This is a genomic window from Streptomyces sp. NPDC058872, assembly GCF_042743065.1.
In the GTDB taxonomy this organism is placed as follows: Bacteria; Actinomycetota; Actinomycetes; order Streptomycetales; family Streptomycetaceae; genus Streptomyces.
In genome coordinates, this window is record NZ_JBHYMK010000015.1 from 91,675 (window position 1) to 144,611 (window position 52,937).

At 71.9% G+C, this 52,937-nt stretch carries 47 protein-coding genes, 1 tRNA gene and 1 pseudogene (1 of these 49 running past the window's edge); 22 read left to right on the forward strand and 27 right to left on the reverse strand.

What is annotated here, in order from left to right:
• The 7 genes from ACFW22_RS12370 to ACFW22_RS12400 all read right to left on the reverse strand — a co-directional run.
• A protein-coding gene (locus ACFW22_RS12370) for a bi-domain-containing oxidoreductase (RefSeq protein WP_386402058.1) crosses the window boundary here: on the reverse strand, nucleotides 1-1,752 show its 5' portion. 435 nt of this gene lie to the left of the window's left edge; the window shows 1,752 of its 2,187 coding nt (coding positions 1-1,752); its start codon is at nucleotides 1,750-1,752; its stop codon lies beyond the left edge, outside the window.
• Between the two features lie 29 nt (nucleotides 1,753-1,781).
• The gene (gene asnB / locus ACFW22_RS12375) at nucleotides 1,782-3,716 is read right to left on the reverse strand and encodes an asparagine synthase (glutamine-hydrolyzing) (RefSeq protein WP_386402061.1); all 1,935 of its coding nucleotides are present in this window, start codon (nucleotides 3,714-3,716) and stop codon (nucleotides 1,782-1,784) included.
• Between the two features lie 3 nt (nucleotides 3,717-3,719).
• Nucleotides 3,720-5,240: a Wzz/FepE/Etk N-terminal domain-containing protein gene (locus ACFW22_RS12380; RefSeq protein WP_386402064.1), complete on the reverse strand. Its 1,521-nt coding sequence runs from the start codon at nucleotides 5,238-5,240 to the stop codon at nucleotides 3,720-3,722.
• Nucleotides 5,237-6,634, reverse strand: a complete 1,398-nt coding sequence (locus ACFW22_RS12385) for a Wzz/FepE/Etk N-terminal domain-containing protein (RefSeq protein WP_386402067.1) — start codon at nucleotides 6,632-6,634, stop codon at nucleotides 5,237-5,239. The genes ACFW22_RS12380 and ACFW22_RS12385 overlap by 4 nt, the downstream gene beginning before the upstream one ends.
• Complete coding sequence (locus ACFW22_RS12390) at nucleotides 6,631-7,896, reverse strand: glycosyltransferase family 4 protein (RefSeq protein WP_386402070.1); 1,266 nt, start codon at nucleotides 7,894-7,896, stop codon at nucleotides 6,631-6,633. Before ACFW22_RS12390 ends, ACFW22_RS12385 begins: the two co-directional genes overlap by 4 nt.
• Nucleotides 7,886-9,202: a nucleotide sugar dehydrogenase gene (locus ACFW22_RS12395; RefSeq protein ID WP_386402073.1), complete on the reverse strand. Its 1,317-nt coding sequence runs from the start codon at nucleotides 9,200-9,202 to the stop codon at nucleotides 7,886-7,888. Before ACFW22_RS12395 ends, ACFW22_RS12390 begins: the two co-directional genes overlap by 11 nt.
• A 73-nt stretch (nucleotides 9,203-9,275) precedes the next feature.
• Nucleotides 9,276-10,754, reverse strand: a complete 1,479-nt coding sequence (locus tag ACFW22_RS12400; protein ID WP_386402076.1) for a sugar transferase — start codon at nucleotides 10,752-10,754, stop codon at nucleotides 9,276-9,278.
• Between the two features lie 984 nt (nucleotides 10,755-11,738).
• Between ACFW22_RS12400 and ACFW22_RS12405 the strand changes: the two genes are divergently transcribed.
• Nucleotides 11,739-11,978 carry a chaplin gene (locus ACFW22_RS12405; protein ID WP_386402079.1) on the forward strand — a complete coding sequence of 80 codons (240 nt, stop codon included), beginning with the start codon at nucleotides 11,739-11,741 and terminating at the stop codon, nucleotides 11,976-11,978.
• Between the two features lie 176 nt (nucleotides 11,979-12,154).
• Here the strand turns inward: ACFW22_RS12405 and ACFW22_RS12410 are convergent, their stop codons facing one another.
• On the reverse strand, nucleotides 12,155-12,565 hold the full coding sequence (locus ACFW22_RS12410) for an ATP-binding protein (protein WP_386402082.1): 411 nt from the start codon (nucleotides 12,563-12,565) through the stop codon (nucleotides 12,155-12,157).
• A 111-nt stretch (nucleotides 12,566-12,676) separates the two neighbouring features.
• Nucleotides 12,677-13,084, reverse strand: a complete 408-nt coding sequence (locus tag ACFW22_RS12415) for a hypothetical protein (RefSeq protein ID WP_386402085.1) — start codon at nucleotides 13,082-13,084, stop codon at nucleotides 12,677-12,679.
• A gap of 266 nt (nucleotides 13,085-13,350) precedes the next feature.
• Between ACFW22_RS12415 and ACFW22_RS12420 the strand changes: the two genes are divergently transcribed.
• The 3 genes and pseudogenes from ACFW22_RS12420 to ACFW22_RS12430 all read left to right on the forward strand — a co-directional run bounded on the left by ACFW22_RS12420 (nucleotide 13,351) and on the right by ACFW22_RS12430 (nucleotide 17,088).
• Nucleotides 13,351-15,414 (forward strand): MMPL family transporter, encoded by a 2,064-nt coding sequence (locus tag ACFW22_RS12420; RefSeq protein WP_386402088.1) that lies wholly within the window; start codon nucleotides 13,351-13,353, stop codon nucleotides 15,412-15,414.
• Between the two features lie 122 nt (nucleotides 15,415-15,536).
• Nucleotides 15,537-16,844, forward strand: a pseudogene (locus ACFW22_RS12425) (molybdopterin-dependent oxidoreductase); the annotation flags it as partial.
• A 115-nt stretch (nucleotides 16,845-16,959) separates the two neighbouring features.
• A complete protein-coding gene (locus ACFW22_RS12430; protein WP_386402091.1) occupies nucleotides 16,960-17,088 on the forward strand; it encodes a hypothetical protein in 129 nt (42 codons plus the stop codon).
• Between the two features lie 348 nt (nucleotides 17,089-17,436).
• Here ACFW22_RS12430 and ACFW22_RS12435 read toward each other — a convergent pair whose 3' ends face one another.
• Together ACFW22_RS12435 and ACFW22_RS12440 are read right to left on the reverse strand one after the other, a co-directional pair.
• Nucleotides 17,437-18,258 (reverse strand): TlpA family protein disulfide reductase, encoded by an 822-nt coding sequence (locus ACFW22_RS12435; RefSeq protein WP_386402094.1) that lies wholly within the window; start codon nucleotides 18,256-18,258, stop codon nucleotides 17,437-17,439.
• 127 nt (nucleotides 18,259-18,385) lie between these two features.
• A complete protein-coding gene (locus ACFW22_RS12440; protein WP_386402097.1) occupies nucleotides 18,386-18,982 on the reverse strand; it encodes a TetR/AcrR family transcriptional regulator in 597 nt (198 codons plus the stop codon).
• 687 nt (nucleotides 18,983-19,669) lie between these two features.
• Here ACFW22_RS12440 and ACFW22_RS12445 point away from each other — a divergent pair.
• From ACFW22_RS12445 to ACFW22_RS12465, 5 genes are read left to right on the forward strand one after another with little or no spacing between them, the layout of a single operon-like run.
• Nucleotides 19,670-21,580, forward strand: coding sequence for an ATP-binding protein (locus ACFW22_RS12445; RefSeq protein ID WP_386402100.1), 1,911 nt, complete (start codon nucleotides 19,670-19,672; stop codon nucleotides 21,578-21,580).
• Nucleotides 21,581-21,587: 7 nt separating this feature from the next.
• The gene (locus ACFW22_RS12450) at nucleotides 21,588-22,022 is read left to right on the forward strand and encodes a roadblock/LC7 domain-containing protein (protein WP_041132185.1); all 435 of its coding nucleotides are present in this window, start codon (nucleotides 21,588-21,590) and stop codon (nucleotides 22,020-22,022) included.
• A gap of 2 nt (nucleotides 22,023-22,024) precedes the next feature.
• Nucleotides 22,025-22,396, forward strand: a complete 372-nt coding sequence (locus ACFW22_RS12455) for a DUF742 domain-containing protein (protein WP_386402105.1) — start codon at nucleotides 22,025-22,027, stop codon at nucleotides 22,394-22,396.
• Complete coding sequence (locus ACFW22_RS12460) at nucleotides 22,374-22,997, forward strand: ATP/GTP-binding protein (protein WP_386402108.1); 624 nt, start codon at nucleotides 22,374-22,376, stop codon at nucleotides 22,995-22,997. The genes ACFW22_RS12455 and ACFW22_RS12460 overlap by 23 nt, the downstream gene beginning before the upstream one ends.
• Complete coding sequence (locus tag ACFW22_RS12465) at nucleotides 22,994-23,563, forward strand: GAF domain-containing protein (RefSeq protein WP_386402110.1); 570 nt, start codon at nucleotides 22,994-22,996, stop codon at nucleotides 23,561-23,563. The genes ACFW22_RS12460 and ACFW22_RS12465 overlap by 4 nt, the downstream gene beginning before the upstream one ends.
• Before the next feature lie 73 nt (nucleotides 23,564-23,636).
• Here ACFW22_RS12465 and ACFW22_RS12470 read toward each other — a convergent pair whose 3' ends face one another.
• Nucleotides 23,637-24,839 (reverse strand): acyl-CoA dehydrogenase family protein, encoded by a 1,203-nt coding sequence (locus tag ACFW22_RS12470; protein WP_386402113.1) that lies wholly within the window; start codon nucleotides 24,837-24,839, stop codon nucleotides 23,637-23,639.
• 571 nt (nucleotides 24,840-25,410) lie between these two features.
• Here ACFW22_RS12470 and ACFW22_RS12475 point away from each other — a divergent pair.
• A tRNA-Pro gene (locus ACFW22_RS12475) sits at nucleotides 25,411-25,484 on the forward strand.
• A gap of 95 nt (nucleotides 25,485-25,579) precedes the next feature.
• Here ACFW22_RS12475 and ACFW22_RS12480 read toward each other — a convergent pair.
• Together ACFW22_RS12480 and ACFW22_RS12485 are read right to left on the reverse strand one after the other, a co-directional pair.
• Nucleotides 25,580-28,156: a SpoIIE family protein phosphatase gene (locus tag ACFW22_RS12480; RefSeq protein ID WP_386402216.1), complete on the reverse strand. Its 2,577-nt coding sequence runs from the start codon at nucleotides 28,154-28,156 to the stop codon at nucleotides 25,580-25,582.
• A gap of 254 nt (nucleotides 28,157-28,410) precedes the next feature.
• On the reverse strand, nucleotides 28,411-28,812 hold the full coding sequence (locus ACFW22_RS12485) for a DUF6479 family protein (RefSeq protein ID WP_386402116.1): 402 nt from the start codon (nucleotides 28,810-28,812) through the stop codon (nucleotides 28,411-28,413).
• Nucleotides 28,813-29,119: 307 nt separating this feature from the next.
• Between ACFW22_RS12485 and ACFW22_RS12490 the strand changes: the two genes are divergently transcribed.
• The gene (locus tag ACFW22_RS12490) at nucleotides 29,120-29,788 is read left to right on the forward strand and encodes an SDR family NAD(P)-dependent oxidoreductase (RefSeq protein ID WP_386402119.1); all 669 of its coding nucleotides are present in this window, start codon (nucleotides 29,120-29,122) and stop codon (nucleotides 29,786-29,788) included.
• 245 nt (nucleotides 29,789-30,033) lie between these two features.
• Here the strand turns inward: ACFW22_RS12490 and ACFW22_RS12495 are convergent, their stop codons facing one another.
• Nucleotides 30,034-30,243, reverse strand: coding sequence for a hypothetical protein (locus ACFW22_RS12495; RefSeq protein WP_386402122.1), 210 nt, complete (start codon nucleotides 30,241-30,243; stop codon nucleotides 30,034-30,036).
• Between the two features lie 204 nt (nucleotides 30,244-30,447).
• Between ACFW22_RS12495 and ACFW22_RS12500 the strand changes: the two genes are divergently transcribed.
• The gene (locus ACFW22_RS12500; RefSeq protein ID WP_386402125.1) at nucleotides 30,448-30,936 is read left to right on the forward strand and encodes a MarR family winged helix-turn-helix transcriptional regulator; all 489 of its coding nucleotides are present in this window, start codon (nucleotides 30,448-30,450) and stop codon (nucleotides 30,934-30,936) included.
• Nucleotides 30,937-31,095: 159 nt separating this feature from the next.
• On the opposite strand, the gene ACFW22_RS12505 is transcribed toward ACFW22_RS12500, so the two are convergent.
• From ACFW22_RS12505 to ACFW22_RS12525, 5 genes are all read right to left on the reverse strand, one after another.
• Nucleotides 31,096-33,102, reverse strand: coding sequence for an ATP-binding protein (locus ACFW22_RS12505; protein ID WP_386402128.1), 2,007 nt, complete (start codon nucleotides 33,100-33,102; stop codon nucleotides 31,096-31,098).
• 98 nt (nucleotides 33,103-33,200) lie between these two features.
• Complete coding sequence (locus ACFW22_RS12510; RefSeq protein ID WP_386402131.1) at nucleotides 33,201-33,791, reverse strand: hypothetical protein; 591 nt, start codon at nucleotides 33,789-33,791, stop codon at nucleotides 33,201-33,203.
• Entirely contained in the window at nucleotides 33,788-34,777 is a 990-nt protein-coding gene (locus ACFW22_RS12515) for a DUF6286 domain-containing protein (RefSeq protein WP_386402134.1), read from the reverse strand. The genes ACFW22_RS12510 and ACFW22_RS12515 overlap by 4 nt, the downstream gene beginning before the upstream one ends.
• Nucleotides 34,774-34,959: a hypothetical protein gene (locus ACFW22_RS12520; protein ID WP_386402137.1), complete on the reverse strand. Its 186-nt coding sequence runs from the start codon at nucleotides 34,957-34,959 to the stop codon at nucleotides 34,774-34,776. The genes ACFW22_RS12515 and ACFW22_RS12520 overlap by 4 nt, the downstream gene beginning before the upstream one ends.
• Nucleotides 34,960-35,058: 99 nt before the next feature.
• Nucleotides 35,059-35,553, reverse strand: a complete 495-nt coding sequence (locus ACFW22_RS12525; protein WP_386402140.1) for an Asp23/Gls24 family envelope stress response protein — start codon at nucleotides 35,551-35,553, stop codon at nucleotides 35,059-35,061.
• A 271-nt stretch (nucleotides 35,554-35,824) separates the two neighbouring features.
• Here ACFW22_RS12525 and ACFW22_RS12530 point away from each other — a divergent pair, with 271 nt between their 5' ends.
• From ACFW22_RS12530 to ACFW22_RS12540, 3 genes are read left to right on the forward strand one after another with little or no spacing between them, the layout of a single operon-like run.
• Nucleotides 35,825-36,448, forward strand: coding sequence for an RNA polymerase sigma factor (locus ACFW22_RS12530; protein ID WP_386402143.1), 624 nt, complete (start codon nucleotides 35,825-35,827; stop codon nucleotides 36,446-36,448).
• On the forward strand, nucleotides 36,445-37,053 hold the full coding sequence (locus ACFW22_RS12535; protein WP_386402146.1) for an Asp23/Gls24 family envelope stress response protein: 609 nt from the start codon (nucleotides 36,445-36,447) through the stop codon (nucleotides 37,051-37,053). Before ACFW22_RS12530 ends, ACFW22_RS12535 begins: the two co-directional genes overlap by 4 nt.
• Entirely contained in the window at nucleotides 37,053-37,400 is a 348-nt protein-coding gene (locus ACFW22_RS12540; RefSeq protein WP_386402149.1) for a hypothetical protein, read from the forward strand. The genes ACFW22_RS12535 and ACFW22_RS12540 overlap by 1 nt, the downstream gene beginning before the upstream one ends.
• 18 nt (nucleotides 37,401-37,418) lie before the next feature.
• Here ACFW22_RS12540 and ACFW22_RS12545 read toward each other — a convergent pair whose 3' ends face one another.
• Nucleotides 37,419-37,970 (reverse strand): helix-turn-helix domain-containing protein, encoded by a 552-nt coding sequence (locus ACFW22_RS12545; protein WP_386402152.1) that lies wholly within the window; start codon nucleotides 37,968-37,970, stop codon nucleotides 37,419-37,421.
• A gap of 261 nt (nucleotides 37,971-38,231) precedes the next feature.
• Between ACFW22_RS12545 and ACFW22_RS12550 the strand changes: the two genes are divergently transcribed.
• From ACFW22_RS12550 to ACFW22_RS12560, 3 genes are all read left to right on the forward strand, one after another.
• Nucleotides 38,232-40,304: an MMPL family transporter gene (locus tag ACFW22_RS12550; protein ID WP_386402155.1), complete on the forward strand. Its 2,073-nt coding sequence runs from the start codon at nucleotides 38,232-38,234 to the stop codon at nucleotides 40,302-40,304.
• A 222-nt stretch (nucleotides 40,305-40,526) separates the two neighbouring features.
• Nucleotides 40,527-40,706, forward strand: a complete 180-nt coding sequence (locus ACFW22_RS12555; RefSeq protein WP_386402158.1) for a DUF6480 family protein — start codon at nucleotides 40,527-40,529, stop codon at nucleotides 40,704-40,706.
• A gap of 231 nt (nucleotides 40,707-40,937) precedes the next feature.
• The gene (locus ACFW22_RS12560) at nucleotides 40,938-41,504 is read left to right on the forward strand and encodes an RNA polymerase sigma factor (protein ID WP_386402161.1); all 567 of its coding nucleotides are present in this window, start codon (nucleotides 40,938-40,940) and stop codon (nucleotides 41,502-41,504) included.
• Here the strand turns inward: ACFW22_RS12560 and ACFW22_RS12565 are convergent.
• Nucleotides 41,467-42,903 carry a glycosyltransferase gene (locus tag ACFW22_RS12565; RefSeq protein ID WP_386402164.1) on the reverse strand — a complete coding sequence of 479 codons (1,437 nt, stop codon included), beginning with the start codon at nucleotides 42,901-42,903 and terminating at the stop codon, nucleotides 41,467-41,469. The two genes, ACFW22_RS12560 and ACFW22_RS12565, sit on opposite strands and share 38 nt — an antisense overlap.
• Before the next feature lie 131 nt (nucleotides 42,904-43,034).
• On the opposite strand from ACFW22_RS12565, the gene ACFW22_RS12570 reads away from it, so the two are divergent.
• Nucleotides 43,035-45,119, forward strand: coding sequence for a glycosyltransferase family 4 protein (locus ACFW22_RS12570; protein ID WP_386402167.1), 2,085 nt, complete (start codon nucleotides 43,035-43,037; stop codon nucleotides 45,117-45,119).
• Between the two features lie 105 nt (nucleotides 45,120-45,224).
• Here ACFW22_RS12570 and ACFW22_RS12575 read toward each other — a convergent pair whose 3' ends face one another.
• Both ACFW22_RS12575 and sigK read right to left on the reverse strand, forming a co-directional pair.
• Nucleotides 45,225-45,977: an anti-sigma factor domain-containing protein gene (locus ACFW22_RS12575; protein WP_386402170.1), complete on the reverse strand. Its 753-nt coding sequence runs from the start codon at nucleotides 45,975-45,977 to the stop codon at nucleotides 45,225-45,227.
• On the reverse strand, nucleotides 45,974-46,561 hold the full coding sequence (gene sigK / locus ACFW22_RS12580) for an ECF RNA polymerase sigma factor SigK (protein WP_386402220.1): 588 nt from the start codon (nucleotides 46,559-46,561) through the stop codon (nucleotides 45,974-45,976). The genes ACFW22_RS12575 and sigK overlap by 4 nt, the downstream gene beginning before the upstream one ends.
• Before the next feature lie 814 nt (nucleotides 46,562-47,375).
• Between sigK and ACFW22_RS12585 the strand changes: the two genes are divergently transcribed.
• Entirely contained in the window at nucleotides 47,376-48,026 is a 651-nt protein-coding gene (locus ACFW22_RS12585) for a fasciclin domain-containing protein (protein WP_386402173.1), read from the forward strand.
• Between the two features lie 177 nt (nucleotides 48,027-48,203).
• Here the strand turns inward: ACFW22_RS12585 and ACFW22_RS12590 are convergent, their stop codons facing one another.
• From ACFW22_RS12590 to ACFW22_RS12600, 3 genes are all read right to left on the reverse strand, one after another.
• On the reverse strand, nucleotides 48,204-49,226 hold the full coding sequence (locus tag ACFW22_RS12590; RefSeq protein ID WP_386402176.1) for a MerR family transcriptional regulator: 1,023 nt from the start codon (nucleotides 49,224-49,226) through the stop codon (nucleotides 48,204-48,206).
• Between the two features lie 64 nt (nucleotides 49,227-49,290).
• Nucleotides 49,291-49,728, reverse strand: a complete 438-nt coding sequence (locus ACFW22_RS12595; RefSeq protein WP_386402179.1) for an SRPBCC family protein — start codon at nucleotides 49,726-49,728, stop codon at nucleotides 49,291-49,293.
• A gap of 229 nt (nucleotides 49,729-49,957) precedes the next feature.
• Nucleotides 49,958-51,457, reverse strand: coding sequence for a cryptochrome/photolyase family protein (locus ACFW22_RS12600; RefSeq protein ID WP_386402182.1), 1,500 nt, complete (start codon nucleotides 51,455-51,457; stop codon nucleotides 49,958-49,960).
• Between the two features lie 225 nt (nucleotides 51,458-51,682).
• On the opposite strand from ACFW22_RS12600, the gene ACFW22_RS12605 reads away from it, so the two are divergent.
• Both ACFW22_RS12605 and ACFW22_RS12610 read left to right on the forward strand, forming a co-directional pair.
• Nucleotides 51,683-52,261: a fasciclin domain-containing protein gene (locus ACFW22_RS12605; RefSeq protein WP_386402185.1), complete on the forward strand. Its 579-nt coding sequence runs from the start codon at nucleotides 51,683-51,685 to the stop codon at nucleotides 52,259-52,261.
• Nucleotides 52,262-52,345: 84 nt separating this feature from the next.
• Nucleotides 52,346-52,795, forward strand: coding sequence for a UBP-type zinc finger domain-containing protein (locus tag ACFW22_RS12610; protein ID WP_386402188.1), 450 nt, complete (start codon nucleotides 52,346-52,348; stop codon nucleotides 52,793-52,795).
• Nucleotides 52,796-52,937 lie beyond the last annotated feature (142 nt).

A 52,937-nucleotide genomic window follows, 5' to 3' on the forward strand; every position in this document is an offset into this window, starting at 1 on the left:
GTGCCCGCCCTCACCGGCGAACCGCGTTCCCTCGGTGTTCTGCTGGAGGTACCAGCTGCCGTGCTGCAACCGGCCCGCATTGACCAGGTAGCGGAGGCTCGCCGGACCGGTACGGGCGCCGAACTGCTTCCGGGCCTCCTGCAGCAGCGGTGCGAAACGGCGGTTGAAGCCGACCTGCAGCCGGTCGTTGCCGGACTCCTCCACCGCCGCGAGCACGCCGGCGAGCTCCTCCTCGGTGAGCGCCAAGGGCTTCTCCACGAACACCGTCTTGCCGGCCAGCAGCGCCTTCCGGGTCAGCTCCGCGTGCGAGCTGTGCCGGGTGACCACGAACACCGCGTCGACGGACGGGTCGCCGAGCACGGCGTCCAGGTCGGTGGTCGCCCGGTCGAAGCCGAACTTCCGCTGGGCGTTGGTCGCGGACAGCGCCGTGGTGGTGACGACCGTCGACAGTTCGACGCCGTCGCGCTGCGCCAGGTGCGGCAACAGCATCGACGTGGCGTAGTTCCCCGCGCCGACGAACGCCAGCCGCACCGGAGTCCTCCCGGACCGGGCCGGGGCGGGCGCCGACGTGCCGCGGCGCACCGCGGGCACCGCCACCGCGGGTGCCTCCGCTTCCCCTTCCTCCACGGCCTCGGGGTACCGGAACAGCACCGCCACGGCCTTCAGCTCGCCGTCCTTCAGCCGCTGGTACGTCTTGACGGCGTCCCCGAAGTCGGCGACGTGCGAGACCAGGGGCTCCACGTCGACGTTGCCGCGGGCGAGGAGGTCGAGGAAGCAGGCCAGGTTGCGCCGCTCGGTCCACCGCACGTAACCGACGGGGTAGTCACGCCCCTCCAGCTCGTACTCCGGGTCGTAACGCCCGGGCCCGTAGCTGCGGGAGAACCGGACGTCGAGCTCCTTCTCGTAGTACGCGTTCCAGGGCAGGTCGAGGCGGCACTTGCCGATGTCGACGACCCGGCCGCGGTCACGGCTCAGCCGGGCGGCCAGCTCGACGGGCTGGTTGCTGCCGCCACCGGCGGCCAGGTAGACCTGGTCCACGCCGAGGCCACCGGTGATTTCCGCCACGGAGTTCTCCACGGCCGTGGAGGCGGGATCGCCGCAGGCCGCGGCCCCCAGGCGCTCGGCGAGCTCGCAGCGCGCCGGATCGGGGTCGACCCCGATGACGCGGACCCCCGAGGCGACCAGCAGCTGCACCACCAACTGCCCGATCAGCCCGAGACCGATGACCAGTGCCACCTCGCCGAGTTGGGGCTCACCGCGGCGAACCCCCTGCAGGGCGATCGACCCCACGGTGCCGAAGGCCGCGTGCTGCGGTGCGAGACCGTCCGGGACCCGGGTGTAGAGGTTCTTCGGCACCCAGTTCAACTCGGCGTGCAGGGCGTGCTCGTTGCCGGCGCAGGCCACGAGGTCACCGACCGCCACGTCGTCGATCCCGGGACCCACCTGCTCGACCACCCCGCACAGCGAGTAGCCCAGCGGCGTGTAGGAGTCCAGCTGGTTGATCACCTTGCGGTAGGTGGCCGACATCCCGTTGGTGGCCACGCTCTGCATGACCTTGGCCACCTGGTCCGGTCGCGAGCGGGCCTTGCCCAGCATCGACATGCCGGCCTCGGACACCTTCATGAGCTCGGTGCCGGTGGATATCAGCGAGTAGGCGGTGCGCACCAGCACGCCGCCCGGCTTGCACCCCGGCACCGGCACGTCGAGCACTGCCAGCTCGCCGCTCTTGTAGTTCTGTACAACCTGTTTCACCCGAAGTCCCCTTGCTTCTCAGGCGTCTTCTACGCCGTCAGGCGCGCGCTCTGGTCGGACCCGGAGGTCGCGCCGCGGTACCAGTACTCGAGGGTCAGCACATGCCACAGGTGCTTGGAGAAGTCCCGCTGTCCGGCCGCGTCCTCGGCGACCATGCGCGCCAGCGCGTCGCGACGCAGGAGTCCGGAGCGGACGAGCAGGCCGTCGTGCACCACCTCGCGCACCAGCGGGGCGAGGTCCCGGCTCATCCAGGCGCGCAGCGGCGCGCTGAACAACCCCTTGGGCCGGTACACGATCTCCTTGGGCAGGACCGAGCAGGCCGCCTCCTTCAGGACGGCCTTCCCCTGCCGTCCGACGATCTTGCGGTCACCCGGCACCGCGAACGCCGCCTTGACCACCTCGACGTCCACGTACGGCACCCGCACCTCGGTCGACGCGGCCATGCTCGACCGGTCCGTGTAGGCGAGGTTCAGGCCCGGCAGGAACATGCGCGCGTCGCCCAGGCACATGCGGTTGACGAAGTCGTCGAGGTCGTTGTCCTGATAGACGTCCGCGTGCTCGGTCAGCACGTCCTCGACGGTCCCGGCCAGATCCGGATCGACCAGGGAGAGCAGTTCCTCCTGGTCGTACATGGTGTAGCTGCGCCGGAACGCGGTCTCCTCCGGAAGGTCGGCGAAGGACAGGAACCGCTTCGCGAAGCGCACCGAACGGTATCCCCGGCGGGCCGAGGCCACCGGCAACCGGTCCACCGTCGCGGACAGGCCGCGGCGCAGCGGCCGGGGGACGCGCTGGTAGCGCAGCGCGATCAGGTTGGCCAGGTGCTTGCGGTAGCCGGCGAACAGCTCGTCGGCCCCCATGCCCGAAAGCAGCACCTTGACCCCCGCTTCCCGGGCGGCCGAGCAGATCAGGAACGTGTTGATGGCGGCGGGATCGCCGATCGGCTCGTCCAGGTGGTACGTCATCTGCGGCAGCAGGTCGAGCACGTTCGGAGCGATTTCGATCTCGTGCAGGTCCACGCCGAACCGCTCGGCCACCCGCCGGGCGTAGCGGAGGTCGTCCGGCATCGCCTCGAAACGGGCGTCCTCGGCGCGGAAGCCGATGGTGTAGGCCGAGATGCCCGGACGGTCGCGGGCCGCCAGCGCGGTCAGATAGCTGGAGTCCAGACCGCCGGAGAGGAAGGTCGCCACGGGCACGTCGGAGAGCAGGTGGCACCGGGTCGACTCCTCGACGACGGCGGCGATGTCCGGTTGTTCGCCGGCCAGGGCCCGTTCCCTCCCCTCGGCGGCGACCTCCTTCAGGTGCCAGAACCGACCGCGCTCCACCCGGCCGTCGGGGCGGCACCGCAGCCAGCTGCCCGGCGGCAGCTTCTCCGCCTCGCGGAAGGCGCACCGCGAGTCGGGAACCCAGTAGTACAACAGGGAGGCCACCAGCGCCGCGTGGTCCACCTCCAACGAGCCGCCGGTCACGGCGGCGAGCGCCTTCAGCTCGGAGGCGAACACCAGCCCCCCGTCGCGCCGGACCAGGAACAGCGGCTTGACGCCGAGCTGGTCGCGGACGAGCACCAGGTCACCGGTCCGCTCGTCGAAGACGCCGAACGCGAACATGCCGCGCAACCGGGGCAGACACTCCGTGCCCCAGCGCCGCCAGGCCTCCAGGACCACTTCGGTGTCGGAGGTCCCGCGAAAGCGCACCCCGGCCGCCACCAGCTCGGCCCGCAGCTCGGGCGCGTTGTACAGCTCGCCGTTGTACGTCAGGACGAGGCCGTCCGAGACCATCGGTTGGGCACCCGTCTCGGACAGGTCCATGATGGCCAGTCGGCGGTGTCCGAGGTGCACCTCGCCGTCACCGACCGGGTGGCTGTACCGACCCGCCCCGTCCGGACCGCGGTGGGCGAGGGTGTCGGTGAGCCGGTCGGTCACCGCCTTTCCGTCCGGCCACCGGTACGTGCCTGCGATGCCACACATGTCCTACCGCACCTCCTGGTCGCTGTCCGGGACGCGTCCCGCCCACATCGGCAGCCGTTCCGTCAGCCGCCGGCCCGCCCCGTACGGTCGGGCCGTCCGATCGTTCTGTCCCCGCAGCGCGGTGAGCAGCCCGTCCCACAGGGTGCCGTCGGTCCGGTCCCGTGGATCGGGGTCGATCAGCACCACACCGATCACCGCGATCCGCTGATCCGCGAGCTGCCGTGCCACGGTGTGCAGCCACGCGGCGCTGCCGTGCCCGGCGCGCACCACCAGCACGGTCCGCGTGCCGAGGTGATGGAGGTCGGTCCACGCGGTGCCGGGCGCCACCGATCCGACGCCGAGCCGGCGTTCCTGTCGCGACACGGTCGCAGCACGCTCGGCACCGACCACGAGGGGGTCGCCCGGCTTCGCACCCCGCCGGGAGAGTTCCGTGCCGGGCAGGGAGTCGATGACGGCCACGGACCCGTCCGGTTCCACCGCCCGCGCGAGGTCCAGGGCGATGGCGCCCGCACTGCGCGCACACCCCAGCTCCAGCAGCGACATGGGCTCTGCGGAGCTGCGGAAGGTACGGGCCAGGGAGGCGGTGAGCTGTTCCCGTGCCGTCCGGGCGTGCCGGCGTCGCCAGGGCGCCGTCGACCGGCCGGGCAGCTCCGCGACGACCGAGGCACCGAGGGCCGCTGCGATCTCCCGGCGCAGCACGGGGCGGTCCGCCACCACCGTGCTGACCGCCGCCACCGCGAGGCCGAGGACGAGGCCGAGGACGGAGCCGATCGCCGCGTTGGTGGCGGCTGCCTTGGGCAGCGAGTGCCGCACCGCGCGCGGTGCGTCCACGATCTGCGTACCGGCGATGAGGTGGGGCGTACCGATCTGCGCCTCCGCGGCGCGCTTGCTGAAGTCGGTGATCCGCGAGGTGAGTTCGGCCCGACGGGCGAAGAGCGACTCCAAGTCGGCCGATGCCTTCGGTCCGTCCTTCGGCGTTCCGTCCCCGATCTCCTCGTTGATCCGGTCCAGCTCGTCCTGCATCCGGTCGCGCTCTTCGAGCAGGCTCTTGGCCTCTGCGTTCGTGGCTTCCCGGATCCGTCTCACATGGTCCGCCATGAAGGCCCGGGCCAAGGCCTCGGCGCGGGTCACCGCCTCCGCGTCGCTGTCGCCCGTCACGGTGATCTGCAACAGGTTGTTGGTCAAACCGAGGCCTTCGTACTCCTCCATGAAGTCAGCGGGCTTCTCGTTCGACTTGAGGTACTTCAGGGCGCTGCTGGCGATCCGCGTGGTCTGCAGGAGTGCGACGTCGGTGCGGATCAAGGTTCCCGGATCGTTCGGTTGGTCCTGCTCGTGGGCGACCAGCACCTTGGTCACCGCGGTCGGCGGTGGCGGCAGCAGGATCGCCGAGGCCGCGCCGAGGAGCAGCCCCAGCAGCGCCACCGAGCACCAGAGGCGCCGTCGCCTGCGCACCGCCACGATCAGCGCCTGCAGGTCCAACAGGGGAGCGGCGGCCGACGGTTCGGCGGTCGTCCTCGTCGTCACCCCGTGCCTCCCGTCGCGTCCGAGCCGGCCGCCAGAGCCGGCACGGCGTCGGCCCGGGAAGAACCGCCGGACCGTCCTGGGCGGGCCCAGACCGTGCCGGCGAGGACGACGCCGACGACCTCGTGCGCGGCGTCCGCGCACGCCCCGGCGATGCCGGAGAGCTCCGCGGCGGTCCAACTGCCCGCACTGAGCACGATCAGGACGCCCGCCTCGTCGTTGCGGTCCGGCACCATCGGTTGGGACACCGAGACCTCGACCACCCGGAGCGCGGGGCGTTCCCCGTCGGGAGAGCGCGGGGAAGGGACGTCGCCGGCCTCGGCGGAGAGCCGCCCGGCCGCCTGCCGCGCGATCTCGTCGCCTTCCGGAACGACGACCAGAAGCCCTCCGGGGGAGAGGAGCTGGTCCCGGAGGCGGGCGCACACCCTCCGGTAGCGGACCTGCCGGTCGGCTTCGTCCCCGGACCGCTGCGGGGTGGGCGTGTCCCACCGGACGTCGAGGCCCAGCAGGCGGCGACCCCAGGCCCGCGGGCCGTGCTCCTTCGGGCGGTGCGCGAGTCGTTCGGTGGGCACCTGGACGCTGCCCAGCATCCCCGCTCCCAAGGCCGCGACGATCTCCGGTTCGGTGCGCAGCCGGCGACTCATCCGCGCGGCGGTGAGGTGGCCGATGGCCGCGACCAGGAAGAACAGCAGCGCTCCGGCAACGATGAGCTGTGTCCTCGTCGGCGGCGTCTCGTCGGTCGGCCGAACCGCCGGTCCCATGACGACCATGTCGGCCTTGTGGGCACCGGGATCGACCTGGTCCAGCTTGCTGACGGCCTCCTGCAGCGCGGTGCGCAGCTTCGCCAGTTCGGTCCGCGTCTGCACGCTCTCCACGGTCCGTCCCGGGTCGGTCGCATCGGCCAGCTCGCTGATCCTGCGACTGGTCTGCGTCACCAGCTGTCGCAGCGCCTCGGGTTGTGCCGTGGCCTTGGGGTCGGCGCTGGTGCCCACGAGCTGTGCGGCGAAGACGACGAACTGCCGGGCCACTTGGTCGGAGAGTTGCTGCGCGTGCTCCGGGGTGTCGGCCGTGCCCGAGATCTTGATGATGTTCCCGTCGGTGGCTTTGGCCGTCACCTGTTCCCGCAGTTCGTTCCCGTCGACCCCGCCCCACCGGAGGGCGGCGGCCGAGCGGTCGATCACCACCGAACTGGTCGCGATCTCCGCCTGGGTCAGCAGCTCGCGCTCCTCCCACGTTCCCGGCAACAGCACCGACGCCGACGTCGTGTAACGCGGCGGGAACAGCGACGAGGCGCCGTAGCCGACGAGCGCGCCCATCACGGTGAAGAGGGTCAGGAGCCGCCAACGCCGGCGGATAATCCGCCCGATCGTGACCAGGCGTATCGTGTCATCGCTCAACGGCGCGGCCTCTTCCCCGCCCGTACCGGCGAGCCCGCCGATACGGGGGAGTGGCCGCGGCAGGCGGCGGCATAGGCGTTGAGCAGGGATTGCTGGGAGTTCTTCCAGGAGAGCGGCCCGTTGATCCGCTCCTGGCCGATCTTGCCCATCTGGGCGCGCCTCTCCGGGTCGTCCAGCAACCGGGCGATGAGCTCGGCGAAGGCGGACTCGTCGTTGGCCGGTGCGTAGACGGCGGCGTCGCCGGCGGAGACGCGTGCTTCCCGGAGGTCGAAGGAGACGATCGGACGGCCCATCACCATGTATTCCAGGACCTTGTTCATGGTCGACACGTCGTTGAGCGGATTGTGCGGGTCGGGGGAGAGGCACACGTCGGCCGTGGACAGGTAGCGCACCAGGTCGGCGTCCGGAACGCGCCCGGTGAACTGCACCTGGTCCGACAGCCCGAGCTGCCGGGACAGCTCCACCATCGCGTCGAAGGTGTCGCCGGCGCCGACGAACACCGCGTGCCAGTCGGTCCGTCCGCATGCGTCGCGCAGTTTCGCGAGCGCCCGCAAGGCGTAGTCGACACCGTCCTGAGGGCCCATCACGCCGAGGTAGCACAGCAGATGGGGCTTGCCGTGCTTCAGTTCGGGCTCGGGCGGTACGGGGCGGAAGCGCGCGGTATCGGGTGCGCTGCGCACCACGAAGACGTCGTCCGGCCGCCGACCGCCCCGGCGCACCGCGACGTCCCGGTAGCTCTCGTTCGTGGCGAGCACGACGTCCGAGGCCCGGTAGGTCAGCCGTTCCAGTGCGCACACGGCGCGGTAGAGCAGGTCCTTGCCGCGGTCGAACCGGGAAAGGTACAGCTCGGGCACCAGGTCGTGCTGGTCGAAGACGAACCGTGCTCCGTGCCGCTTGAGCCACAGCGCCGGCAGGAACAGGAGGTCGGGCGGGTTGCAGGCGTGGACCACGTCGACCGGACCCACCTTCCGGGCCAGCCGAAAGGTGTGCCACAGGGCCGATCCGTACTCCTGCAGGTAGCCCGCGGGCCCGCCGGTGGCGGCGCGCAACGGGTAGCGGTGGATCCGCACCCCGTCGATCTCCGCCTCCGGTTCGGTGTCCCGCTTGGTTCCCCGAGGACAGATGACATGGACCTCCCAGCCTGCGTCACGCAGGGTCGTGCACTCCTGCCACACTCGTCGGTCGAAGGGCACCGACAGGTTTTCCACCAGGATCAGTGCGCGCCGGCCGGGCCGGTCGCTCCTGGTCGTGTCACCAAGCAAGGCCGATGTATCCCGGTTCGGTCCGACGCTTCTCGGCGTCGGGAAGGCGGATGAGGTCGATGATCACTGGACCGTCGCCATGGGGCAGGGCCGCCAGCACGGCCGGATCCGCGGTTCCGACCAAGCACACCTCGGAGTGTGCGAGCACGTCGTCGACGGAGTCCGCGAGCAGTTGCGCGAGGTGCGGCAGCCGCGTCTCGATGTACTCGCGGTTCGCTCCGAGCAGCCGGGAGAGGCTGACGTTGGCGTCGTGGATCCGCAGGTCGTAGCCCTTGCCGAAGAGCCTTTCGGCCAGTTCGACGAGCGGGCTCTCCCGGAGGTCGTCGGTCCCGGGTTTGAAGGACAGCCCGAAGAGTCCCACCCGACGCTTCCCGGTGCGCTCGACCAGCTCCACCGCGCGTTGCAGGTGGTCGGCGTTGGAGGGCAGCACATGGGAGAGGATGGGCACCGAGACGTCGGCCCGCTGTGCCGCGTGCACCAGACTGCGCAGGTCCTTGGGCAGGCAGGAGCCGCCGAAGGCGAAGCCGGGCCGCAGATAGGCGGGGCTGATGTTCAGCTTGCGGTCGGCCAGGAACACGTCCATCACCTGGTGCGAGTCCACTCCGAGCGCCTGGCACACCGCACCCAGCTCGTTGGCGAAACCGATCTTGAGACCGTGGAACGCGTTGTCCGCGTACTTGATGGCCTCGGCCGTGGGCACCGGCACTCGGAACACCTCGCCGGGCAGGCCGTCGTACAGCGCGGCCACCGCATCGCCGCTCGCCCGGTCGAGCTCGCCGATGACCGTCTTGGGCGGGTCGAAGAAGTCCCGCACGCTCGTGCCCTCCCGAAGGAACTCCGGGTTGACCGCGACTCCCACGTCCACTCCGGCGGTGCCGCCGACGTACTTCTCCAGGATCGGCACCAGCAGGTTCAGACAGGTGCCGGGGAGCATGGTGCTGCGGAAGACGACGGTGTGCCGCCCGCCCCGCTCGGCCAGTGCGGCACCGATCTCTTCGGTGACCCGCTCCAAGTACGTGGTGCACAGGCTGCCGTTGGCTTCCGACGGGGTACCCACGCAGACCAGCGACACCTCGCTCTCCGCGATCGCCGCGCGGACGTCGGTCGTGGCACGTAAGGCCCCGGTCCCCACGACTTCGGCGATGAGCTCGCCGATGCGCTCCTCCACCACCGGTGCCTGGCCGCCGTTGACCAGGTCGACCTTCACCCGGTTCACGTCCACGCCGATGACTTCGTGTCCCATGCTGGCCAGGCACGCGGCCGACACGCAGCCCACGTAGCCCAGTCCGAAAACGCTGACCCTCACGACTCGTTCCTCCCCCCAGGCAGGCCCTTTCGGCCTGCGTTCCGAGCACCTGCCGGTCTACGGTCCCCGTACATCAGTAGGCCCCCTGTCCGTAGAGCACCGCACGGAGCGTCTTCCACAAGATCACTGTGTCCAGGGCGAGGGACCAGTCCTCCACGTACCGCAGGTCCAGCCGGACCGCTTCCTCCCAGGAGAGGTCGCTGCGTCCGCTGATCTGCCACAGACCGGTGAGTCCGGGCTTGACCAGCAGCCGTCGCCGGATGTCCGGGCCGTACGCGGCGGACTCCTCCGGTAAGGGAGGACGCGGCCCCACCAGCGACATCGATCCGGTGAGCACGTTGAAGAGCTGCGGCAGCTCGTCTATCGAGTACCGGCGCAGCACTCCTCCGACCCGGGTCACCCGCGGATCCTTGCGGAGCTTGAACAGCAGGCCGGCGCCCTCGTTGCGGTCCTCCAGTTCGGCACGGACCCGGTCCGCATCGGCGACCATGGTGCGGAACTTGAGGATGGTGAACTCGCGACCGTCCTTGCCGACCCTGCACTGGCGGTAGAACGCCCCGCCCCGACTGTCCATCAGCACCAGCAGCGCGACGAACACCATGAGCGGCGCGAACAGCACCAGCAGGATCGCCGCGCCGATCCGGTCGACGACCTCCTTGATCGCCCTGCGTCCTCCGGTGAAGGTCGGCATGCTGACCCGCAGCAGGGGGATTCCGAGCACCGCGTCGATATGCAGGCGCGGGCCGGCCACCTCCATCAGCACGGGGGCCACGACCATCTCGGCGTCGCTGCCTTCGAGGTTCCACGCCAGCCGCTGCAGCCGGTCCGGTGACCAGTGCGGGTCCGGTGTGATCGCAACGACGCGGTAGCCGTCACGGCGGACGTGCTGGGCGACGTCGGAGAGCCGGCCGATGATCGGCACCCCGTCGACCTGGTCACCGTCGAGCCCGATCTCTTCCGTGGTGCACACCCCGTCCACCCGCCAACCGAGGTGGGGGAACTTACGCGTCCGGGTGATCAGGTCGTGCACGGTCGCGGTGCTGCCGGCGGCGAGCACCGACCGCAGGCACCTGCCTTCCTTCCGCTGCTTGTGCAGCCAGAGGCGCAGCACGTACCGCGCGGTCATGGTGACGAGCGCGATCGCGGGGACCGCGACGAAGATCCAGAGCTTGATGTTGCGCGAGGTGAGGGCGATTCCTCCGAGGGCCAGTACGACGGTGGCGGTGAAGAGGGAGCGCCCGAGTCGACGGAACTCCTCGGCGCCCTGGCCGAGTACGGCCGGGGCCCATGACCGGGTCACCGCGAGCGCCGCCAGCACCAGGAGTTCGGTGCCGAAAGCGAGGATTCCCCACTTCTCGTGCCAGTTGGCCGCGTCCCGCGCCCCGAAGAAGTTGCCGATCGTCGCCACCACGAAGGCGGTGGCCACGGTATCGCTGATGATCACGGTACGGCGGTACCGCTGTTCCCAGTCGATCGTGGGTTGGCTGATTGTCCCGCCCGTCTGATGCTCACGCGTTGACGGAAACGGGCTGACAAGTCCCCCTTGCCGCACAGAACCCCCCAGGTCCCCAGTGGTTCGACGCATTCGCCGCGCACTGTTGCTTCCCCCCGGGAGGCGCCTGCCTCCCGCACCGCTCCTTTCCTCAGGGGGCGTCTGCCCCCGTACGGTGTCCAGCCGTGACCGGTACCGCGCGAACGACCCGTGACCACGGCAGGGACTCACGAGTCCTGCCAGGTCACTTGCGAGGAGCGGAACCGCAAGGGCCTTGGGTGCTCCCCGCGCCCGAGGCTCTTGTTCGGGCACCAAGAATTGATCACCCCACGCCCGACGCCGGAATGAGACGTGCTGTTTCCCGTGGCGCCGTACCTAAAGATCATTAATGGTCGCCTCGTGCCCGAACGGCTGAAGCACCGTCAATCTAGACCATGCGGAGCGGTATTGGAGAGAGGATGTGTGTAATTTGTGCGCAAGCTTTGAGACAAGATCCACGAGTCATTGACCAACCATGCGCCCTTGACGCTCCCGTGCGGTGCAGCTGTGTCGCATGATCCACAACTCGCTTTGTGTTCAACCTTGTTGGTTGAGGGTTCAAGAGGGAAGCGACCGTTCCGGGGTCACTCGTGTGCCCTGCCGCCGCTCCGGAGAAGAGGGACGGGAATCGGGTCTCGTGGTGCGGCGCAAGACCCGTGTGTACGTCTGGTGCCCATGGGGTCACGGGGACTTCACTGCATTTCCGATTTCCGGGAACGACGTGTGATTCGGGAGCCGGACGGGAGGAGGGGCGTCGCGGAAAAGGAATCCCGCCCCCTCGAAGCCGTGGTGGTGCTCTTCGCGGCGGGCGGGGTGCGGACGGACCTCCACCGTCAGCCCCGCGACCGCTCATTGCCCCGATCGGGTGGGACCCGGCACCTCGACCCAGCCGGCGGACGCGCCGTGGCGAAGGAACCGGTGAGGGGGCCGAGGCGTCCTGCGGATCCCCGAGGGCCGCGCGGGTCGTCCGCGCGGTGCAGTCGTTCCCCATGGGAGGTAGTTCCGATGATGCACGTACGACGTGGTCTCGCAGTGGTGGTTGCGGCCGGGGCGGTGGTGGCCGGCGGTGCTTCGATGGCCGTGGCCGACGCGGGCGCCGGCGGAGTGGCCGCCCACTCGCCCGGTGTGCTCTCGGGCAATCTGATCCAGGCGCCGGTCCACGTGCCGGTCAACGCCTGCGGCAACACCGTCAGCATCGTCGGGCTGCTCAACCCGACGTTCGGAAACACCTGCGTCAACGCCTGACGGTCCGCTCGACCCCGGTCCGGCGCCGACGAGACGGGGTGGCGCGGACCGGTGACCCGACCGTCCGCGGGCGAGGGTTCTGAGCGGTGCCCCCGCACGAGTCACCGCGGACGGGACGGGTCGGCTGGGGGTGGTCGTAGGCACGGCCACCCCCAGCGCTTCCCCCGCGGGCGCGCCTACCAGGACAGAACGGCGACGACCTGCTTGCCGTGGTCCGAGGGGCTGACGAAGACTTCCGCCCCCAGGGCCCGGACGATCTTCAGGCCGCGTCCGCCCTGCTCGGTTCCCTTCCGCCCGGAACCCGCACGGGGCAATGCGCTGGAGGCGTCGCTGACGACGACGCCGACCCGCCCGTCCTCCAGGCTCAGTGTCAGGGCGTACGGTCCTTCGGCGTGCACGACGGCATTGGTGACCAGTTCGGAGACGACCAGCAGGATGTCGTCGGCGACGCTGCGGGGGCAGGATGCGATCGGATCGGCGAGCATGCGCTCCGTGGTGCGACGGGCCCGTCGCGGAGCCTGTGCGCCTGATGGAAGACGAAGGTGGACCGTTGTCGGTCCCACGCGAGGTGCGGTGGAGCAGTCCATGAGGGGGCCTCCGGGAGGCCGTGCGGTCGACCGGCGGTCCGGCCGCGGTGAACGGAGAACGACAAGGGTTGCGGTGCCTTCGCTCCGCAACCCCTGATCGGCCCACCGGCGCTACCACTTCGCGTGGCAGTCCCAATGGCTCGGAACCCAGTGGGTCACGTAGTGACCGGGCACCCAGTGCTGCTTCCACGAGCCCTTGCCCCACCAGCCGTTGTGCCACCGGCCGTCGTGGTCCCGGTGCCCGTGGTGCCAGGTGCCGCGGTGCCACTTCTTCTCCCAGTGGCCCTTGACCCACTTCTTCTCCCCGTGGGCCTTGACCCAGGTGCACCGCTGGTGATGCTTGTCCTGGTGATGCCGGTGGTCCCGGTGGTCCCGGTCGCCGGTGACCGTGGAGGCCACCGCGGACGCCGTCGGCGCCGCGCTCGCCGTGGCAGAGACGCCCAGCACGGACGCGCCTGCCAGAAGACCTGCCGACGCAGCTCCGGCGATCAGGCGCCGGGCGTGCAGGGATGCGGTCATCGGACTCACCTCCTCCCACTCCTCTGCGGACTTCTTCGGGTGATTCCTCCGGTTTGCGGAGTCTCAGCAATGATTCGTGCCGAACCGTGTGCCGGATTGCTCGTCACCTCATCCGATTCCGAGGGCCGTACGGCTGACGAATCCGGCCCCCGCCCATCCCGCGCCGCCCCGGGTTCCGAACCCTCCGCGCGAGCCGAGGCCGCGCCGCCCGCAGCGGCGCGGCATGACCCGTCACCGCGGGCGGCGTTCAGGGAAAGGCGGATGACGTGAGGTGGGCGAAACGGCCGGGAGTCCCGGCCACCCTTCTGCTGTGGTTGGTCCTCGCCGTACTGAGCGGTCCCTTCGCCGCCCGCCTCGGCGACGCGGCGGGTGCCGAGGGACAGCAGGCCCCCGCTCTCCCCGGCACCCAGTCCGCCAGGGTGGCGGAAGCGCTGAACCCAGCGGGGGGACCGGAGCCCCTACCGCTCGCCGTGTTGTGGACCCGTGCGGACGGCGGTCGGATCACGCCGCTCCAGGAGCGGTCCGCACGCCAGGTCGTGGACCGGCTCGCCGGCCCCGCTGCGGCGCCGTTCCCCTCTCGGGACGGAGAAGCCGTCGCGGCCGTCGTCGAGGCGGGTCCGGACCGTCTCGCCGAACAACTCACCAGTGTCCGCGAGGCGGCAGCCGGAGTGCCGGGCACCGTGGTCCACCTGGCAGGCCCTGCCGCCGCGCAAGTCGACCTGGAGGACTCCTTCGCACGTACCGACGGGATGCTGCTGGCCGTCGCCCTCGGCGGAGTGGTGGTCATCCTGCTGTGGGTCTACCGCAGTGCACTGGTGCCGCTGCTGGTGATTGCCGGTGCCCTCCTTTCCTTGTCCACGGCCTCCGCACTGTTGTACGGGTTGGCCAGGTCAGGACTCCTGGCGGTCGATGGTCAGGCTCAGGGCATCGTGTTCGTCCTGGTCATCGGTGCCAGCACCGACTACGGCCTGCTGCTGGTGGCGCGCTGCCGCGAGGAGGCCCATCGGGGGGAGGAGAGCCGGACCGCGATCGCCGTGGCCCGTCGTGCCACCGCGCCACCCGTGATCGCCAGTGCCGCGACCGTCGCCTGCGCGATGATGACGCTGGTGCTGGCCACGCTTCCGGCGGACCGGTCTCTGGGGCCCGCGGTCGCCCTCGCCATGGCCTGCAGCGCTGTGACCTCCTTGACGTTCCTGCCGGCAGCACTCGTGCTGTGCGGACGGCGGGTGCTGCACACGAGGGCACCCGGAGGGGGAGCCGGTCCGTGGAAGGGGCCGGCCCGTGCGATCCGGTGCCGTCCTCGCCGGACCTGGCTGGTCTGCCTCTCCCTGCTTGCCGCGGGAGCGGCCTGTGCGCCGCTCCTGCAGCAGGACGGCGTCCCGCTGCACCGGGCCCTGCCGGCCGGGTCCGCTTCGGTGACGGGGCAGGCCGTCCTCGCACGGCACTTTCCCGCCGGCACTGCGAGTCCCCTGGCCATCGTGGCACCACGAGCCGAGTCGACCAGGGCGGCCGGCACCGCCTCCGCGACCCCCGGCATCGCGGCCGTCGTCGTCGGCCGGGAGTCGGAGCGCACGACACTGATCCTCGCGACGCTCACGGATCCGCCGGACAGCGATCGGGCGCGGCGGACCGTGGAGCGGCTGCGCGCCTCGCTGACGGGGACGGGGGCACTGGTCGGTGGCCAGGCGGCGCAACTCGCCGACATCCACACGGCCGCCGCCCGGGACCACCGACTGATCATGCCCCTGGTCCTCCTGGTGGTCCTGGTCGTCCTCGTCATCCTGCTGCGCTGCCTGCTGCTGCCCGTGTTGCTGGTCGTGGCGGCGGGGGCCGGTCTCCTCGCCGCCCTCGGGGCAGCGGCCCTCGCCCTCCGGCTGTTCTGGGGGAGTTCGGCGACCGAACCCGCAGTCGTCCTCTTCTCCTTCGTCTTCCTCGTCGCGCTCGGCGTGGACTACAACATCTTCCTCGTCCACCGAGTGCGCGGCGAGGCGGTGACGAAGGGCACGGCGGCCGGAGTGCTGGCGGGGCTGACGAGCACGGGCGGGGTCATCAGTGCGGCAGGGCTCGTCCTGGCGGCCACCTTCGCCGCGCTCGGCGTGATGCCCCTGCTCTACCTCGTACAGATCGGACTGATCGTCTCCGTGGGCGTTCTGATCGACACCCTGCTCGTCCGGCTCTTCCTGGTGCCCGCCCTCATGACCGACCTCGGGCCCCGGGTCTGGTGGCCCTCTCGATTGGCGGGCGACCGGGCGCCCCACGCCCCCGCTGCCCTCCCCGCTCCGGAAGCCGGGGGCGCCTCCTCCTCCCCGGCGCCCGCTATGCGCACCTGAGGAGAGCCGGACGGCGGATCCCCAGCTGCCCGGCCGACGGACCAACCCGTTCGGCGGGTTCCACCGAATGCCGTGCGTGAGCAGCCTCCGCAGCACCCTCGTCCGAATGCTCCTGGGCGCAGGGTGCCGCCGACGTGCTCCCCTCGCTCATCGGTTTTGTGGCGGGCGCCCTGGCCCTCCACGTCATGGCGGGAAGACTCGCCCGAGTGCCCGCCAGCGCCGGTGAGCCCGGCGTGCTCCCTGCAGAGGGCGGGTACGGCGGAGGGGGACACCGGCGGGGCTTCTTCGTCGCCGCCGGTGCCACGGCCGTCGCCGCCACGACCGCCGGCCTCCTCGGTCGACACCCGCCACGACCGCCGGCCCCCTCGGTCGACACCCGGCACGACACCGGGGACGCGGTGCGGTTGCCTCCCGTGCTGCGCTCGTACTGCCCGCACCCGCGTCGCCCGCGCCGCCCGTTCCCCGGGGCGGGCGTCTCACGGTGGAGGGGACCACCCCGTTCACCATCCCCCACAAGGACTGCTATCGCGTCGACACGGCCCTCGTCGTGCCCAAGGTCGACGCGGACACATGGCGTCTGCGCATCCACGGCGAGGGCGTCGCCCGGCCCAGGACCTTCACCCTGGACGACCTCCTCGCACGACCGGTGATCGAGCGTGACACCACCCCCACCTGCGTCTCGAACGAGGTGGGCGGCCCCTATGCGGGGAACGCCCGCTGGCTCGGCGTCCGGCTGGGGGACCTGCTGGGGGGATGCGGGGTCAAGCCCCCTTCCGGAGGCGGACCTGTCGACCAGCCGGTCGCCCGGTCCGTGGACGGCATGACGCTCGGATCCCCCGTGGAAGACGTGAGGGACGGCCGGGACGCCATGCCCGCCGTCGGCATGAACGCCGAACCGCTGCCGTTCGCCCACGGCTTTCCGGTCCGCATGCTCGTCCCCGGCCCGTACGGATACGTATCGGCCTACAAGTGGATCGAAGACATCGAACTCACCACCTTCGACGCCCACGATGCGTACGGGGTGAAGCGCAGATGGGCCCGGCGCGCTCCGATCAAGACGCAGTCGCGCATCGACACCCCCCCGCCCCTTCGCCCGTCCGGCCGCCGGCACCGTCACGGTCGCCGGGGTCGCGTGGGCCCGACACCGCGGCACCACCCGGGTGCAGGTCAGGGTCGACGAAGGCCCCTGGCAGGATGCCGACCTGGCGGCCGAGGACTCCGTCGACACCTGGCGCCAGTGGTCCTACCGCTGGCAGGCCGCCCCCGGCGGACACACGATCGCCGTCCGCGCGACCGACGGCACCGGCCTGCTCCGGACCGAGCGACGGGCCAGGACCATTCCCGACGGGGCGAGCGGTTGGCACAGCGTCTTCGTCACCGTCACCTGGTCCTCTTCGACGGTGCGAGCCGTGGGAGCGTCCCCCTCCTGACCGTCAGGATGACGACGAGGAGGACGTCGCCTCGACCTGCGGCAGCCCGGCAACCCTTCGCAGGACGGTGGAGTCTGAAGGGGGGAGGGGCAGATCGCAGAGGGAGGGCGGTGTCGTGGGAGAAATCCTGACGGTGACGGTGGCGAAGTGGGTTCTCGACGGGATGGGGCTCGTCCTCGACTACATGGGCTTGCGCGCCGAGTTCGAGCAGTATCGGCGCAAGCGCCGGAAGCGCCGTGGTTAAGGCGTCGTCCCCGTGGGTTCGGCGGGCTGCGGCTCGTGGTGGGGACGGTTGAGCGGCTGCTGCCGGACGAGCCGGGGAAGCTGTTTCAGCGGGTGGTGCTGGAGGCTCCTTACCGAGCTCAAGGGCGACCCGATGCGGCTCACCCGTCATGCGCAACGACCTGGTGGGGGCGTCGAACCCACAGGCGTCCGCGTCCCGCATCACGGGGCGGGCCCCGACGGGGCCCCGGGGCCGTGCGGGGGGTCTTCTTCGCACGGGTCCGTGCGGACGGCGACTCCTCCTCCGTCCGCACGGACCCGTGCGCCCTCCGCCGAGGTCCGCGCCCGTCGGGGCCCCGGGCCCGCGGGCTCAGCCCAGCACCGTGAACGCGCCGACGGCAGCGGCGCAGACGAGCAGGACGAGGGCGCCCGCGGCTGCGGGGCCCCGCCGATCGGCAGGAAGACGGTGGAAGAGCCGGGAGAGCGCGCCGAGGACCGCCAGAGGGGGCGCCGCGCGCCAGACGTCACGACCGGTCCTGCTGCCGGCGGCCCTGACGATGCCCGGCAGGTGTCCGACCGCCCGGAGCAACGGACCCGCCATGGCCCGGCTGCGTCCGTGGACGGGGTCCCCGGACGCGGCCCGTTCCAGCGCCCGGCGCAGGGCCGGCTCGTCGTTCGCCCAGTGCGAGCGGAAGAGGACGGTTCCGTCCGCGTCGATCAGGTAGGCGGAGTTCGGCTTGGGCGTGAAGGCGCGGTGCAGGGTGCCGTCGATGTCATCGACCGCGACCTCGAACGGGATGTCGTGGTGGTCGCGCAACCGTTGTGCGTGCAGGTGCTTCTCCTCGCTGGTCCCCGGCTGTCCGATCGTCTGACCCGGGTGTGCCTCGCGCGTGTTGACCAGGACGAAGCGGACCCGACTTCCGAACCGGTCGTGGAGCCGCTTGAGTACGGGAACGGCGCTTTCGGTGACGGGGCAGGTCCGTGACCCGAAGACCATGAGCACCGGTCGTCGGCCGAGCGACCCGGAGGCGAAGCGCCCCCCGTCGAGGGTGGGCAGGTCGCATTCCGGCAGGGTGCCACCGGGGCCGAGGGCGTTGCGACCGAAGGTCATGTCGTCGATCAGGAGTCGTGTCCGGAAGTGCTCGAAGCGGTACTCCGTGCCGGCGCGGCGTGCAGAGGTGCGGAGGTCCATGGGAGTGCTCCTCGGGGAGGGGAAAGAGGAACCGCTTGACCGTTCGGTCAAGTGGATGGGCAGGTGTGCTTCCTGTCCGGTCGTGGATCGCCCGGGCCGCATCGAGGTCGGTCGGGGCGGAGCGTCGTCAGGGGATGGGGGTCTCGATCAGGGTCCGGATCGCCGTTCTGGCTTCGGCGACGAGCGCCGGTCGGTCGTACGCCTTGGCCATCAGGGTGATGCCCTGGAGGTACGCCAGGGCGCGCAGGGCGGCCGCGTCGGGGTCCACTCCCGCCGGAAGGTCTCCCCGGAGCTCGGCTTCGGCGACGGCGTCGCGGAAGTACCGCTGCCAGGCGGTCAGGATCTCGGTGATCCTGCTCCCGGCGCCTCCCGGGCGTCCGGCGAGTTCGAGCGCGAGGTTGCCGATGGGGCAGCCCGGCGTGGAACCCATGGCGTCCCGCGCTGCGGTCAGCATGCCGGCGAAGCCGGTGACGAAGGCGTCGATCCGGACCAGGGGCGGGGCCGCCTCGTCGAACGCCTCGTCGAGCACGGCCTGGAGCAGCTCCCAGTTGGCGTCGATCACGGCGAGTCCGACGGCATCCTTGGACGGGAAGAAGTGGTACAGGCTGCCGCGGTGCACTCCGGCTTCGCGGCACAGGTCTCCGATGCCCACGTCGGCGAACGACGAGCCGTGGATCAGTGCGCGTGCCGTCCGTACGAGACGGGTGCGGGTGTCGTCCGTCACGGAACCTCCAGTTGACCGTTCGGTTCACGGTAGAGCGCACTTGACCGAACGGTCAAGTGCCCTTGCTTTCGTGGTTATTGAATGCCCGTCGAAGAAGTCGTGGCGACGAGGGGGCGGTGGAAGTCGGGGAGGCCCCGGTTTCGTCCGGTGACCATGTGTGCCCGGAAGGTTCCGCTTTCACCGATCGTCACTCATAGTGTCCGGAGTCCGATGTGGTCGAGGGGCGAAGTATGTGCCGATCCGGGTGGTCAGGGGTGGGGTTCGGGGGGCGCGGCGCGGGTGCGGAACGTCGAGGGGGAGGGGAGCGGGTGCTCCGCGGAGAGGCGCCGGGGTGGCCGCCCCGGCCCGCTGTCGGACATTCCGGTCAGGAGCGGTTCTCCTTGTCCGGAGAGGGGCAGGGGTTCCTCGGCTTGCTTCCGCTACTGGACGACGAAGGCCCCTCGGAAAGGGCGGCTTCACCTTTTGGCCACTGCTTGTCGGTCCGTTGGACGGCGGGCGATACCAGATCGGCCAGGTCTACGGGTAAGTTTGTCAACTGCGCACCGCACATGAACGGTTGACGACTACAGTGTGTGGCTGATGATCATCCATAGGCTCATCGAACTCCTGTAGAACGCCCCCACCGTAGACCTCCTGCACCACACCCCCCGCAGCACGCCGATTCCTGGGCACGTACCAAGGACACTCATGTCTCAACTTCGCGCACCCGCGCCGCGGTCCGACCGACGCGAGGGCGGGCGGCACGGCCGGTCAGGCGCCCGCTCCGCCACCGGCACCCAAGGCAACCCCCCGGCGCAGGCACCTGCACCCCTTCCGGCGGAAGCCCGCATACGCCCCCAACTCCTGCGCACCTCCGTCCTGCCCGCGGTCGCCGTGGCCCTGGGCGGAGCGGCAGCGGTCCTCTTCACCATCCGTTCCACGGGTGCCAGCCCCTCGCCCGGCCTCTGGGCGGCCCTCACCGGTGCGGCGGCCCTCACCGTCGCCTCGGTGACGGCCGCCGCGCTCGGCGCGGACCGCGCCGCCAAGGCCGTGCTCGACCGCTGCAACGCCCTGCGTCGCGTCGGCTCCCGGAACCAGGGGGAGCTCCGCACGGTCGTCGAGCTCCTGCGCAAGGGAGAGGCACTGCCGCCCCGGCCCGCGCGGCCCGCCGCCACCGGTACAGGTGACGAATTCGACCTGCTGTCAGAAGAATTGACGCGCTCTCATGAAGCGGCCGTCTCGGCCGTCGTGGAGGCGTCCCGACTCTCCAGTAGCGTCGGAAACGAACAGAAGGTCGAGGTCTTCGTCAACCTCGCCCGGCGCCTGCAGTCCCTGGTCCACCGCGAGATCCAGCTCCTCGACGAGCTGGAGAACGAGGTCGAGGACCCGGAACTGCTCAAGGGCCTGTTCCACGTCGATCACCTCGCCACCCGCATCCGACGCCACGCGGAGAACCTCGCCGTCCTCGGCGGAGCCATCTCCCGCCGCCAGTGGTCGAGCCCGGTCACCATGACCGAGGTGCTCCGTTCCTCCATCGCGGAGGTCGAGCAGTACCCGCGGGTCAAACTCGTACCGCCGATCGACGGTACGCTCCGGGGCCATGCCGTGGCCGACGTCATCCACCTGCTCGCCGAACTCGTCGAGAACGCGACGCTGTTCTCCGCACCGAACACCACCGTCCTGCTGCGCGCCCAGTACGTCACGGCGGGTCTCGCGATCGAGGTCGAGGACCGTGGCCTCGGCATGCCCGTCACCGAGCAGAACAAGATGAACGCCCTGCTGGCCGACCCCGACCAGGTCAACGTCGCGCACCTCCTCCAGGACGGTCGCATCGGGCTCTTCGTCGTCTCCGCCCTGGCCCGCCGACACGGCATCGCCGTACGCCTCCAGTCGAACATCTACGGCGGCGTCCAGGCCGTCCTGGTCCTCCCGCAGGGTCTCCTCGGCGCCGACCCCGAGGGGCTCGCCCAGCACGAGCGTCGGACCGCGGAGACCGCCGGCTCCGGGGCGATCCCGCCCGGCCAGGTGCAGATGCAGCCCCAGCCGAATGCCCCGGCCCCCCCGCAGGCTCCCCTGCCCCCGCAGGCCCCGGCCCCCGCGTCGACTCCCGGCGCACGCCGTCCGCAGGCGAGCGCACCGGTCGGCTCCCACGGGAACCCCGGCACGAACGCGGTTCCCGTTGCCAGCGCACCGCCCGCACCCGCACCTCGGCACTCCCCCTCCCCGGAGCGGACCGCCGTCCGATCCGAGGAGCCCCCCACACCCGGCGCGCACGCGTACCTCCGTACGGGTGCGCAGCCCCTTGGATACGGAGATCCCGGTCCCACCGTCCCGGCCCCTCCGGCCGGCGCCGCGTACCAGGGGCCACCGGACTCCCTGCTCTCGCCGCTGCCCCCGGCCCCCCGGGCCGAGGAAAACGGCCGCCCCCTGCTTCCCAAGAGGCGTGCCCAGGAGCACATCGTCCCGCAGTTGAGGGACGAGCCGGTGGTGCGCAAGCCCGAGGAGCACACCCTGCACGACCCGGGTCTGATGGCTGCGTTCCAGCGCGGCATCGGCCTTGCTGAATCCCAGCCCGCCCCCCATGAATCGTTGCGTCCCGGCGACGCGCACAAGGAGTAGATGCACCATGGCGAGCAATGTGCCGACCGGCCATTCCTCCGACCTCGACTGGCTGCTCAGCGGACTGGTCCAGCGGGTTCCCTACACCCGCAACGCTGTTCTGCTCTCCTCCGACGGTCTCGTGAAATCCGTCCACGGCCTCGACCCCGACGCCGCCGACCACATGGCGGCCCTCGCCTCCGGGCTGTACTCGCTCGGTCGTAGCGCGGGAGCCCGGTTCGGCGACGGAGGGGAAGTCCGCCAGGTGGTGGTGGAGCTCGACTCCACCCTCCTGTTCGTCTCCACCGCGGGCTCCGGCACCTGCCTGGCCGTTCTCGCCGGACGCGAAGCGGACGCCGCCGTCCTCGGATACGAGATGGCGATGCTCGTCAAGAGCGTCCGTCCCTACCTGGTCACCCCCGCTCGGCAGGCCGCCGGCGCGGTGGGTGGACTCGGACAGTAGACGTGACGTCCCACCAAGAAGGGCCCTGGCTCGACGACGCGGCCGGGCGTCTGATCCGCCCGTACACCGTGAGCGGCGGCCGGACCAAGCCGACCACCGCGCTCGACCTGCTGTCCATGGTGATGGCGACCGGCTCGTCGCCCCTGGCGCACATGGGTCCCGAGCACAACCTGGCCCTCGGCTTGTGCGACGGGCCCACCTCGGTGGCCGAGATCGCCGCGCACTTACGGCTGCCCGCAGTCGTCACCAAGGTCCTGCTCTCCGACCTCGTGGACTGCGGGGCGCTGACCGCGCGGGCACCCCGCTTCCACGCCAACCCAACCGACCGTTCCTTGCTGGAGGCAGTGCTCGATGGCCTACGACAACGGCTCTGAACGCCGCGACACGTTCGCGTCCGATCCCTTCCCCACCGCGCTCAAGATCCTGGTGGCGGGCGGGTTCGGTGTGGGCAAGACGACTCTCGTGGGTGCGGTCAGCGAAATCGAACCCCTCAGCACCGAGGAGTTGTTGACCTCGGTCAGTGCGGCCACCGACAGTCTGGAGGGCGTGGAGTCCAAGACGACGACCACCGTCGCCATGGACTTCGGCCGCATCACCCTCGACGACCGCCACGTGCTGTACCTCTTCGGTACCCCGGGGCAGGAACGCTTCTGGTTCATGTGGGACGAACTCTCCGAGGGTGCGCTCGGAGCCGTCGTCCTCGCCGACACCCGTCGGCTCCAGGAGTGCTTCTCCGCCGTCGACTTCTTCGAGCGGAGGGGGATCCAGTTCATCGTGGCGATCAACGAGTTCGACGGCGCCTACCGCTACGAAGCGGACGAGGTGCGGACCGCCCTCGACCTCAAGCCGGAGGTGCCGGTCGTCCTCTGCGACGCCCGGATCTCCAGCTCCGGCATCCGCACCCTGCTGACCCTCGTCCAGCATCTGCTCACCACCATCCCGGACACCGTGCCGAGCTACGGAGCAACACCATGACCTACGACCCGACCGGTCACCTCCTGCTGACCCCCGTCGACAAGGAGGCGCCCGCCCGTCTGCAACGGCTGCGCGAGCTCGGCCTCGGGGAGCGACCGGATCCGGCGTTCGACGACTTCGCCCACCGGCTCGCCGAGGTGACCGGTGCCCCGTTCTCGATGGTCAACTTCATCGACGAGAACCGGCAGTTCTTCGCGGGACTGCACACCCCCGAAGGCAACCACTCGGGCAGCGACCTGGGTGCGGCTGCCGCGGGCGGCGGCGTCGGCCGCTTCATGGCCCGTGACCACGGTTACTGCCCGCACGTGGTGGTGCGCCGCAAGGCACTCGTCCTGGAGGACGTCTGTGACTACCCCCGCTTCGCGGGCAATCCGGTGGTGGACGAGATCGGGATCCGCTCCTACATGGGGGCGCCGCTGATAGACCGCACCGGTGTCGCGCTGGGCACCATCTGCGTGGTCGACACGGACGTCCGCCCTTGGGGGCGCGCGGGCCTGGAGACGATCAAGTCGATGGCGGTGGAGCTCATGGAGCAGATCCACCGCCGCGAGGACGGCGTGCTCTGAGCGGTGACCGTCCGCGGACGTCGGGGAGCCCGGTACGGCACGGCCGTACCGGGCTCCCGGTGCGTGGGGCGGGTCAGATGCCTGCCGGTTCCGGCGTGCGGACCAGCTCCGACAGTCGCTCCGACCAACTGCCCTTGTCCTGGCCGAGGGCCACTTCGGCCAAGCGGAGGAGCTGGATGTCGGAGGTCCCGGCCGGAGCGAAGATGTGGTGGGCGTCCCGGACGTAACGCTCGATCGCCCGGTCCGTGAAGAGTCCGGCGGCGGCGTGGATCTCCATGGCGTTGCGACCGGAGTCGATCGCCGACTCGACGTTGACCAGCTTGGCGTTCATCAGTTCGGTGTCGCAGGAGAGGCCCTGGTCGAGCAGGTGCACGGCGTGGTACGCGGCGAGCTTGGCGGTCATCAACCGGGACTGCATCTGCCCCAGCTTCAGCTTGATCGTCGGCAGGTCGTGCAGCGGCTTGCCGTAGCGGATCCGCTCGGAGGCGAACCTGGTCGTCTCTTCCAGGATCGCCTGGTGGATGCCGAGCGAGACGGCGGTCAGGTTGGCCCGCCCGTACAGCACGCTGGAGGAGTAGGCGACGGCCAGGCCGTCCCCCTCGTCGCCGAGCCGGTTGGCTGCCGGCACCCGGCAGTTCTCGAAGATCAGCTCGCCGAAGCTGAACCCGTGGAGGCCCATGGCCTGTTGCTGCGGTCCGGTCCTGAACCCCGGGCGATCGGCTTCGACGAGGAACGCGGTGAGTCCCTTCGAACCCGGACCCGTCCTGACCACGACGCCGTGAAGATCGCCCACGTGGCTGTTGCCGACGTAGACCTTGCTTCCGTTGAGGACGTAGTCGTCGCCGTCCCGGACCGCGCTGGCACTCATGCCGAGCACATGGCCGCCGGACTCCGGTTCGGTGACCGCGATGGTCGGCAGGCAGGTGCCGGCGGCGATCTCGGGAAGCCAGGTCTTGCGCTGCTCGTCACTGCCGAAGTGAACGATCTTGGCAGTGCCGAGCTGCGAGGCCTGGACCATTGCGCCCATGGCTCCGCTGACCCGGGAGAGCTCCTCGATGATGATGGTCTTGGCCAGGTGGCCGGCGCCCATGCCGCCGTACTCCGGACTGACCGTCGCGCCCAGCCAGCCCTGCGCGGCGATCATGCGGGACAGCTCGTGGTGGACCGTCCTGGACGCCTCCATCTCGGCTATGCGCGGCCGGACCTCACGCTCCGCGAAGTCGCGTACCGTCTCCCTGAGCTCATGATGTAGACGGCTGCTGAAGTAGCTGTTCATCCGAGTCCTTGCGTGCGAAGCGCCTGCTCGGCAAGTCGTCCGAACAGGTGGTGCATCGGCAGTGGTCCCGTCCCGAACAGGCCGACGTCTTCATGGTGTTGATCTTTCCAGATCGGATCAATATCGCCACGAAGTTTGTCCGAAACAGGATCGGTTGACGATCGGATCTGACTGTGGTTCCCGTGGTCTCGGCTCGCCCCGTTGACGTGTCGGCTCCTTCCCCGTGGTCATCTTTCTGCCACGTGCCAGCGGCAACGGAGACGCGCACAGGGGACGAGGGGGACGCTTTCTTTGTCATATGAGCCCCCTCTTCCACAGGAGAGCGGAATTTTCGGGGGGTTCCCCGCTCTCTCCCCCGGTCCGATCCGCGCGGGAACGGTCCCGTTCCCGGCGCATCAGCTCCCTCCTCGCTGCGTCCCGGAGTGCTCCGTGCGCCATGGGGGCATCACGGAGGGTGAGCGGGATGTGCCCTGTCCGTTGGTGTCGGGAAAGGGGTGCGTGATCGCCGGGGAAAGTGCGGTATTGTTCTCATGCGCGTTCGGCCAGGGGAAATCCCAGGTCAGACGGGCATCGGGACGTGGCGCAGCTTGGTAGCGCACTTGACTGGGGGTCAAGGGGTCGCAGGTTCAAATCCTGTCGTCCCGACTTGCGAGAGTCGTAGGTCGAGGGGCCGCTTCGGATGAATCCGAAGCGGCCCCTCGGTCGTTCCCGGAGGCACGGGGCCGACGGGGGAGGGCGCCTCATGAAGACGTGCTGTTGGTGTCGGGCAGGGACTGCTCGGCCCAGATGACCTTTCCTTCCGGGACGTACCGGGTGCCCCAGTGCTCGCTGAGCTGTGCCACCAGGAACAGCCCGCGGCCCCCTTCGTCCATGGTGGTCGCGTACCGCAGGTGCGGGGCGGTACTGCTGCCGTCCCACACCTCGCAGGTCAGGGTGCGGTCGTAGAGCAGGCGGACGCGAACCGGCGCGGCACCGTACCGGAGGGCGTTGGTGATGAGCTCGCTCAGGATCAGCTCCGTGGTGAAGGCCAGTTCCTGCAGGCCCCACTCCTCGAGCCGCTCGGCCGCCAGGCTGCGCACGGAGCCGACCTCACTCGGGTCGAACGGCACGTCCCACTGTGCGACCCGGTCGGGGCCCAGGGTCCGTGTCCGGGCGATGAGCAGGGCGATGTCATCGGAGGGCTGGCTGGGGAGCAGGGCGTCGAGCACGGCGCTGCGGCTGGCGTACGGGTCCCGGTCGGGATGGCTCAGTGCCCTGCGCAGGCTTTCCACGCCTTCCGTGATGTCCCGGGTCCGCTCCTCGACCAGCCCGTCGGTGTAGAGGACGACCTGGCTGCCCTCCGTCAGGTGCAGCTCCACGGTTTCGAACGGCATGCCGCCCAGCCCCAGCGGCGGGCCGGCCGGCAGTTCCACGATGGTGGTCGTGCCGTCCGGCGCGACCACGAGCGGTGGCAGGTGCCCCGCCCGGGCCATGGTGCAGCTCTGGGAGACGGGGTCGTAGACGGCGTACAGGCAGGTCGCGCCCAGGACGCCCCCGCTCGCGGCGGCGGCGTCACCTTCCTGGTCCATCCGCTGGACGAGGTTGTCGAGGCGGGAGAGGAGTTCGTCGGGAGGCAGGTCCAAGGAGGAGAAGTTGTGCACGGCCGTGCGCAACCGTCCCATGGTGGCTGCGGCGTGCAGGCCGTGCCCGACGACGTCTCCGACGACGAGCCCGACGCGGCTGCCGGGCAGCGGGATCACGTCGAACCAGTCCCCGCCCACTCCGGACTGGGCGGGTTGGTAGAAGTGCGCGACGTCCACGGCGCTCTGGTCGGGCAGGTCCTGTGGCAGCAGGCTGCGCTGGAGCGTGACGGCGAGGTGGTGCTCGCGGGTGTAGCGGCGGGCGTTGTCCATGGTGATCGCGGCGCGGCCGACGAGCTCCTCGGCCATGGACAGGTCGTCCTCGTCGAAGGGCTCCGGCTTTCGCGACCGCCAGAAGTTGACCACGCCGAGCACGACGCCCCTGGCCTTCAGCGGAGCCGCGATGAGGGAGTGGATCCCGTACTCGATGATCGCTGATGCCCGCGGCGGATCCTGGGCGTGCCAGCCCGCCGCTTCGTGGAGGTCGGGCACCAGCTCGGCCGCGCCCGTGCCGTACCCGCGGGCCTGCGGAGTGGAGGGCAGGAAGTCGATCAGCCGGCCGAGCGGATACAACGGATGGTCGGAGCGGATGCCGTTGACCGCCGTCCGCCGCATGTCGGCGCCGGGACCCGGCTCATCGCCCTTCAACACCGGTTCGGCCAGGTCGACCGTGACGAAGTCGGCGAACTGGGGAACCGCGACATCGGCCAGTTCCTGTGCGGTGCGCACCACGTCCAGCGTGGTGCCGATGTCGCCCCCGGCGTCGTAGAGCAGCTTCAGTCGCCTGCGGGCCGTCTCCGCCCGACTGCTCAGCAGCCGCATCTCGGTGGAGTCGCGGATGGTGACCGCCGAGCCCTGTGGGTGAGTGGGGCGCTGGTTGACCACGAGCAGGCGGTCCCCGGCCTCCAGCACCTCGTCGGTGGCCACCCGGCCGGACAGCAGCAGTTCCGCCATTCGGCGGTCCATGCCGACCTCGTCGACGGGGCGCCCCTCGGCGTCGTCCGGCAGCGCGAGCAGCCGTTTCGCCTCGTCGTTCGCCAGGAGGAGCCGTCCCGCACCGTCGGTGATCAGCACCCCTTCGCGGACGGCGTGGAGAACCGCGTCGTGGTGCTCGTACATGCGCGTCATCTCCTGCGTGCCGAGTCCATGGGTCTGGCGACGCAGCCGACGGCTGATCAGGGCCGTACCGACGGTGGCCAGGGCCAGGCCGACGGCGATGGCCAGGAGGATGACCGGGAGCTGGCGGTCGGCGATGCCGGTCACGTTCTCCACCGTCAGGCCCGCCGAGACGAGGGCGACCACCTCGCCCTCGGGGGAGGTGACCGGCACGATCGCCTGGATCTCCTTGCCGAGCGGTCCCTGCACGCTCTCGGTGTGCACCCGTCCGGCGAGCGAGGGCTCGATCGTGCCGACGAAGCGCTCGCCGATGCGGTCCGGCTGGGGGTGGCTGTAGCGGATGCCCTGGGTGTCCATCACCACGATGAAGTCCATCCCCGCCGCCTTGCGCGTCTTTTCGGCGAGGGGCTGGAGCGTCGCGGACGGGTCCGGCTCGTTCAGCATCTCCTGGAGGCCCGGCGAGTTCGCGAAGGTCTGCGCGACGGAGACCGACCGGTTGCGGGCCTCGCGGTCGATGTCGTGTCGTGACTGCAGCACCATGGCCAGCAGGGCCCCGGCGGCGAGCAGCACCACGATCGCCACCTGAAGGACGAAGACCTGTCCGGCGACGCTTCCGAATCTTCTGCCTAGGTTCGACCGCACCAGTACGCCGGGCACGGGAGGCGAGATGGTTCCACAACCCCAGTTGTAGCACCTCCCGGGGTCGGGGGCGTCGGCGTTCACGGTGCGCTTCAGCGGCAGCACGGGGGGTTCCCGCCGGCCACGCCGCGGGGGGCCGTTCCGGATTCCCTCCGGAACGGCCCCCGGTTCTTCTCCGTGCGCGCGTGGCGGGGCGGTCAGTCGCCGTGCCCGACGCCTCCGCTGCCGAATCCGCCGCTGGAGATGTTGCCCCACTTGCGGCGTTCCTCGCTCGGTGGTTCGGGCGAGGTCTCGGAACCCGCGGTGCCGCCGCCCTTCAGTTGGTGGGGTGTGAGCCGGTGCGCCCCGTCGGTGTGGGGGACCTCCGCCGCCCGCCGGTACTCCGACATCTCCCCGGGCAGCCGATCGGTCTCGGGCCGGTGGGGTTGGGACTCCGGGTCGGGAGGCGGGGGCTCCTTGTCCTTGATCCTCATGCCGAGTGCGAAGGCACCGATGATGACGGCGACGAGGACGAGGCCTCCGAGGACCTGGGCCAGGCCCGTCTGCCAGACGCCGGCCGTTTCCGTGAGGGGGCCTGCCCCGAGTGCGTGCGTGTTCAATGCTCACCCCTGCTTCGGTGCGGGAGGTCCGGGGTGCAGCCCTGCGGCTGCGGGCCACCGACGCCTCCTCCTCCGTGGTTCCCGGGTCGTCCTCGTACTCGACCCCGCCGGGTACCTTTTGTCACTCTTTTCTCGTGGATGTCGTACTTCGGATGCGCAGGGCGTCGACGGATCCCCGTGGGAGCGGTCGGCTCCCGCCGGGCCGCACCGCGGCGGGTGGTGGAGGGAGCGGTGCATCCGGCCCGACGGATCAGCCCGAAGGATTCCGTGCAGGTGCGGATCCACCCAGGTCCTCCAGGAGGTTCCCGTGACGGTCGGAGCGAAGGTGCTGGTTGCGGGGGCCACGGGAATGGTGGGGGGCCTTGCGGCACGGATGCTGGTCGAGCGGGGCGGCTCCATCGCCCTGGCGGGGCGCGACGCGCAACTGCTGGAGGAGCGGTCGAAGCTGCTGGGAGGCCGCCCCTACCGTTCCTTCGATGCCTATGACCTCGACGGGTGCGCTGCCCTGGGGCCCTGGGCCGCGCAGGCCCTGGGAGGGCTGGACGTGGTCGTCGTCGCCGTCGGCGTCGCCGGTTTCGGCCCCGTGGAGGAGGTCCCCGAGGCCGCCGCGGAGCACCTGATGACCGTCAATGCCCTCGCGCCCATGGCCATCGTGCGCGGTGCCCTGCCGGTCCTGGAAGCCGCGGGCGTCGTCGTGGTCGTCACCGGCGCCATCGTCGACGGGCCGCTGCGCGGGACGGCCGACTACACGGCGGCGAAGAGCGCGCTCGCCGCCTGGCTGGGCGTGGTGGAACGGGAACAGCGCACCCGTGGGATCACCGTCGTGGACGTGCGGATGCCACACCTGGACGGCGGTTTCGCCGATCGGGCCGTCGTCGGGGGGCCACCGAAGCTGCCGCGCGGAGCGGATCCCGCCGATGCGGTCGAGCGCCATGTGGTCGCCCCGGTCCTCGCCGGAGCCGTCCCGCGAGGATGAGGGCGACGGCCCCGGCCACCCCCTTCGCCCTTCCCCTGCATCCGGACTGCCGTGCGGGGAGAAGTAAGGACGGAGCCCCTGCCGTACCCCCCCCCGAGCGGCGGGGGCTCCGTCGGCCCTCCGGGGCTGCCGCCGGAGGGCGTCGGGACACCGTCTCCGGACCGGAGCACACAGCTCCTCGGCGTGCCTTCCCGTGCACGGGAAGGCACCCCGAGGAGGAGGTTGCCGTCGGGAGGGCGCAGGGCCTACGGGAGGGTCCCCCCGGTCGCCTCCGGCGCGGACGTCCGCGAGGCGGGGGAAGCGCGCCACGTCCGGCCGGCGCAGCCGGTCGGGAAGGCGGGGAAGAGGTGCCCGGCCAGGTCGATCCGCCAGAGGTGGGTGCCCTCGCAGTCGCATACGTAGGTGCCCGGCGCGGGGGAGTAGCTGCCCGGGTCGAAGACTTCGCTGGGGTTCATCGTGCTCTCCAGTGGGACGGCGGCCCCGGAGGCCGCTGGGTGTCGGGTTCTTCGGCCGCGTCACGGCGTGCGGATGCGCTTCGGCCGCTCCCCACCCGGACGGCCGCGCCCGTGTTTCCGTCCGGAGCCCGGACCCGACCCTCGTCCCCCCCGGGGCCTCCGGTCGATTCCACGATCCCCTTGACTTCCGCATAGGCTGGGCGCGTGGGCGAAGGGCATGCGGAAGAGACCGGCGCGAAGAGCCGAAGCAGGGTGGAACTGCAGAGGTTCGGGGTCGCCCTGCGCCGGACGATCGGCGAGATGAACCGTGTGGTGCACGGCTTCGCCGCCACCCAGAAGCTCCACCCCACGGATGTGCACGCGCTCTCGTTCGTGCTCGACCACGCCGATACGGCCACTCCGGGCCTGGTCAAGGAGCACCTCGGCCTGACCTCGGGCGCGGTCACCGCCTGCCTCGACCGCTTGGAGAAGGCCGGGCACATCCGGCGCAGCAGGGCGGACGGGGACCGTCGGGTGGTGCGCATCCACTACGTCCCGGGTGCCAGAGCGGTGGCACGGGCCTATTTCATGCCACTGGCCCAGGCGGCCGATCGCGCCGGCGACCGCTTCACGGATGACGAACTCGCCGTCGTCCTGCGGTACCTGGACGCCTTGAACGAGGAGCTCGGAGAGCTGCGCGTGCCTCGGCACTGACCCGTGGCGAGCGGCCTCGACCGCAGGCCCGGGGCACCGCGGCGCCGTCCCGACGGGACCTTCCCCGGGCACGGCGACCGATGGCGCACGTCCGGACCGTCGCCGCCGTACGCCCACGGAACCGCCGTCGTCACCCGTGTGTGCGCTCCCACCCTCCGCTCAATCGGCCAGCATGCCCTCCAAGCTCGCGAACGGGTCCGCGAGCGTGGCCAGGCCGTAGGCGCGATCGTAGGCCTCGTCTCCGATCTGCCGCCGGGCCGACCGCTCCGCCCCTTCCCGCAGCGGGTGCAACTCGGGCGTGCCCCGCTGGGGATGACCGACCATCTCCCAGAAGAGCCGCCCCGTGCCGTAGGCGACCGCGGCCTCTTCGCCCCTCTCCCGCGCCGCCAGGGAGACCGCCAGGAGATCGAGGCCCAGGCCGAGCCCGAAGGCGTCCCCGATCAGTCGTTTGTCCCGCAGCATGGCCCTGGAGTGGGCGACCGCGTCGGCCGGGCGTTCCTCGTACAGTGCCATCACGGCCAGTTGGTACTCGGTGTAGGCGCGGGTCCAGTGCTCGCCCGCCCTGGTGGAGTCGTCCCGCAGGGCCTCCGCCTCGGCCCGGGCCCCTGCGAGCGAACCGGACGCGGTCAGTGCGAAGACCCGCACCAGTCGACACCGTGCCACGGCCGGTGTGCCGCCGGTCGCCCCCGCCAGGGCCCTCTCGGCCACGGCGAGCGCGTCCAGGGGTTCCCCGCGCAGCAGCATCACCAGTCCCCGCAGATAGGCGGCGTCCCTGAGGAGCTCTGCGTCCGAGGCCCGGACCGCCTCTTCGTCCGCCCTGCCGGCCAGTCGTGCCGCGGTGTCGTGCTCACCCCGGAGGCACCGCACCACGCCGAGCGCCCAATACAGCTTCGCCCTCACGGCCGAGGGCTCGCCGACCAGCTGCATGCACTCCTCCAGGTAGTGCGAGGCCTCGTGCAGGTGCCCGGAGCACGCCCAGAAGAAGCCGAGTGCCCCGGCCATTTCCGCGGCCTTCGCCGGGGCGGTCGCCAGGAGGTGCTCCAGCGCCGCGCACAGGTCGTGGTGGCAGCCGGCCAGCCTGGTGTACTCCCTCGCCTGGTGCGGGCCCCACCAGGACTCCTCGGCCTTCAGGGCCAGTTCGTGGAAGCGTGCTGCATGGCGGTCGGCGGTCGCACGCGTCTCGCCGAGCTCCGCCAACCAGAGGGCCCCGTACTCGCGCACGGTGTCGAAGACGTGCAGCCGGTCGTCGGACAGCGTGACGATGCTCTTGCGGACCAGCCCGTCGAGGGCCTCCGCCAGGACGGTGTCGGTCAAGGGACCGCCGCGGCAGACCCGTATCACGTCGTCCACCGCGGCGCCCGAGCGGAACACCGACAGACGGGCCCAGAGCAGGCGTTCATGGGGCTTGCACAGCTCGTGGCTCCATCCGATGGCGGTGCGCAGCACCCGGTGGCGTGCCGGCTGGACCCCGCTTTCCGGTGCTTCGGCCAGGGCCAGCCTGCCGCGCAGGATCCGGGCCATCGTGCGCACCGGCCGCTCGCGCAGCTGTGCGGCGGCGAGCACCAGCGCCAGAGGCACTCCTTCCAGCCAGCGGCACACCTCCGCGGCGGCGACGAAATCCTCGGGCCTGTCCCACCGCACGCCCACGACGGCGGCGCGTGCGGCGAGCAGTTCCACCGCCTCGGAGTCGACGGGCAGGGGGCCGAGACGGAGCAGGAACTCGTCGGCCGTTCCCAGCGGTTCCCGGCTGGTCGCCAGCACCACGAGCTCGGGGCACCGGGCGAGGAGGGCTTCCGCCAGAGCGGCGCAGTCGCCGACCAGGTGCTCACAGGAGTCCAGGACCAGCAGCGTGCGGCGACCGCGGATGCGGGCGGCCAGGGCGTCCACCTGATCGCCGGGTGAGTGGTCCATCAGGCCGCAGGCATCGGCGACCAGTGAGGTGAGCAGGGAGGCGTTGGCCAGCGACCAGAGCGGAGCCCAGTGCACGCTCGCGAACAGCTTCGGCCCCCACTCCCCGGCGACCTGCGCGGCGAGCCGGGACTTGCCGATGCCGCCCATGCCCACGAGGGTGACGAGCCGCTGCTCGTCCAGCAGGGACGCCAGCTCCTCGATGTCCTGTTCCCGCCCGATGAAGGGCCCGTTCTCCGGTGGCATCCAACTCTCCATTCCCGCATTCTCCGGCAGAACGGGGCGGAGCCCGACCAGAGCGGGTGAGAAGGGCCCTCCTCCGGGCGGGCGTTCCCGCAACCGTCGAGCCGTGGCCGTCAGGCCCGTCCCTGGCGCACGGCGGGGCGCCGGCGGGCGCGGAGCCGGACCCGCACGCGGACGGCACGGGGTTCCAGAGCGCGTTCGGCGTGTGCGGCGAGGGCGGCGAGCGGGGGGAGGACGTCCGCCGGAGCCGTGCCCGGGTGCAGGGACACCTGGACACGGACGAGGACCTGGCGGCGTCGGCCGCTCGCGCGGACCCGACAGCCCGCAACGCCGTCGACGGCCGACACCCGCGCCGCCACCGCCTCCTGGAGGGCCCGGACGCGCAGCCGTGCTTCGGGCACGCCGAGCGGGAGCGAGGCGGAGCGGCGTCGGGACCACAGCCGCCGGGCCCCGATCAGGACCGGGGCCGCCGCCGTCATCGCACAGCCGACCACCACCGGGGGCCACCAGCCGCGGGCTCTGAGCGCCGTGGGAGCGACGGGGTCGAGGAGCGCCCCGAGTGCTCCCCGGGAGGGCCACCCCCCGGGGAAGGGCGGGTGCCAAGGGCCGGTCGCGAGCGCCACGAAGCCACTGATGAGGAGCAGGCCGAGGCCCGACGCACCCAGGGCGATCCGGCGTACTGCGATCGTGGTGCCTTCCGTCATGCGGCCCCTCCCCGGGACTCGGTGAGGCGGGGCGTGCGTCCTTCGTCCGCCCGCCCGTGGCTCGGCGTCCACAGCACGTCGGGCCGGACGCGGACGCGCGGCTTCGGCGGGCGGCACAGACAACAGGAGGCGAGCGCCCGCTCGGCCGCGCGTTCGGCCATGCGGGACGCGGCCGGCAGGTCACCGAAGAGGAGCACGGCACGGACGGTGACGTGCCGTCGGCCCACCCGCACCCGGACCCGTGTCACTCCGGGCGCAGCCGCCACCGCCTCCCGCACCAGGGAGGCGATGACGTTCCGGTCGACCGTCGCCGGGAGTTCCGGAGCGGTCGAGGCGGGCCACCTGCCGCGGTGGCCCGGGGTGACCGCCAGGACGATCAGGAGCGCGCCCAGCGCCGCGGTCAGCAGGGCGGCGGCGACTCCGGTGGATGCCGGGCCGTAGCGGACGACCGCGTGCGCCAGCGCGGGGCGCCAGGTATCGGCCGGACCCCCCCGTGGGCCGCTCTGCACCGCGCCGTAGGCCACCGAACCCGAAGCCAGGGCCACCGACCAGGCGAGCACCGAGGCCGGAACGCGGCGGGGGGACCAGGAGCGGTGCGGCTTCCGGACGGCGGAGCGCCGTTGCCGTTCCGCGGGTCGTCCCTCCTCCGGCGCGGCCGCTTGGGCGGGCACCGACGGCACGGGTCCGGGCAGGCGCAGCCCGGTCACGTCCACCCGCAGGCGCGTCAGCCGCAGCCCGGTCAGCCGTTCCGTACGGGCCGAGGCATGGTCCCGGACCGCACGGACGGCACGGGTCGCCGAGCCGGCCCCGTCGACGCGGAGGGCGACGCCGACGGCCGTGCGCGCCCGCCGCCCCTGCACGCGTGCTGAGGTGCGGGTCACCCGGCCCCCCGGCGGCAGGGCCTCCCCGACGGCGCGCCCCAGGACCTTGCGGACCGCCCTGTCCGCGATCCCGAGACGGCCGGGAGGCGTGACGGTGTCGTTCATCGGCGCCCGCGCCCGACCGTCTCGTACAACTCCTCGATCCGGCCGCCGCCGTCGAGCCAGTGACCGACCGCCCATCCCGCGGCTCCCAGGACGGCCACGAGGAGGAAGGCCCCGAAGCCTCCGAAGTAGCCCGCGAAGGCCAGTGCCGCCCCACCCGTCATGCCCGTGAACGATGCCGTCATCCGTTTTCCTTTCCCCGAGGTCGCCGCTACCGGTGGCAGGGCGCACTGAACGAGCGGTCCGGCGCGTGCCGTCGGAGGCGCGCGCCCACCGCACGGGCGCTACTCCACGCGGCCGTCGGCCGGGACCTCCCGGTCGTCGTCCGGCAGGTGCACGTCGTTGACGGCGATGTTGACCTCGACCACCTCCAGGCCCGTGATGCGCTCCACGGCCTCGACCACGTTCTCCCTGACGTCCGCGGCGACCTCGGTGATCGGCACGCCGTACTCGACGACCAGGTCGAGGTCGATGGCGGCCTGGCGCTCACCGACCTCGACCTTCACCCCGCGGCCCACGTTGGGGCGGCCCCCCGGCACGCGGTCGCGCACCACGCCGATGGTGCGGGAGATCCCGCCGCCCATGTCGTGGACGCCGTGGATCTCGCGTGCGGCCATTCCGGCGACCTTGACGACGACCACCTCGGCGATGGAGGTCTTCCCCCGTTCGGGAACCGGTCGGACCACCGCCTCGTGGGCGGCGGTGGCGGGCGCCGGCGGCGAGGGTTCGCCCTGCGGGGCCGGCACCTGCTTGGCGGCGGAGGCGGTGTGCGTGGTCATGGTTTCGCTCCTCAGGAGACGTCGGTGAGCTGCTCTCGTCCTTATCGACCCCTTCGCCGCGCCGCTGTGACGCCCGGTGCGGAAAAAGACGTCCGGCACTTCACGGGGCGCCGGTGACGGTCAGGCGTCCGGCGGCGATCGGCCCCGGTATTCGCACACACGTCGGTCGGGTGTTACGGGCATCCGAAGGTGCGGTCGGCTCCGAAACCTGCGTGACAACTCCTCTGCGCAGGTGTCCCACGAGGAGTGGACCAAGGAGAGGAGCCGCCCCGTGGTGGGCGCCAGCACCGACAACGCATCACCAGACGCCCTCGACCGCCGGCCGCCGGCCCCCGCGCAGGACGGTGCTTTCGACCGCAGCGACGACGTCCTCCTCGTCGCCCGCTCCGCCGAGGGCGACGAGGAGGCCTTCTCCCTGCTCGTCCAACGGCACGCACCGGCGGCGATCCGCCTCGCCACCCGCCTCCTCGGCACGCGCACCGAGGCGGAGGACGCCGTCCAGGAGGCCTTCCTCAGTGCCTGGCGGAGACTGCCCCAGTTCCAGGGCCGCTCCTCCTTCGCCACCTGGATGTACCGGATCGTCACCAACCGCTGCCTGAACGTGCTGCGCCGCAGCGGTACGACCACGTCCCTGGAGGCGGCCGGTGACGTCCAGGCGCCCGAGCACACCGTCTCCCCGCCCCGCATCGCCGAAGCGCGCGACGCGGTCCGCGAGCTCCGGGAGGCGCTCGACCTGCTCTCGCCCGAGCAGCGGACCTGCTGGGTGCTGCGCGAACTGGACGAATGCTCCTACGAGTTCATCGCGGAGACGGTCGGGATCAGCCAGGAGGCGGTACGGGCCCGCGTGTTCCGTGCGCGGCGCTCTCTGACACAAGTGATGGGGGAGTGGCGATGACCACGCACACCACGCCGCCCGACCACGAGGACGGGTTCGGCGAGGAGGGGGAGCTGCTGTCCTGCGGGCGGCGGCTCGTCGACGTCTGGGCGTCCGCGGAACGGCGGGAGGACGATCCCCACCGGGCGTCCTGCCCGTCCTGTCGACGGGCGGTCGATGATTTCGAACGGCTCGAGTCCGCGGTGCGCGGACTCCGTGACGACACCGACCGCGCCGACGTGGACACCGCGTCGCTGACCCGGCGGGTCATGGACGTGGTCCGTGGGGAACTCCGCCCCGGCCGGCCGCTTCCGCTGGGGCGGGCCACCGAGGACCTGTGGGTCATGGAAGCGGTGGCCGCGCGGGCGCTGCGTGCGGCGGCCGAGGGCGTACCCGGTGTCCGGGCGGGGTCGTGCCGCTTCCGCGGCGGGGCGGCGGGCGCCCCGCCGGTGGTGCGGCTGGAGGTCCACGCGCCGGCCCACCAGCACCTTCCCACCGTCGCCGAGAGGATCCGGCACGCCGTGCAGGGGGCGGCCGACCGCGTCCTGGGCCTGCCTCTCGGGGGCGTCGACATCGTCATCGCCGACATCGTGGGCGGTCCCACCGAAGCCGAAGGAAGGTCCTGATGACCTCGCACACCGCTCGCACCGCACTCGCCGAAGAGATCGCCCGCGTCGTCCGGGAGGTCCCGGGGGTGGCGTTCCTCAGGCCGCGGCTCACCGGCCTGCTGAAGCCCGCGGTCGTCCCCGGGCCGACCGGAAGCGGTTCGGCGACGACCGCGGGCGTGCGCCTGCGGGAGGACGAGGCCGCCGGCACCTGGCACGTCGAGGTGCGCCTGGTGGCGCTCAGCGGAGACCGCGTCCTGGACGTGGCGAGGGCCGCGCGCCGGGCGGTCGAGGAGCGCCTCGGCGCCCTTCTGCCCGGTTGCGCGGCCCGGGCGCACGTCACCGTCACGGTGACCGGACGCGTCTGACCCGTCGGTCGGCACCCCTCAGAGGTGGGGCGGCGGACAGGTCAGGACCAGGTGCAGCGCAGCCGCCCACACGCCGGCCGAAGCCGCCGCCAGGTGCCACCTGCGCCACCGCACCGGAGAGACGGGGTCCCGCGGGGGGCTCACCGAGAGCACCCTGACGGCGGAGGCGGGTTTCGGGGGCGTCGGCGCGGGGACGGGCGGGGCCTGGTAGCCGGGTGCCCGGGGGGAGCGGGGGCGGAGCACGGTCGTGACGTCGGGGGAGGGGCTGCGTCGGGTCGCCGCTTCCGGCCGCGGGACCGGGGGGCGTGCGGCTCGGGCGCTCGCGGCCTGTGCCAGCCCCCGTAGGAACGCGGAGTAGGCCTCCCGCCTCCGTCCGTTGGGCGAGGTGCGGCCCGATTCCCAGGAACGCACGGTCGCGACCGTCACGCCGAAGGCCGCAGCGACCTGTGCTTCGGACAGGTTCCAGGTGCGGCGCAGCCTGCGCCGTTCCTCGCAGCCCGGCAGGGGGGTCTCGTCGGCTCGCCGGCGTCGGGGCAGGGGCGGGGATTCGAGGTGCGCATCGATCGTCATGACCGTATGACGGTCGTTTTCAGTTCATGTGATGAAGGTTTTGCAGATTCACCCGTATGTCCCATCGGAGTGGAAGGTGGGCCCCGCGGTCCGTCATGGTCGTCGCCTGCATCCGAGGTGCACCCGCTTTCGGAAGGGGCGGTGAGGGTGGGGGTGGAGGGGTGCATCCGGGGGCCTGCGGAGCCGGGGCGTCAGGAGGGCATGGTTCAATCTATTTCGATCCTTGAGATTGTTTATTGTCGAGATACTTCTGGAGTCCCCATGGCCCCCCCGCTGCGCTGGGCGAGCAGACTGCTGCCGCTCCTGATGCTCGTCGTCTGGCTCGCCATCGGGGGTGGGCTCGGTCCCTACGCCGGCAAGCTCGGCGAAGTGGCGACCAACGACCAGGCCGCCTTCCTGCCCCGCAGCGCGGAGTCGACCCAAGTGCTGCAGGCCCAAGAGGCGTTCCGTCAGGAGGAGACCCTTCCGGCGCTGGTCATCTGGACCGCCGAGGGCGGCGGACGCATCGACCCGGCGGCACAGGCGGCGGCGACCCGGGCCCTGGCCTCGCTGAAGGGAACCGACGGCGTGGTCGGCGCCCCCTCCCCGGCGTTCCCGTCCGAGGACGGCGAGGCCCTGCGGGGAATCGTCCAGCTCCGCCCCGACCTCGGCGACGAGCTGCCCGTGACCCTGGAGAAGGTGGACGCGGCCGTCTCCGCAGTGCCGGGGACCGAGACGTGGCTCGCCGGCCCCGCCGCCACACAGGCCGACCTCGGAGACGCGTTCGCCGGGATCGACGGGCTCCTCCTCGTCGTCGCCCTGGTGACCGTCCTGGTGATCCTGCTCCTGGTGTACCGCAGCGTCCTGCTGCCGTTCCTGATCATCTTCGGCGCGGTGTTCGCACTCGGGTTGGCCTGCGCCATCGTCTACGTCCTGGCCGACCACGACGTCGTGCGGGTCGACGGCCAGGTCCAGGGCATCCTGTCCATCCTCGTCATCGGCGCCGCCACGGACTACGCCCTGCTCCTCGCGGCCCGCTACCGGGAAGAGCTCGGCGCGCGCGACGGGGACCGGGTTCCGGCGATGAGGGCGGCCCTCAAGCAGTCCTTCGGCCCGATCGTGGCCAGTGCCGCCACCGTCGCGCTCGGCCTGCTCGCCCTGCTGCTCAGCGACCTCACCAACAACCGCGCCCTCGGACCGGTCGGCGCCATCGGCATCGCCTGCTCCGTCCTGAGCGCCCTGACCTTCCTCCCCGCGGCCCTGGTCCTGCTGGGCCGGGCCGCCTACTGGCCGGCGCGCCCCAAGCCGGTGACGGGGGACGACGCGCACCCGATCTGGCGCAAGGTCGCGGCACTCGTCGACCGCGCCCCGCGCAAGGTCTGGGCCGGTGCGCTCGCCGCCCTGCTCGCCTGCGCCGCCTTCTCCTTCACGCTCGACTCCAAGGGCGTCCCGCTCGACGAGATCTTCGTCAAGGACGCCCCTTCCGTCGCGGCCCAGGAGCGTCTGAGCGAGCACTTCCCGGGCGGCGCCGGCAACCCCGCGGTCGTCATCGCCGACGCCGACGCCGCCGAAGAGGTGCGCACGGCGGCCGAGGGGGTCGACGGAGTCGCCTCCGCCACCGTCTTCGCCCTGCCCGGCACCCCGCAGCCGCTGGTCGCGGACGGGCGCGTGCGGATCGACGTCACCCTCGAGGACGCCGCGGACTCCGATGCGGCCAAGGGCACCGTCGCCGCGCTGCGCACCACCGTCCACGAGGTGCCCGGTGCCGACGCCCTGGTGGGCGGCTACACCGCCCAGCAGTACGACACCCGGCTCACCGCGGAGCGCGACCGGCAGGTCATCGTCCCGGTCGTCCTCGTGATCATCCTCGTGATCCTGGTCGGCCTGCTGCGCTCGCTGATGCTGCCCGTGCTCCTGGTGGTCACGGTCGCACTCAACTTCGCGGCCACGCTGGGGGTCTCCGCCCTCGTGTTCGAGCACGTCTTCGGATTCACCGGCACCGACTCGGCCGTCCCCCTGTACGGATTCGTCTTCCTGGTCGCGCTCGGGGTCGACTACAACATCTTCCTCATGTCCCGGGTGCGCGAGGAGACGGAGCTCCACGGCACGCGCGAGGGCGTGCGTCGGGGACTGGTCGCCACGGGAGGGGTGATCACCTCGGCCGGTGTCGTGCTCGCCGCCACCTTCGCCGCACTGGGGGTCATTCCGCTGGCGTTCCTGGTCCAGATCGCCTTCATCGTCGCCTTCGGCGTCCTGCTCGACACCCTCGTGGTCCGGTCGCTCCTGGTGCCGGCCCTCGTCCGGGACATCGGGCCCAGGGTCTGGTGGCCGAGTGAGCTCCGCCACCGCCCCTGAACCTCCACCGATCGCTGCGGCCGGTCCTTCGACCCCCTGCTCCGGAGCCCCTTGGCACCCCGACCCCGGGGGCCAAGGGGCTCCGCCCCGCCACGGGCGCGGACGCACGCCCGAGGAGCGGCCACTTCGATGCACGAACGACGCGTGTGGCGGGGGCGGGACGGCCGGGAGACCGTGAAGACCCGACGGCGCAACGCCGTTCCGCCCCCTTGAGGAGGCGTCATGTCCGAGCAGCTCGTACCCCCCGGGGAGACCCCGCCCGCCGAGGGCTCCACCTCCTCGGCCCACCAAGAGCGTGCCGACGGCGGCATCTGGGAGCACCCGATGTTCTGGGTGTCCCTCATCGTCCTGGGAGCCGTGCTCGTGGGACTCTTCTTCGTCTTCCGGATCTTCGGCTTCTGAGCCCGGGGCCGCAGGACGCACGGCACGCCCTCGAAGCCCCGGGCGCAGACGGAAGGGTCCCGTCGAAACGACGACCGCCACGAACGGTCCGGACCGGGTGGTGCCCGGCGGGCTCCCGTGATCCTCTGGTCCCACGGGCATCCCTTCGCTGCGGCCCCGTCCTGAGGGACCCCCTACGGCCGCCGGCATCGCGACCCCTTCCCTGTCCCCGGACTGCTCCGGAACCGGCCGATGCCCGAAGTCTCCTCCTCGCCCGCGTGCGGGCACTGTCGCACCCATCCCACCGACGTCCCGCACGGCGACACCGTGCGGGACGGCTTCGACGCCATCTACGGCGACTGGTACCCGGTGGTGCTCCGCTGGGCCAGGCGCCGTTGCCTCGACCTCCAGGACGCCGAGGACGTCGTCCAGCAGGTCTTCGCCGACGTCTGGTTGCACTCCGGACGCTACTGTCCCCGTCGCGGAGGGCTCGGACCCTGGCTCCACGGCATCACCGCCCACAAGGCGGCGGACGCGTCGGCCGCCTTCGTGCGGCGGCAGGAAGGCTTCCGCCGCCTGCTCCGCGGACCGGCCGCGGAGGGTCCGGACACCGGTGCCGGAGCGGTGGAACGGCTCGGCTTGGCGTCCCTGGTCGCCGGTCTCCCCGACCGGCGGCGCGAGGTCCTCTTCCTCGCCTACTACCTCGACCTCACCCAGCCGCAGATCGCCCGGCTCCTCGGCCTTCCGCTGGGCACGGTCAAGAGCCACACCAGACGGGCGCTCAGCACGCTCGCCCGTCTCGTCGCCGAGCAGGCCTGACCGGCTCCCGCCGACCGGGCCGGGCCACCGGCGGCGACGCCGTCATCTTCCGCACGAGCATCCGGGCCATCCAGTCGGGGCCGCGCCTCCGCACCTCCCGGGACCACCGCGGCAGGCCGGCGGGAGGCCCGGCGAGCAACTGACGCAGCGCCGCCCCGACCGCCTGCGGCCGCAGCCGGGAGGGATCGAGGCAGACGGCCAGTCCGGCCCGCTCGGCGTCGTGCGCGATCGAGAACTGATCGCTGGAGAAGGGCAGGACGAGCGCGGGGGTCGCCGATGCCAGGCACTCGGTGAAGGAGTTGTTCCCACCGTGGTGGACCATGGCGTCGACCCTCTCCAAGAGCCAGCGCTGCGGAACGACGTCCGCGATGTGCACCCGCGGCCCCGACCAGTGCGCCAGCGCCGGTGCGCGGTCGCCCGCGGCGACCACCACGGCCGTGTCCGGCACGTGCGAGAGCAGGCCCCGGACCAGCACGTCCAGGACGTCGTCGCGGGCCGAGAGGAAGGTGCCCAGGGCGATCAGCACCAACCGGGCGCACGACCCCCGCAATCGGTCCACCACCGCTTCCCAGGCCGGCCCCGGGCCGGGTTCCCGGGCGGGGGAGCAGTGCCCCCCGTAGAAGAAGCCGGTGTCGCACGCAGGGCGTTCCGGAAGCCACGGGAAGTGCGGGTAGTTGAACACCACCGCCTGCCGCGAGGTCAGGGCGAAGGCCCGACCCGGTGGCCGGGCCGCGGGCGCGTGCGCGCGCGCCACCGTCGCGAACTGCTCGGTGAACGCCGTGTCGTTGGCCCGCGCCGCGCGCCGCAACGCGATCAGTTCCTCCTCCGCGGGCCGGATGGCCCGGGGCCACGCATAGGGAACCCCGAAGAGCGCATCGGGCGCATGGGGCACGTACGTCGGGTGCCCCGGACAGAACGTGGCGTAGCGGAGCCCGAGGCAGTGCAGGGCGAGCGTCACCGGGTAGCTCAGCTGGTCCACGACGTACCAGTCGGGCGCGAGACGGGAGTGCAGGGCCCGCACATCGGCCAGGACGCGCTCGGGTTCCGACAGGAGGTCCTCGGCGCGGTGGCGGGACTGAGTGAGCAGGGTCGCCACGGCTCCGTGCCGGGTGGAGTCGAGGAACTCCGCCAGGCGCTCCGCCTCCCGGGCGCCCTGCGCGGTCTTCCGGGCGACGCCCGTGTTGGCGTTCCTGGTCACCGTCAGCGGGACGAAGCCCGCTCCGGCCGCTTGCGCGAGCGGGGCGAAGGCCGGCGCGCTGGCGAAGTGCACCGCGCAGCCCGCCCGGGCGAGCGCTCCCGCCAGTACGGACAGGGGCTGGGCGTGCGAGAGGAACGGGGGGCTGACGACCACGACACGGGGTGCCCGGTCGTCGCCGGAACCATGACGGGAGAACTCCATGCAGGCCTCTTCGTCCCGCGCCGCCCCGCGGATGCACCCGTCGGGGGCCGTCTCCGGAGGCCGCCCGTGTGCATCCGCGCCCCGGACCGTCGACGAAGGACTGGCTGTCGACCGTCGTCGAGGAGTTTCCGATGAACCGTTCCCATCCGGCCGTGGCCACGGCCGAGCGCACCCGTCGAGACCCGGAGGACGACCCGTCCGACCCGTTCGTGGCGGCCAGGGCCGCCTACTGGAAGCGCACCCCCCACGGTTCGTCACGCTGGCGCACGGCCTCACCGAACCTGCTGGCCGAACTGGTCCAGGCGGAATACCGTCCGGACCACGGTGCGGCCGGCCGCCCTGCGGTCGCGTCCTCCTGGGACCTGGCCCTGGCCCGGCTGAGGCACCGGCTGCGGACCGGAGAGGTCCCGACGCCCTCGGAGTGCGTCCGGCTCCTCTCCGGCGACGACCGCACGAGGGCGGCCGTGTTCGAGGTGTGGCCGGCCGTGGTCCGGCACCACGGCCGGTTCAGGGCCGTGGCCGCCGTGCGGCAGGGCCTGCGCACGAGCCGGAACCCCGACGTCCTTCCCCTGCTGCTCGACCTGGCCGAAGCCGAGCGCTTGCGTCCCCTGCCCCCGGACGAGCTCGTGCCCCTCTCGCGCGGGAAGGACCGGCGGGTGAGGCACGCGGCCTGGCGCCTGCTGTCCGCCCACGGCGGCACTCCGCCCCCGTCCGCCGGCGCACGGGGTGAGCCGGACGCGTACGAACGGGTGCTGCGGAGCGCCCTGGAGGGCGCTCTCCCGAGCGCCCCGGAACCCCTCGGGCTCCGGACGGGGACGCTCGTCGCCCAGTCCATGCTGTTGGGGCACCTCGACCGCCCGGGCGAGGGACTCAGCGGCGGCCTCAGCGTCCTGCTGGGCTCCCTCGGAGACGCCCTCGCCCGAACCGACCGCATCGCCGGTGTCGTCACGGTGGTGACGGCCTGTCGCCCGGAACTGGAGGCGGACCCGGTCCTCCTGCACCGACGCGGGCCCGGACACTGGGTCCTCAGGCTTCCGGTCGACAGCCCCCACCAGGTGCGCCCCGAGGAAATGGGGCGGTACCGAGAGGAGACGGCCTGGTGGGCCACCAGGCTCTTCGGAGCGTTGGGCAGGCCGGTCGACGTGCTCCACGTCCGCTACGCGGACGACGGTTCGCTCGCCCTGGCCGAGGCGGCACGGAGGACGGGGGCCGGCCTGGTCTTCACCGTCACCCCGGATCCGCACCGGCAGGTGGCCGAGCGGCATGACGTGCCCGATGCGGATCCGGGCGCCCTCCGGCACGATCTGCACCGGGTCTTCCTCGCGGACCGCTTGGTCGAGCGGGCCGATCGCGTCGTGGGCATCGCCGGACGGGATGCGGAGGCATGCGAACTGATCCGACACTTCCCGCAGTTGGCGAACGAGGAGGACGGTGCTGCCCCCAGTGCCCCGCCCGAGGGAATCCCGCCCTACCGGCCGCCCGCTGACGGGGGCCGTCGGAGCGAGCTGCTCCTCCGTGCCATCGACCGGGCGGCGGGCACGGAGGGGCCCCCTGCACCGACGGTGCTGCTCAGCGTCGGTCGACTGCACCCCGTCAAACAGCAGGACGTCCTGGTCCGTGCCTGGATCGGTGCGGGGTGCCACCGGGACTCGGTCCTGGTGCTCGTCGGAGGCAGCCCGCTCGCCCAGGACCCCGTGGAGCGGGTGATGCGCGAACGCATCGACCGGGCCGTCGCCGGCTGCCCCGAAGCGCGCGGGCGGCTGGTCCTCCTGCCCGCCCTCTCCAACACGGACGTGCGCCTGCTCGAACGCTCCCTCGCCGCTCCGGGGAGCCGGTTCCGCACCCGGTACGTGTGCCCCAGCGCGAAGGAGGAGTTCGGGCTCGCGGTCCTCGAAGCGATGGAGGCGGGGCTGCTCGTGGCGGGCCCCGTCCGCGGCGGGGTCCCGCACTACCTCGTGGACGGCGTCAACGGCCTGTTGCTCGACACCTCCGGCGCGCGGGCACTCGGCGAAGGACTCCGCCGCCTGCTCCGGGTCGACGACGAGGAGGCGACCTCCATGGCCTCCCGCGCGCAGCGCCTCGTGCGCTCCCGGTACTCGTCGACCGCCATGGCCCGGGCGCTGGCCGGCCACTACCTGGACGTGGCGCGGGAGCGGAGCGGAACGGCTGCCGGAGGGCGCCCGTCCGGTCCCCCGCACCCGCAGCCCCGCCCGTGACGCGGGGAGGGGGGACGGAGGCGGGCCGGGCGTTCCTCGTACGAGGGGCCCGGCCCGCTCCTGCGGTGGTCGTGGCGGAGTCGTGGTCCGGACCTGCCCCGGGCGTCAGGAGGGAAGGGCCAGCAAGAGCAGGGGCTGGGTGGTGGGCCGGGCGGATCCGCCGGCCGGTTCGACGGTGAGACCGACCGCGGTGGCTCCGCTGACGTCACCGTCGATGACCACGGTGCCGTCCTCGTCGATGAACCCGGCGGGCTCCATCGTCCCCTCCTGGTCGAGCCACAACTGATAGGTGTGGCCGCGGGGCGGGGCGGGCAGCCCGGTGGCGGAGAAGACCGCCTGGTTCTGGCGGTCCGAGGAGACGACGGTGGTCAGCGCCCCGTTGCTCGCCCGTCCGTGTGCGGCGCGGGCGTCGGGGGCGGCCAGTACGGAGCTGACGGCGTCGAGTTGCTCTTCCGCCTGCTGGGCCTGCTGCCGGGCCTCGTCGTTCTCCCGGTGTTGCTTGACGGCGAGACCGGCGAAGACGGCCGCGGCGGCGATGCAGGCGGCGAGGGCGAGCGGCAGCGCCCTGCGCCTCAGCCGGTGGGCGAAGCCCGCGGTCGCACCGCTCGTGGCGGTGCGCGGCGGCAACTGGCGCACGTCGTCGATGGCGGCCATGGTCCGCTGCTTGAGTCCGGTCGGAGGGTTCTGCGCCACGGCGGACGCCAGGCGCGTCGCGGTCGCCTCGAACTCGGCCACCTCCCTGCGGCAGTCCGCACAGTGCGGAAGGTGACGCGCGAACTCTTCCCGCTCTGCGGGTTCGAGGGCGTGGAGGGCGTAGGCGGCTGCGAGGGTGTGCGGGTCGAAGTGGTGTTGTTTCACGTGGTCACCCCCATGCAGTCGCGGAGCCGGATCAGTCCGTCGCGCATGCGTGTCTTGATGGTGGGAAGCGGGGTCTGCAGGGCTTGGGAGACTTCACGGTAGGTGAGTCCGCGGTAGTAGGCCAGGGTCACGGCCTGGCGCTGGAGTTCGGTCAGCCCGCGGAGGCAGCGGCGTACCTGTTCGCTCTCCAGGCGGGTTTCCACCTGCTCGGAGACCTCGTCGAAGGCGGTGGTGTGTTCGCGTGCGGCTCGGGCGTGTTCGCGGTCCGTGGCGGCTTGGGCGGAGCGGACGCGGTCCACGGCCCGCCGGTGGGCGATGGTCGCCGCCCAGGTGGTGACGCTGCCGGCGTCGGCTTGGTAGCGGCCGGCCTGGCGCCATAGGTCGATCATGACTTCTTGGGTGACCTCCTCGGACTGGGAGCGGTCGCGGACGACTTTGAGGACGATGCCGAAGACCAGGGGGGCGAGGGCGTCGTAGAGGGCGGAGAAGGCCTCTTTGTCGCCTTGGGCGACCTTCTGCATCACCTCGACGAGGTCGCTTCGTGCGGCCCTGCCCGGGGTGCCGAAGGGAAGGGGTTGGGTCACGGGGCGGTCTCCGGCCGTGGGGAGCGAACGAAGCCGTCCGGTGGAGCCGTCCGGGGGCGGGGTGTCCATCGCATGCTGGTCCTTCTGCGGGAGAGCGGTCCTCCGCCCGCCGGAGGGCGGCCGAAGGTGCTGCCGGGTGCTGCTGTCTGCATGGTCTTCGTAGCGGAAGGGCGTGCGGATGGCCGCCGATCCGTCATCCAGCCCGCCTTTTGTTAACCCTTTCGAGTGAGTCTGGTGGGGCTCCGCCCTCCGGGACGGACCGTCCCCTCCCCGGGCGCACGGTCCGCCGGCTCCCCGCTGTTCGCGCAAGAGGGGGCGAGGGGGAGGTCGGCCCCGGCGCGAAGGGCGTGGAAGGCCGCATGAGCAGGGAGGACGCGGTGGGCGCGCCCCGCCCGTGGGAGAAGGCCAACACTCTTTCGGGTGACAAACCCATCCGCCGGACGGTCGTCGCCGAATCAACAGGCGTGAGCAGCTTCCACGAGGACACCGGACACACCTTCCGCAGCACGCGGGCCGGCTTCGCCGTCGGCCCTTCCGCGCTGCCGACGGTCGAGTCGCGGGCTGCTCGCTCGCGACCCGTCGCCCGGCCGGTGGCCGCCGAGGGCGCACCCGGGGGAGCAGCGCCCCGGGACGCCCGTTCCCGGCCCCGCAGTCGGAAGCGACCGGGGTCCCTCCGTCGACGGGGCGCGCGGCCCGCACCGGGTCCTCGCCACCGTCACCCCGACCACCGGACCGGTCCCTGACCCGGTTCGGACGACACCACCCCGATCGGTCCGCCCGGGACCGAGAGAACCCTTTTCAAGGAGCAACAACCATGAATGCCCTGCGTGTCCGTCGTAGCGCCGTTGCCGTGGCCGCCGCGGCCCTCCTGCCCTTCTCGCTGGCGGCCTGTTCGGATTCCGACGGGGGATCGGACGCGGCGGGTGCCACCACCACCGCCGCCGCCGACCAGGCCGCGGGTGACGCTTCGACCGAGGCGTCCCCGGCGATGGACCAGCCCTTCGGTCCGGCGTGTGCTTCGGTGCCGAAGGACGGTGCGGGTTCGTTCGACGGGATGGCCCAGGACCCGGTGGCGACGGCGGCGTCGAACAATCCGGCCCTGTCGACCCTGGTGGCCGCGGTCCAGAAGGCGGGTCTGGTGGACACCTTGAACAACGCGGAGGACATCACGGTGTTCGCGCCGACGAACGATGCGTTCGCCAAGATCCCGAAGGCCGACCTGGACAAGGTCCTGGCGGACAAGGCCACCCTCACCAAGATCCTCACCTACCACGTGGTGGGCGAGAAGCTCACCCCGCAGCAGCTGGAGAACGGCTCCTTCGAGACCCTGGAGAAGGGCAAGATCACCACGAAGGGCTCGGGCGAGGAGTACACCGTGAACGACAGCTCCAAGGTCGTCTGCGGCAACGTCAAGACCGCCAACGCCAACGTCTACATCGTCGACACCGTCCTCATGCCCCAGTAAGCGGCGCCCCGCGGGCCCCGCACCCCTCACGACCGGGGGGTGCGGGGCCCTCGTGCGCACGGACCGCCACGATGCGCCGGTCGGGGGAGGCACTGCCCTGGGCCACCGTCCCGGCGGGCCGCCGGCTGCCCCGCACGTCCATCGCGGAGCACGGACCCCGGTCGGGCCGGGGAAGCCCTACGCCCGTACGGATTCGGCCCGTTCGCCGTACAGACCGCAGACGGCGTCGAGCGCTTCGCGCAGCCCGTTCGGGCGCGCGGTACCGGGAGCCAGGGGGCGACCGAGCCAGCCGGGACCGGCGAGCAGGACCAGCGGAGCGGTCCGCGCGCCCCGCACGCCGAACACCGTGCCCGCCACCTGCCGGGCCAGGGCGTGGTTCGCCGTGGACCTGGTCTGTGACCAGAGGGCGACGGCGGCCGGGCCCAGGCGCCGCACCGCCGCGTCCAGGGCCTCTGCGGGGACGGCCGCGCCGAACATCCGGACCGACAGGCCCCGTTCGGCGAGTCCGGCGGCGAGCGCCTCCAGCGGAAGGGTGTGCTGCTCGGCCGGAGCACAGGCGAGGACGACCGGAGCAGTGGGGCCCGTTGCCGCCGGCCCGGCGAGGACGGCGCGCCTCAGCGCGGTTGAGACGTGCCAGGACAGCAGGTGCTCCACCTCGACGTACCGGTCGCCGGAGGACTCCCACTTCCGCCCCACCGCGTGCAGGGTCGGGGCGATAACCTCTTCCCACGCGGTGACCAGCGGGTACTCCGCGAGCACCTGCCGGAGCAGTCCCTCCATGGCGGGACCGTCGAGTCGCACCGCGGCCCTGGCCAGGCCGCGGCATTCCTGCCGTACGGCGCCGAGCGGCAGCCCGCTGCCCACTCCGGGACGGAAAGAACCCTCGGAGGGCGGGTAGGCGGACGGTTCGACGTCCGTCGCCTCTGCCACGGGAGGCACTCCGGCAACCACTGCCGTCCCTCCGGAGCGGGTCCGACGGGCTGCACGGGCCGCCTCGGCGGGCGGGACGCCCGAGGCGGTGAGCCGGCACATCTCCTCCAGCATCGCCACGTCCGCCGGGCTCCACCGCCGGTGCCGACCGTCCTCCCGTACGGCGGGGCCGATGCCGTAGCGCTGCTCCCAGGAACGCACCGTGGTCGGTGAGACCCCGAGCCGTCGTGCCACCGCACCGGTCGTGATCCCGTGAAGAGAATCGGACATGTCACCACCCTGCTGATGCGGGAACGACGGGGAAGCGGGGGACTTCCAGGAGCCGGGCGGGTCCTCAGAGCCTCGCTGCGGCGACGGCCGGGAGGCGTTCCGCCACCTCGTCGGCGAGCCGCTCGAACTCCGTGCGCAGAAACGGCGCGGCCAACCGGGCGAGCCCCTTGAACGTCAGGGTCGCCCGGTAAGTGAGCCGGGTGCCGGTCCCTTCGGCACGGAAGGTGAGGTCGTCCCGGGCGGTCACCGTCTTGTTCTCCCCGACGAACACCAGGCGCGCGGGCTCGCGTGCGACGAGCTCGTACGTGAGCTCGGTCGTCCGGCCCCGGAAGCGCGAGGTGTTCCGCCAGCGCGAGCCCGGCCGCACCGGCCCGTCATCGAGCCGCACGCAGGACACCGTTCCCGGGTCCCACTCCTCGGTGCGGGTGAAGTCCTCCAGGTAGGCCATGAGCTCTGACCGGGCGCGGGGCACCACGAAGCTGCGCTCCACACTGATCGCCATGCCGTCCTCCGCCTTTCGTCCGGTCCGTTGCGCCACGGGGTCGTCGACCCGGGTGCGCATACTGCTGCTTCCGCGCGCAGGGGCACCTTGGATGCACCCGGGACCGCTCCGGTCCGGGCGCCCGGACCGGACCCGCCGCGAAGAGCGCCGGAACGGTGGTGCCGTGCCCCCTCGGGGTGGAACCCCGTGGGGGCCAGCACGGGCACCGAGGGCCGGCACCGGGGTCGGCTCACGGCGGTCCGCCGCCCCGTTGCCGTTCCTGTTCCAGCAGCTCCGACAGGTCCTTGAGGCGGTCGAGGCCGTGCACCGCCCTGGACATCCGGGCGTTGTGGACGAGCCGGCCGCGGTGCCGGTGCAGGAAGTTCCAGTAGCCCGCGGTGAACGGGCAGGCGTCCGTCCCCACCCTTCGGTCCGGGCGGTGCGGGCAGGCCCGGCAGAAGTCGCTCATGCGATCGATGTAGGCGCCGCCCGAGGTGTACGGCTTCGTGGTCATCCTCCCGCCGTCCGCGTACTGCGACATGCCCACGACGTTGGGCAGCATCACCCAGTCGTACCCGTCGACGAAGCAGCGGTGGAACCAGTCGGTCACGGCGACCGGGTCCCAGCCCCGCTGGAGCGCGTGGCTTCCCAGCACCATCAGCCGGGGGATGTGATGGGTCCATCCCGTGTCCCTGACCTGGCGCAGCGCCGTCGCCAGGCAGCGGGCCGACACGGCGTCCGCGTCGAGTTCGTTCCACCAGTCGGGCAGTTCGGCGGTGTGGCCCAGGGCATTGGACGTCCGGTACTCCTCGCCGAAGTACCAGTAGAGCTGCCAGACGTACTCGCGCCATCCGGCGACCTGTCGGACGAACCCCTCGACCGAGTTCAGCGGGGCCCCGCCCGCCCGCCACACGGCTTCCGCGCCCTCCACGCACTCGGCGGGATCGAGGAGCCCCAGGTTCAAGGACGAGGAGAGCAGGCTGTGGCTCAGCGTGTCGTCGTCGGCGAGCACGGCGTCCTCGTACGCGCCGAACCCGGCGAGCCGGTGGTGGAGGAAGCGGCGCAGCGCGGTGAGCGCCTCCCGCCGGTCGGCGGGAAACAGCCGCGGTCCGTCGCGGCCGACGAAGGAGACGTCCCCGTCGTGTTCCCAGCGGTCGAGGTCCTCACGCACCTCCTCGTCGATGGAGTCCTCCCGGGGACGGTAGGGGGTCGGGGCCCCGATCGTCCGGGCTCCGCGCGGCGGTGGTTCCCGGTTCTCGTGGTCCAGGTTCCAGGTGCCCCCCACCGGCTCCCCGCCCTCCATCAGGAGGTCGTGGTTCCGGCGGACCCGACGGTAGAAGGCCTCCATGCGAAGGCTTCGTTGTCCGTCTGCCCAGGCCGCGAAGTCCTCCTGCCGGACGAGGAAGCCCCGCGGGGGGAGGACGGTGACCTGGTCCAGGGACCGCACGAGGCCCAGTGCCGCCCGTGACGTGGGGTGGTGCACGGTCACTGGCCCGTCGCCCACGGCCTGCCGCAGGCCCTCCCGATAGGTGTCCGCCCGCACGTACGTCACCCGGTCGCCGAGTTCGACGGCCCGGTGCCGCATCGCGGAGAGGATCAAGTGCGCCTTCGCCCGGTGGAAGCGCCGCCGCCGGAAGACCCCGCGCGACTCGATCATCAACACGCGGGCGTCGCCGGGGGGACCGCCGTCGCCCGCCGCGAGGAAGGCCGGGCCCAGTTGGTCGCCGAAGAGCCAGTGCGTACGTGCCATGTCGGGCCCGATCCCTTCCGCGTCCGGGTGACGCATCGTGGTGATTCGGCGGGAAGGAGCGTTCCGGATGCGGTTCCCCAGGGGGCCGGTGCCCTTCTGCCCGGCGCGAAGAAAATTGCCGCCCACCCCATCCGAAGAGCCCCTTCGTGCCGAATGAGTGGGTGAGAGGACAAGCGATCCACGGTCGCGGCCCGCTCGGTCCGAGGCCGGTGGGAGGAGCACGTCATGACCACCATGCTCATGCGACGCCGTGTCCCGGCAGGTCTGGCCGCCGCGGCCCTCGCGGTCTCGCTCGGAGCCCTGGCCCCCCGGGCATCGGCCGACGACGGCGACGGCCCGTTCGGTCCGGCGTGTGCTTCGGTGCCGAAGGACGGTGCGGGTTCGTTCGACGGGATGGCCCAGGACCCGGTGGCGACGGCGGCGTCGAACAATCCGGCCCTGTCGACCCTGGTGGCCGCGGTCCAGAAGGCGGGTCTGGTGGACACCTTGAACAACGCGGAGGACATCACGGTGTTCGCGCCGACGAACGATGCGTTCGCCAAGATCCCGAAGGCCGACCTGGACAAGGTCCTGGCGGACAAGGCCGCCCTCACCGAGATCCTCACCTACCACGTGGTGGGCGAGCCCGTGCAGAAGGCGGACCTGGCCGACGGGTCCTTCAAGACCCTCGAAGGCGGCACGCTCACCACTTCGGGGTCCGGGGACGCGTACGAGGTGAACGACACCGCCGCCGTCGTCTGCGGCAACGTCAAGACCGCCAACGCGACCGTGTACATCATCGACACGGTGCTCATGCCCCAGTGAGGCGGACGCCCGGCCCGGGACCCGGTCCATTCCGGTCCCGGGCCCGGCGCGCCCGTCGTGACCCGGTGAGGAAGGTGGTCAGCGGTGTCGAAGGAACACCCCGACGCAAGCGTGCCCGGAGTGCCCGGAGCACCTGGGGCCGACGGGGCCGACGGGGCGGCGGTCTGGAGGGTGGCTCCCGACGGGGGGCGCCCGGGCGGATCCTCCTGCGGCCATCTGTGGTCTTCCGCCCCGCAGGCTCCTCCGGTCGGCGCGGTCTGCGCGGTGTGCGAGGCGAAGGGGTGGACGTGGCGACGCCTGCGCTGGTGCGCGACGTGCGGGAACGTCGGCTGCTGCGACAGCTCCCGCGGAGCCCACGCCCATGCCCACCACCTCGCGACCGGACATCCGGTGGCGGTCTCGCTCGCCGCCGACGAGGAATGGGCCTGGTGCTTCGAGGACGAGTTGTTCCTGGTGCCGGCAGGGCCCCGAGCGGCCCCTTCCACCCAGTACCCCACGGGTGAGGGCCGGACGGAGCGGCCCTCGGAGCCCTGAGCCCCGCCCCGGTCCCACCGTGCCCGACCGGACCCGGCGGTGGTGAAGGGGGTGCCTCTATGTCCTTCGTCAAGGTCGAGCGCGTCATGCGGCGGCCGGTTCGGGGGTGCGGGTCTCGTAGAAGGTCCCGTCGCGGAGCATG

What these genes read in the sequence shown, in the direction of transcription:
- asnB (WP_386402061.1), bottom strand. Translation starts at nt 3,716, where the DNA reads ATGTGTGGCATCGCAGGCACGTACCGGTGGCCGGACGGAAAGGCGGTG.
- ACFW22_RS12600 (WP_386402182.1), bottom strand. Translation starts at nt 51,457, where the DNA reads ATGGCACGTACGCACTGGCTCTTCGGCGACCAACTGGGCCCGGCCTTC.
- ACFW22_RS12535 (WP_386402146.1), top strand. Translation starts at nt 36,445, where the DNA reads ATGACCACGCACACCACGCCGCCCGACCACGAGGACGGGTTCGGCGAG.
- ACFW22_RS12520 (WP_386402137.1), bottom strand. Translation starts at nt 34,959, where the DNA reads ATGACGGCATCGTTCACGGGCATGACGGGTGGGGCGGCACTGGCCTTC.
- ACFW22_RS12410 (WP_386402082.1), bottom strand. Translation starts at nt 12,565, where the DNA reads ATGGACTGCTCCACCGCACCTCGCGTGGGACCGACAACGGTCCACCTT.
- ACFW22_RS12505 (WP_386402128.1), bottom strand. Translation starts at nt 33,102, where the DNA reads ATGGAGAGTTGGATGCCACCGGAGAACGGGCCCTTCATCGGGCGGGAA.
- ACFW22_RS12585 (WP_386402173.1), top strand. Translation starts at nt 47,376, where the DNA reads ATGAATGCCCTGCGTGTCCGTCGTAGCGCCGTTGCCGTGGCCGCCGCG.
- ACFW22_RS12590 (WP_386402176.1), bottom strand. Translation starts at nt 49,226, where the DNA reads ATGTCCGATTCTCTTCACGGGATCACGACCGGTGCGGTGGCACGACGG.
- ACFW22_RS12510 (WP_386402131.1), bottom strand. Translation starts at nt 33,791, where the DNA reads ATGACGGAAGGCACCACGATCGCAGTACGCCGGATCGCCCTGGGTGCG.
- ACFW22_RS12565 (WP_386402164.1), bottom strand. Translation starts at nt 42,903, where the DNA reads ATGGAGTTCTCCCGTCATGGTTCCGGCGACGACCGGGCACCCCGTGTC.
- ACFW22_RS12405 (WP_386402079.1), top strand. Translation starts at nt 11,739, where the DNA reads ATGATGCACGTACGACGTGGTCTCGCAGTGGTGGTTGCGGCCGGGGCG.
- ACFW22_RS12495 (WP_386402122.1), bottom strand. Translation starts at nt 30,243, where the DNA reads ATGAACCCCAGCGAAGTCTTCGACCCGGGCAGCTACTCCCCCGCGCCG.
- ACFW22_RS12570 (WP_386402167.1), top strand. Translation starts at nt 43,035, where the DNA reads ATGAACCGTTCCCATCCGGCCGTGGCCACGGCCGAGCGCACCCGTCGA.
- ACFW22_RS12545 (WP_386402152.1), bottom strand. Translation starts at nt 37,970, where the DNA reads ATGACGATCGATGCGCACCTCGAATCCCCGCCCCTGCCCCGACGCCGG.
- ACFW22_RS12555 (WP_386402158.1), top strand. Translation starts at nt 40,527, where the DNA reads ATGTCCGAGCAGCTCGTACCCCCCGGGGAGACCCCGCCCGCCGAGGGC.
- ACFW22_RS12460 (WP_386402108.1), top strand. Translation starts at nt 22,374, where the DNA reads ATGGCCTACGACAACGGCTCTGAACGCCGCGACACGTTCGCGTCCGAT.
- ACFW22_RS12450 (WP_041132185.1), top strand. Translation starts at nt 21,588, where the DNA reads ATGGCGAGCAATGTGCCGACCGGCCATTCCTCCGACCTCGACTGGCTG.
- ACFW22_RS12515 (WP_386402134.1), bottom strand. Translation starts at nt 34,777, where the DNA reads ATGAACGACACCGTCACGCCTCCCGGCCGTCTCGGGATCGCGGACAGG.
- ACFW22_RS12605 (WP_386402185.1), top strand. Translation starts at nt 51,683, where the DNA reads ATGACCACCATGCTCATGCGACGCCGTGTCCCGGCAGGTCTGGCCGCC.
- ACFW22_RS12465 (WP_386402110.1), top strand. Translation starts at nt 22,994, where the DNA reads ATGACCTACGACCCGACCGGTCACCTCCTGCTGACCCCCGTCGACAAG.
- ACFW22_RS12445 (WP_386402100.1), top strand. Translation starts at nt 19,670, where the DNA reads ATGTCTCAACTTCGCGCACCCGCGCCGCGGTCCGACCGACGCGAGGGC.
- ACFW22_RS12415 (WP_386402085.1), bottom strand. Translation starts at nt 13,084, where the DNA reads ATGACCGCATCCCTGCACGCCCGGCGCCTGATCGCCGGAGCTGCGTCG.
- ACFW22_RS12560 (WP_386402161.1), top strand. Translation starts at nt 40,938, where the DNA reads ATGCCCGAAGTCTCCTCCTCGCCCGCGTGCGGGCACTGTCGCACCCAT.
- ACFW22_RS12525 (WP_386402140.1), bottom strand. Translation starts at nt 35,553, where the DNA reads ATGACCACGCACACCGCCTCCGCCGCCAAGCAGGTGCCGGCCCCGCAG.
- ACFW22_RS12540 (WP_386402149.1), top strand. Translation starts at nt 37,053, where the DNA reads ATGACCTCGCACACCGCTCGCACCGCACTCGCCGAAGAGATCGCCCGC.
- ACFW22_RS12470 (WP_386402113.1), bottom strand. Translation starts at nt 24,839, where the DNA reads ATGAACAGCTACTTCAGCAGCCGTCTACATCATGAGCTCAGGGAGACG.
- ACFW22_RS12550 (WP_386402155.1), top strand. Translation starts at nt 38,232, where the DNA reads ATGGCCCCCCCGCTGCGCTGGGCGAGCAGACTGCTGCCGCTCCTGATG.
- ACFW22_RS12595 (WP_386402179.1), bottom strand. Translation starts at nt 49,728, where the DNA reads ATGGCGATCAGTGTGGAGCGCAGCTTCGTGGTGCCCCGCGCCCGGTCA.
- ACFW22_RS12435 (WP_386402094.1), bottom strand. Translation starts at nt 18,258, where the DNA reads ATGGACCTCCGCACCTCTGCACGCCGCGCCGGCACGGAGTACCGCTTC.